Source organism: Mucilaginibacter segetis (genome assembly GCF_016522075.1).
GTDB classification, from domain to species: domain Bacteria; phylum Bacteroidota; class Bacteroidia; order Sphingobacteriales; family Sphingobacteriaceae; genus Mucilaginibacter; species Mucilaginibacter segetis.
Map to the genome: position 1 here is coordinate 519,042 of NZ_JAEHFW010000002.1, position 57,671 is coordinate 576,712.

The following is a 57,671-nucleotide window of genomic DNA, read 5'->3' on the forward strand; positions in this document are numbered from 1 at the left end:
TGATATTCAATGCAACAGCAACTGATAAGTCTTAACCCTGATTTGAAGCAACTCAGGGATGAGGGGTATGAAATTGAAATAATTGGTGGATACGTATGTATCCACCACATACCTTATGTAAATAGCAAGAAGGAAGTGAAATATGGTAAACTGATCACGGATATTACCTTAATTACACCAACTCTTGCAGATAAGCCGAAAGACCACACGGCTTTTTTTGTAGGTGAACAGCCTTGCCATCTAACGGGTGAATCGATGTCCGAAATAATTAATCTTGCGATACAGAATAAACCCTTGACAGAAAAAATCATCGGGAACTTTTACCTGTCAAGCAAGCCCAAAAGTGGCAATTACGCTAACTTTTATGATAAGTTCTCGCGTTACATCTCGTTGATCTCCGTAGCGGCCAGGGCCATTGAGCCGACAGCTACAGCGCGTACTTACAAACCGATGAGCGATGATGAGGAGAATAGTGTCTTTCAGTATTATGATACCAACTCAAGCCGGGCAAACATCATGCAGTTAAACGCTAAGTTTAAAACACAAAAGATCGGGATTATAGGCCTCGGTGGCACCGGTTCGTACATTCTGGATTTTATGGCGAAGACCTGTGTGGCAGAGATACATCCGTTTGATGGCGATGACCTAAAGGTGCATAATGCTTTTCGAATGCCGGGCGCGGCATCGGCAGATGATTTGCAGGCCAGAATGAAAAAAGTCGATTATTTCGAAGCTTTATATTCAAAAATGCACAAGGGAATTAAGCCGCACGCCGTTTACATTACGGAGGAGAATAAACACCTGCTCATAGGCTTGTCGTTTGTATTCATTTGCGTTGACAAAAATAGTGTGAGAAATGCGATCATTCAAATCCTGCTGGCGATGAATATTCCGTTTATTGATGTGGGCATGGGTGTAAGGGTGATCGGTGATAAATTGACAGGTATGACAAGGACGACTGTAGGAACACCTGAAAAAAATGAACATTTAGCCAACAGAATCTCAACCGAAGATACGGACGATAACGATTACACGACCAATGTGCAAATTGCAGAATTAAACGCATTTAATGCCATTTCAGCAGTGATCAAGTGGAAGAAAATGGTTGGGTTTTACCAGGATTTGCGCCATGAATACCATTCAACTTATTCTTTAAATGTAGGAGAGATCATCAATGAAGAAACTAAGGCATGAGTTTGTGCAGTATATGCCTGAACAACAGGAGGAAGGTGTTATTTATATCTCCATGAAATACCGACTGGCCGTACACAAATGTGTGTGCGGCTGCGGTAATAAAGTGATCACGCCTTTTTCTCCTACGGATTGGGAATTGCGCTTTTATGGCGATAGCATATCATTAAGCCCCTCTATCGGAAATTGGAATTTCGACTGCCAATCACATTACTGGATAGTAAAAAATCAGATCAGATTTGCAGGGCGCTGGAGTGAACAGCAAATCAATGATGGTAGAAAACGGGACAAAAAACGCAAGGGCAATTTTTACGCCGATGATACAGCAATCAAACCAGTGGAGGTGATTGTAACACAGCCTGTTGTTAAATCCGGATGGAAGTTGAAAAGGCTGAAATCATTCTTTAGCTTTTTATCATAAAGTAATTAAAAATACGGAAAGGAGGTATATAAGATGAGCAAAATAACAGTGAAAGTAAATAAAAGTGCCGTTACCGGTAAATTTGTTTCTAATCAACAGGTCAAAAGTAGTCCTAAAACGACCTACGTGCAAACCGTTAAGAAATCCAGGTAATTGAATTATTAACAATTCTTAAATAGCTATAGCGCCATGCTATGGCTATTTTTATATATTATAAAATAGGTGGTGTAATTCCACAAACTTAAACTCATCTGATGGCAAAACATGATGGGACAGGAAATGACTGGCAGAAATTTTTTGAAAGCCTTTACGATAAGATGGATGTGCATTGATGGCAGTATCCGCTTCTGTTAATACGTTAGTCAGGCTTTTGTTTTTTACAAAAGTAATCATGATACCGTAGTTCTCCCGCCAGGTTAGGTAGCCTAATAACTGATCAATAGTTTCTCCGTATAATTTCTGCCCGCCCCATATTTTGCATTCGCACACCAGGATATTCCCTTTGGCAATATTTAGATAAATATCAGATTTGCCTTTGGCGTTAAACGTCTCACCTGTTGCTTTACCTTGAAAGACGGTGTTCAGTCCGACCAGTAAGATATTACGAAAATCATTTTCACCGCTATTCTCAAACGATGCGGGCGTTTTCTCAAACTGGCTTCCCTGGTTGTCGAGGATGTGTATAATGGCCAGTACATCCTCTCTTTTTATGCTATAATTTTCGGGCTGGGTGGGGTTCGGTTTTACTTTCTGCACGAGGGGTTGCGTATCCAATTGAATACGTTTAACAACGTCGTCGTCTTTCTTTTTTATCGGGATGCCTATTTGTTTAAACAGCGAATTATATTTTTCTTTATCGGCCGTTAGCTTGGTTTTTCGGCCCTCTATTAACCCCTTGATTTTCTGCAATAACATCGCATTTTCAGTTGTAACTTCAGTTTCAATGATATGGATGTGATTGTAAACATATTGCTTTAACCTTTGCACCTCGTTAATAACCCAAGTGTCGTCCCGGTTAAAGGCATATCCTTTTATGTCGATAGTAAACTCAGCGGTATTTCGTTTCCAATTTACTGCTTTTGTACTTCCACCCAATGAAAACGTTGATGGCCGCATATTTAACAAAGCAGAAAGATGGGCATTATGCACTATAGGAATGGTAACATGGATCGATTCATATTCGTAAGGCAGGTCACCTTCATCCCGGTAAGAGTCTTCGCGCTGGTCAGCCCGTATAATCCTTACCTCATTTTTTTGTTCAAGTGTTTCAGTTCTTTCCAGATCTATTTTTACGGGATCGTAGTGTTTATTTGAATAGTAGTAATCCGCTAATTCTTCTGTAGTCGTTCCGATAATGGTGGAATCAGGCTCTTTTAAAATTTGAAGCTTTATGTCTTCAAGAATCTTATTGTATGCATCGGAAAATGATGCTCTTATTGTATACATATCATAGTCAAATGAGCCGGTATGAGCCGATAATACCCGATAATGAGCTAATAGTTTTATAAAATATTATAATTCGTTCCCGGCCCTGCACCCTGTTTTTCAATCAATTTCTTTTCAACTAACTCAGCCAATATTCGTTTCATGGTTGGGCTGGAAATATCCAGTTTCTTAGCGATCTCGCTCGATTTAATGCCGGGATTACTTTCAATAATAACCAATACGGCTGCGTCTCTTTTGGTAATGCTTCTTTCCACTCCATGAGTGCTTAATTTGGTCAACAAGGAAGTCTGTATATTCTTTAAAGAATTCAGGAAAAATAGTACCCAAGGCGTTATATCTTCGCCGGGCCGTTGTGCCTGGCAGCTTCTAAGTACACGGTAATATTCTGTTTTTTGGCTTTCGATCTCGTGTTCTAAACTTACATATTGAATCCACTCGTAGCCATATTTACGCAATAACAATGTTGCCAATAACCGGCTTAAACGCCCGTTGCCATCCTGGAAGGGATGTATCGTTACAAACTCGTAGCTGAATAAAGCGCATTTAATTAATGGATGCGCAGTATTATCTTTATCATGCCATTCCACTAATGCACGCATTGCTTCCTCTGTGGCAAAGCCGGGTTCCGCAGTTTGGAAAATGATTTGCGTTGTTCCATCCGGCATGTTGGCTTGAACCGCATTGCTGGCTTGCTTGTAATCCCCTTTATGCCATTGATCTTTTTCACTATACCGCATCAATTGATTGTGCAGGTTTTTCAATCCATTTTCTGAAATCTGAATGTTGCTATAATGTTCACCGATTAAATCCAGCACTTCAAAATAACCCACCACTTCCTGCTGGTCTCTTTCCTGTAGTCTTGATATATCGATATTTTTTAAAAGCACGTCAACCTCAGCATCGCTTAGTTTAGAGCCTTCGATCCTTGTTGATGCACCCACACTTCTAACAGTTGCGATAGACTTTAATTCTTTTAAACTTTGGCCTTCCCTACGCTCTATGGCAGTCCAGGCTGCATCGAACCGGTCAATTTCGCTTAATAGGGTGATTAATTCCCAATTTAAATCAAGGTTTAAAGTATGGACGCTTACGTTACTCATGAATCAAAGGTACAAAATAATTAAAACAAAATGATCCGATATGAGCCGATAATATCCGATAATGAGCCGTTACAATAAAGGATTTTAATAGCATGTCCGGTTTCACAATCAGTCATGAACTTGGTCATTACAAATTGACGCTGTCGCAATATTCGATTAGAGATTCTTAATGTTAATCCTAAGAAAAATATACCATTTAGGATTAAAAGTTCGCAACTTTCGAATCGGCGTTTACAAGAAGATTCGACTAAAGTTTTTCTATAGTTTTTTGCTCCTCGTCAGAAAACCTAACGTGTTTCGACAAATCTTTCACCATATTCCTGGCGAAAACAGCACCGGGTGATCCACTTTTCATTACGTCATCATCGCCTAAGTCAACCTGCTCCCCGTAGATTGCTTTCTTTAAATCCCTCCGGTGATTAACTTCTTCCATTTTACCCTTCAATTTTTCAACCAGAGTAAAGTCAGGTTCGCCATTTTGTACCAGGTCAGCAAAATCTTTATAAGGCGCAAGGCTTACATTGATTACTTTTTGCATTACTTCTCCCCATTGCAGTACTTCCCGAACAGAAAACTCCTTATTATTTTGCGACTGCATTTCCATCACCATCGCCAGGAACATTTCCGGTGTTCCGTTCCAGCCGGGTTTAAACTTGAATAGCTTCAGAAAAAATGAAAATAATCCCATCTCTTTTTTTTAAGGTAATTATCCTTTGTTATGGTAAATATAAGTATTGCCTGTATTGTTTGCTACCCGTCAACTTCAATTTCCGCTCCAATTATGGCACCCCCTTCGGGCCCGGCTATTCGCTGTATCTGCTTCGCAGGATGCCGCTGCTATCCATGGTGCATTTAATACATAAGCACTTTTACTTTGTGCAAGAGCTTATGCAACGGGCAGAATAAAAAACGGCAATAGGAACAGCATTTGTTGACCACGCTTCATTTCATTCGCCGGGTCAAGCTACATTTGTCCTATCTCCGTATTTTAAGAATTATACGTTTGAATAAAAACGGGCTATACGTCGCAGGGTTACTTCCTGCTATTCTTTTTGAGATAGGATTCCACATCCTTTGGAGAGTTACCCACCGCATTAACAGCCGCTTTCAATTTAGCTTTGGTTACATCAAACTTATCGGCCCAGGCCCTTAAATTCTTGTCCTCGCTCATATTGATTACTTCGGTAATACCGCTACCGGTTGTTTGAGTACGTTCCATAATTAATTAGGTTCAATTTACAAATATCCGCCTGGATAAATCACATTATTTCTACCGGCAAAGGTAAGTTTTCTTTACCGGCTGAGGTCGTTATCGCCTTCGGCTCCAATGGCATTTTTTTATTTAATCAATGAATATTTTTAGTCGAAACGGGTAAAAAGCGCAGCTAAAATCAAGCCCGGTGTTGTCGTTGGGTTCGCAAGAGACTACGGCATAATGAAAAGCTCGTATCCTCGCTTTTCACCCTTCGGGACTTATTCCGTTTCCTCTTGCCCGGTTGCCGGGCTTTACGATTTGCTTTCTTTTTTCCCTTTTTCTTTTAAAAATAATCAATCAGGGCAAGGCGGCGAAAGGAAAAGCAACGCAAATAATTATTCATTAAAAATTTTAAAAATTATGTTATTCACAGGAAGATTAACCGCAAAAGCAGAAGTTAAAGCGGTAAAAGGGGACAAACAGGTAATCAATTTTACCGTAGCCATTAACCAAAAATGGAAAAACAAAGCGGGAGAAAAAAAGGAAAAAACCGCATTCGTTGACTGCGCTTACTGGCGCAATTCAGGTATTGCCGAATACCTCATCAAAGGTGCAGTAGTGGAAATTTCGGGATGGATGGAAGCGCAGGGCTACCAAAGCAAAAGCGATGGCATAAAGGCGAGGCTGAATTGCACCTGCGACACCATCAAGCTGTTTTCCCTGACCGCCAAAAGCGAACAGGCAACAGATACCAAAACCAAAAAAAAGGTAACAGCAGGCGCAGGCAACCAGCCCGATGAAGACGACCTCCCATTTTAATTCCAACCATCCAAATTTTTAACCATCAAATTTTAATAACATGGCACACGACTTAAATTTCAACAACGCAACTCAATCATACAGTTTTTTCAGCGTAAAAGAAAAAGCATGGCACGGGTTAGGCAAAATAGTAGAGCAATACCCAACAAGCGCAGAGGCGATAAAATTCGCAGGGCTTGACTACACCGTAGAAAAACGCCCTTTATTTACCTATGACAGCGAGAACCATACAGGCGACCCTGAAACGGATTTATTGATACCCGAAATCGAAGTGCCTAACTACTTCGCTACCATCCGCACCGATACCGAACAGGTGTTAGGGGTAGTGGGCAAAGACTACGAAATCGTACAGAACATCAACGCATTTGAATTTTTCGATGCTATCGTAGGTGGCGGGGATGGTATCCTATACGAAACCGCAGGGGCTTTAGGCAAAGGCGAGCGCATTTTTATTACCGCCAAACTGCCCGGCTACATCCGTGTAGGCAAGGACGATTTTATCGAACAATATTTAATGCTCACCACTTCGCACGATGGTTTCGGCAGTATCACCGCAGCATTTACCCCCGTGCGTGTCGTTTGTCGCAACACGCTAAATGCAGCTATGCGCAATCATAGCAATGCCATTAAAATACGCCATACTGCCTCGGCAAACGACCGCCTTAAACAAGCCCATACCCTAATGGGTATCAGTTCCAATTTGGGCGCAGAACTGCAAGGGCTGTTTAACCAATGGTCACAGGTACGCATCACCGATAAGGAAGTGAAAAAGCTGATACAAATTGCAATGGCCCCTAACAGGGAAGTGCTAAAAAACCTCGAAGCTGGTAAGGACGATGAACTGTCAACCACCTATACCAACATGGTAGATAAGGTGTACGAATATGCTTTAAGCAGTCCGACCCAACAAATGGAAACCACCGCAGGAACTGTATTTGGCGCATACAATGCCGTTACGGGCTACTTTCAAAATGTCCGCAATTACAAGGACGATGAAGCCAAATTCAAATCCATCATCGAGGGTACAGCCAAACAAAGGGCGCAAACCACATTCGACCTGTGCCGTAATTTTTCAGCCATTGGCGCAAATGCATTAATCCTTAACTAATCCAAACGGGGGAGCAATCCCCCTTATTAAATCATCAAATTATGACACGTTCAAACTTATATATCACACTCAGCAACGGCGAAAAACTCATTTGTGTCGCCGACAGTAGCAGCACACCCGAACAGGGCTACATCGTTGAAAACTTAATCATACCGCTTTTATCATTTTCCAATGCTGAACATGAACTGGCATTGCTGAACGAACATTGCACCATGAACGACCAACGGATAAATGCCGACTACCGCTATGAAATTGATTTGCCAAAGCAAACCGTAGCATTTTACGATGAACTGTATTTTTTTAAAACAGGTGTCTTTCGCAAAGGGGAAAACCTCACCCGCAGGTATATCGCATACCTTGAAAAAATCCAAAATCAAACCGTAAAGGATATGTTTAAAGGCTATTCTAATCAAGCCCTAATTCAAAAAGCAAACAGCTTGCCCGACTTTAAATGGGATGACGAGGGTACAGAGTTACGACAAAGAAGCCTGCTATCCAACGGCGCATTCATTTATACCATTCGTGGCAATTCATTAATCATACTTAAAGACAACTAAAATCCGAAGCCATGAAACAAATAACATTGAAACTATATAGCTTTAACGAACTGGACAAGGAAGCCAAAGGAAAAGCACTCACCACGCACCGGGATTTGAACGTAAACTTTGATTGGTGGTACGATGAATTTGAGGATTTTATAGAACTGTGTTCCCGGATAGGCATTGCCGTTATCAAAGACAAAATCAAATTCAGGGGCTTTTATTCACAGGGGGACGGTAGCGGGTTTTCGGCTAAAGTGGATATACTTAAACTGATAACCGCCATAGAAAACCAGTCCTGGAAAGACTATGCACCCCTACAGGAATTTCCATTTACCGCGCCCGATATTGACCGCAGGGTATTACCGCTATTGGCAAAGGATATACTACCCAATGAACCGCAGATTATCAGCAGGTCACAGTATTACGGCGTAGTAGTTGACTTAGGTATTTACGTAGTCAATGAGGACGGCAGGGAACACGATAACGTTTTTGAGGAACTGGATAAACTCGAAGAATGGCTACGCAAAATTGCCGAAGCACTAAACCGCTATCTCTACACCACCCTTGAAAAACAATACGATTTTCTATGCAGTGATACCGCCATAAAGGAAAGCATTCTAAACATGGAATACCTGTTTACCGCAGATGGCAGGTCTGCAAACTATCTGGAGCAATTAACAAAAAGAAAAACACATTAATCTTAAAAATCATGACCACTAACTTTTTTCAAAATATAGCAAACCTTAACGTTCCCGGCATTTGGAGAATAGGGATTAGCACAGACGAAAACGGCAACGTCAAAATAACAGGCTTGTTTAACATCCATAACAACGGCACACAAGCTGCCAAAGTCGTACCGCCCTTTATTATCAGCGGGACAGCTGAGGAAATGGATAATTGCTTTTTTGACACCATCACCAAACCCGTACAGGAAACAGCCGGGGTTTTTCATAACATGGAAGATTACCGCAAGGGATTGGATAAGGCAAAAAACTTATCCAAAGCATCCACCACCAAACAAACAGCCACCACGAGCGGAAAAAGCCCCGATTATGAAATGCCCGACCCGAAAGCTGAAAAGAAAAAGGCATACGATGCGACCCTGAAAACCATAGGCGAGTTACAGGCAGATTGTAAATACGAAGAAGCCATAGAACTTTTACCAACCGCTGAGGATTACCCCGAAAAGGAAACGGAGCTCAAAAACCTACGAACCGAACTCAACCGCAAAAAGGAACAGTTAGCCCAAATCAAATTATTCTAACCTCTAAAACGACAAGATTATGTTTAGCGACTTATTACCACGGGTTTTTATCCATAAGGAGAACGGGCAGGAAATCACCCTGACCGACCCCGATATAAACCTTAGCCCCGATGAGGTATGCGATTTTTACAGCACCCTCTATGCCATACTCACCACTGCCAAAATAGTCGGGCCTGAGTTTAAGAATGACAAAGCCGAATACCAGTTTGTCACCACATTAGGAACAAAGGGATAACTATGAAAGATAAATCAAAGGCAGGCTTTATCAGCCTGCCTAAATCAAAAAGACAATGCAAACTATACCATCAATTAGGAAAATTCGCAGAAAGCCTCAACGAATTGCCCGACACGCAGGCGGTACTAAAGGACAGGGTAAAATCAGCCCCCTTGCCTCATGTTCCAATGGTTTTTTAAACCACAGCTTTATGCCTCTTTGTCAAAAGCAAACCAAACTCCCTACAAAGGAAACTGCGGAAACTGCTTATTTTAAATCGGTTGCCGACCTGTGCAAAGTTCATGGTTTACAACCCTTAGATACAGTGCATTTACCCTATCCCTATAACATCCTTTTAACCCATAGGGATATTTGTAAAAAGCTGAACAGGTTGCCCTACGATACCGAATTGTTTATCATCCGAAGCGAATTAGACAATACAATTGCTTTAGCCACCAAACAGGTTTACGAGGTGGGTAACACGCTTTATTATATCCCTGTTATCCCGCTTTTTCGCTTTTTACGGCGTAAGGAAAACAAAGCAAGCGGTACGTTACTGCTTGCCGTCTTGTCCTATTTATACAGGGAAGCAGGCATCCCGTATTACAGGGACGAGGGCAATTTTATGTACGATGAATACGAAGCGAACAAGCAGTGTTTTTTAGAATGCCTGAATGAATCGCCCGATGACTACGAGGAAGATATATCCGACATTATCAGGAATGATGTATGCGGGGACATCATGCAACGCAAAATTCATAACCGTTACCACTTGGATAATTTTGCCCGAACCATTGACCAGTTCAAACCCCGAAATGCTTTTGACGAAGAATGTTTATTGGTGGCTAAAGAAGCTTTAGCCCTATATCTTGAATTTCCGAACAGTTCTGTTTTTCAGCATATTGAAGAAGCCGAAGATTGGGATGAAGTTGCCATCCCTGAAACCTATATTTCCTTTATAGGGGATAGCAAGGGATGGGTATATGAAACCATCGAACGTCAAATCAATGATTACTTAGGGAATTTCGCTGAAATGCTTTTACCCACCAAAGTACAGGTATTTGATGGCTCTACCACCGAAAAAGGAACGCTTGAATTTGAACACCGCCTTTTTGAATTGATAACAGACCTCTGCAATATTTTATTTGAATTACCATGAGAGAGAATATAACCCAACAGTTCGGGCATTTATACGAACCGTTAAAAGCCCTGTTAATTTACAGGAACAGCGAAAAGAAAAGTATTTACGTGGAAGCATTTGACATGGATCAGCAGGGTAAGCCCATCAATGCCCACCCTTTGACCGTGCAGGAAAGTATCACATTAGCCAAAGCCTTAGATACTTCCGAAGATTTGCAGACCAGCTTTTTAGACCCCATCGGATTAATGCCCAAAAATGTATTGTATATCAACCGGGGGCGCAACGCCTACGCCTTATGGCATACCCCGACCCAAAAAGTAAGGCTGTTATTTAAAGACGGTTTATCCATCCCCAACGGTGAAGCCTATGTACCGCCGATGGTATGGAAAGCCCAGCGTAATGCCCTGTACGTCTATGCGCTGAATAGTGATGAACCGTTAACTCTTACCACCACTTTGAGCCAGGCTCCCTATTTTAATATTTACGGGGACGGCAAGGTTTGCCTCGGTAACGTCAGCATCCAAATTCCAAAGGATTGCGGACTGGAAGAATTTATGCGCCTATGGCAGATTTACTTTTTCAACAGCTTTTTCAGCCATTCGCTCGGTGGCGCAAGCCCTGTAAAGGGCAACATCGTACAGCTTTGGCAAAAATTGGTGAACACCGATGAACCCTTTCCCTTAGAAAAATTGAACCCGATTAAATCAACAATTAAAGACCTGCTAAAATGAAAACTTTACCCGCCATACACTTTACGGATACCACCTTGCTTGACCCAACAAACCCCATAACCGTTAACCTGATAGGGGCAGGCGGGACGGGACACCGTATGCTCACCGAACTAGTCAGGATGCACATTTCCTTACTGGCGTTCGGTAAACCCGGATTGCAGGTTAATCTCTTTGATGATGATATAATTACCGAAGCGAACAGGGGCAGGCAAATGTTTGCCCCGACAGAAATCGGGCATTTTAAATCTGTAATCCTGATAAACCGTATTAACCGTTTTAATGGCACAAACTGGAAAGCCGTACCCGAACGTTTCAGCACCAAGACCCTGCACCTTTTACCCAATACAGGCAAAGCAAATATTTATATTACCTGCGTAGATACTGCAAGCGCAAGATTTGATATTGCTGGCGCATTGAGAAAGGTTTGCAGGGACAGCCGTAACGACCGCGCCAAGCCTTTCTACTGGATGGACTTGGGCAACAGCCGTTTTACAGGGCAATTGGTATTATCTACCCTCGATGAAATCAAACAACCCGAATCGGAACGCTTCAGGCCAGTAGCCAGCCTGCCAAAGGTAACCGATGAATTTAAGGACTTGTTAGAGGAAGTGGACGACAAAGATGAGCCGAGTTGCTCCCAGGCCGAAGCCCTCAGAAAACAGGATTTATATATCAATACAGCTTTAGCCGTTTACGGTGCGGAACTGCTATGGCAGTTACTAAGCGATGGCATGATAGAACATCGGGGCTTATTCCTGAACATTAAAAAGTTTAAAACCACACCGCTCAAAATAGTTTAATACTATCTGCTATGAAATCATCATGAGCCTAATTTTTCCACCGATATTAGGCTCATGATAGCTTCATCACCATTAAAAAAAATACTTGGATGAAAATTATTGATTTGGACGGCAGGGAAATCGAAGTGACGGACTTGGACCTGGCAATCATGCAGGCGGATGATTATCGCCATTACAGGGTTAACGAACCATCAGAAATGCACCTGCATTTATATGACTATTGGGAAGATTTTTATCAAAAGTTGTTGTTACTGGATAAAGAGATAAAAGAATGATTAATTATGTGAAAGGCATCCTGCTGGAAAGTCCAGCGGTCGCGCTCGTCAACACCGTGAATACGGTTGGGGTGATGGGTAAAGGGATTGCCCTGCAATTCAAAAAGGCTTTTCCGCATAATTTTGAAGTATACAGGGAAGCTTGCCGTACAGGGCACGTTAACATCGGTAAAATTTTGGCGGTCACAGACCGCAACTTATTATACGGAGATAAATTGATCCTCAATTTGCCGACCAAAACACATTGGCGATTGCCGTCTGAATACGATTATATAGCAGCTGGGTTGGTCGTATTAAGAAACTATCTATCAACTCATCACGTAGCAAGTGTTGCCATTCCTGCGCTTGGCTGCGGAAACGGGGGGCTGGATTGGTTGAAAGTAAAACTAATGATAGAAGATGCGTTAGGTAATATAGAAATTCCCGTTTGGGTCTATGAGCCTTGACCGCATACCCGGTGCGCCGGAACCGCCACATGCTCCTGCCCTCGCAAGAGGCGGTTCCGGCAGTTAAGGCTGCTTGATTTGAACAAAATCTAACCCTGCCCCGCATACCTTATATTTTCTTCAAAACAAGCGGTGTTATTTTTCCGGGTTTTTGCGGCCTTGGGTTATCCTAACGTTTATTTGGTGCCCCATTTCTTCACACGTTTCAGGATTGCATGTGCCGGGAGGCGGTCATTATAGGACATCAGCTTTTCGAGCTTTCTTTGAATCCGTAATTTCGGGAATCAGTTCCAGTGCAACGATTTAGGCTAAAACCCAGATCAGGCCGTGTACACACAGGCATTTTTTCTCACAGTGCTTTCTTAACTTGTTGTCGCCGGAGATGACCAGACAGGCTGATTGCCGCGCATAATAAATAGGGTACGGTCGGCTGCTTCAGCCCGGTAAGAAATTCAAGCGTTATGTTTATGCCTATACCGTACCCCGGGTCGCTGAATGGCTGGTTTATTATCAATTGTACCTGGTCACTGGCAACAAATGGGAAGGGGCGGAATCTCCTGGCCATTTTATAGAAGCTCCCATCAATGTGATTATGAATGAATCTGTTCAGGTGTAAAACGGTTAATTAAGCCGCATACTGACATAATTAAAGCGATTTTAAGTGCTCTATGACTTAATCATAAAAAGATTGTAAAGCCGTCTTTTTTTGCGGTTTAAGTGGGTATTTTTGAAATATGAATACCGATAGTCTTTTTCCAAATTTGACCATTGTCAACCTCTTAAATGACTTTCATCAAAACGAGTTTGATGTTTCCACCATTGATAACTACATGGTCAGCTACCATGCCTTCCTGAATTATTTTAAAATTATTGCTGATAGAAAAGGAGAAATAAGGAAAGATGACCTAATAATTGGTATTAATTTCACCTACGGATGGATGCCAACCATTTTTAGTTTTAAAAATGATGATTTTGACTATCCGCTTCACATACTTAACCAGGTACAGCAGGGCGCAATTATTGGAATCAAGGAGTTTAATGCTCTTAAGTCGTTGTTCAACAATTCAATAGTCGGAACATCAAAGCTATTGCATTTCATTAATCCGGAGCAATATGCAATATGGGACAGCCGTGTTTGTCGGTTCGCGACAGGCCGTAATAATGTGTACCAATCACAAGTGAATAACACAGAGTATTTCAACCGATATTTGAATTTAAGCAGATTGCTGTCATCCGAACCCCTATTTGAATATGAGATATATCAGCCATTTTGCAAAAAATTAAATGAATATCAACAAAAGACTATTCCTGTTACTCCTTTACGGGTTCTTGAACTTTTACTTTTCTTAATGGATATTAAAAAATATGGTCGAAATAATAAAGTAACAGCGGTGGTTGAATAAGTGAATACTATCAGACGTTTGCAGTATTTGACTTATTTAAATACTTTGCATAACCTTATCTTTAACCAATGAAACAAGAAGCCCGCCTAAAAAAATGGGACGAACTTATTAGGCAGAAGCGCTATCCTGGGATCCAAAATTTTTGCGCATTGTCAGGTGCGGAAAGAACTGTTTCAGATCGGACTCTTGAATCTGATATTCGAGAACTCAAAAGGATTTTAGCATCTAAATATACCTCCTTAGAATCGGCTCAGCTTTTGAAATATAGTAGAAGCCGTGGAGGTTATTATTACCCTGAATCCATCAGCGCCTTTACTGAAATCGATTCGCGCGACATTCGGAATCTACAGGAATTAAGCCGTAGCTTAAGCGGATTTACGCATTTATTTGTCACCAATGAAGCTAAAAATGCGTTCTACAAATTAAAAGCCATAGCTAAACTTGAAGAAAGTACTAAGGGGCACGATGCACTCTGGAATCCTGTTATCTATACAAAGGAAGGGGCGCGTGACGGACAAGATTTTTTCGACGAGATCATTCATTCAATTGAAGATTTATGTGCTATAACGCTTCAATATCGGGCATTTGGAAAAAAACAATTAAAGAAACACTTAGTCTTGCCGTTAGTAATCAAGGAGTGGCAAAATGCTTGGTATTTATTAGCCTGTCCGTTACCTGACCCGGAGATAAAAAGGCTTAGGTTGAAAAAAGACGAACTCCAACTCTTTGCACTGAACAGGATACAACATATTAGCAGAGAATCTATTTCGCTCAGACCAAAAATCGTCAATCTGGGGGAATTTAACCCTGCAACCTACTTTCAAAATAGTTTTGGGGTGTTCCGTGAAAATTTAAGTATGTCAGAAAACCAGCCTGAAATTTTAAAACTTATGCTGGACACCGCTGATGCGTGGATGTACGATTATATAAAACGCACCCCTATACATCCGACCGTCCATATTCTTAGTGATGACCCCGAAAAGAATTATTTGCGATTTACGATGGATTTAGAATGGAGTCCTGAACTAGAGGCTTTTTTACTTCAGTTCTCACCGATGCTCAAGCTTAAGGGAACTGTAAAAGCGGTAAAAAAATTTAGGGAGCGGCTGAAGCGTATCCAAGATTCTTATTCAGATTTAAATTAAGTAGCTAACCCGTGATTTTTTGCGGTTTACAATAGCAGTTTTGTAATATGGAAAAAACAGAAGTCCTGAATAATATAACTTGCTATATCGCACAGGCGCAATTGTGGCATAAGTTACGTTTAACACATACCGATGATCAACTCAACGATCTATTGTTGCAAATAATTATAATTGAAGAGGAGCTATTGGCTTTTTATGGGCTTCCCAATACGCTCCATTATAATGAATACTTTCAGTTACTGGCATTAAAAGATGATTTTATATTAGCCGATGCTAAACAGCTAATTTCCGAATTAGAGGAAGCGGCGGCTACATTCTTAAGTAGCCCTGTTATCACCGATGTAGAATTACTGAGGCAAGCTTTTGAAAATAAAACAATCATTGAAAATGTTTTGCCAGCAACCCGGCTAAAGCTAAAACCGGAGCCTTATTTTGATTACGTTTACGAAACTAAATTTTTAAAAGGACTTACAGAACCCCAGGTAATGCTTACAGATTTTCAGATCGTAGCTGAAAATGGCCTGGGACAAAAATTGACTGATTTAAGCATAAATCAGGATTTGTGTTCTGACGATTATGAGTCATTGCACACTTTTAATTTACAGTTTAAAGAAGATTTTATTCTAAATTATCAAGATTATAAAAATCGAATTATGGTTCAATAGTCATTGATTAACCTTATCCAACTTAGATGAAACAAACCCTAAATGATGTACACCAACAATTCGCGGAATTCTTTCCGGGGAAAGTTTTGGCGCCTTTTGTATATCTCTTATCCAAGAAATTGAGCGAAGGCCATATTTGTCTGAATATTGATCTGTTAGCCGACGAACTGGAAGGATTGCCTGTCAATTATCAAAAAATAATTGAAAATGACAAGGAAAAGCTCGTTTATGAGCAGTTGGTTACTGATGAAAATGGTCTGCAACCTTTTATCTTACATAATAGGAGATTGTACCTTGAACGATATTTTGCTTACGAAACAAAAATCCTGAATGGAATACTGACCTTAATAAAAAATGGAGAACCGTTAATAGCTGGCCGATGTGCTACACTACTTACTAATTGTGAGCTTATCAATGACCTTTTCAAAGGCAACTTTTCGCAAGATGAGATAGATTGGCAAATGGCTGGTGTGCTGGTGGGTGTAATTAATAATTTTACCATAATTACGGGCGGGCCGGGAACAGGTAAGACCACAACATTGGCAAAGTTGCTTGCAGTTCTTTACACCATTGAGCCTAATATACGAGTTGCGCTTGCCGCCCCTACTGGTAAAGCCGCAATGCGGATGGCAGAATCATTACAAAGTGCCAGAATTGACGCCCCGGAATCAGTGGTAAATCGAATAAAAGCATTAGAACCGGTGACGTTACATCGATTGCTCAAATCCGTTCCCAATTCAACCCAGTTTCGACATAATGCCGAGAATCCTTTACCTGAAGACGTAATCGTAATTGATGAAGCTTCAATGGTAGATGTTGCGCTTTTTGCAAAGCTAATGGAAGCGGTTGGGCCACATACACGACTAATATTTCTCGGTGATAAAAATCAACTGGCATCTGTTGAAGCAGGCAGTATGCTTGGCGATTTATGCCAATTCGAACCAATTATTAATACGGTTCCTCAAGAAACAGCAATTGTTTTAAATGCTGTTTTAAAATTGCCAGCTGCTAAGCAGTCGCACCCATTAGCAGGACACATTATTGAACTGAAAAAAAGCCATCGTTTTTCGGACACTTCTGAGATCGGAAATTTAAGTCATGCTATTTTAGCGGGCCAAATTGAAGCAATAAAACCCGGAAGCGATGTAACCATTGATCATAATTTTAATCATCATTTATTGGCCGCTTTTTTTGCAGGTTTTGAAACCTATATCAATGAAGGTGATATTACACAAGCACTACAAAAACTTAATTCTCAAAGAATATTGTGTGCAGTTTGGGAGGGCGAACAAGGCGTAACGCATTTAAATACCTTGGTTGAAGAATACCTTAAGAGCAAGAAGTTAATTCGCATCACTTCTGATTTTTATGAGAACAGGCCTATTATGGTTTCGCGAAATTATTATGATCTGGGATTATTCAATGGTGATACAGGAATTATTCGACCCGATGAAAACGGCAATTTAAAAGCCTGGTTTTCTGATGGTAAAGGAGGAGTCCGCGATGTACTCCCACATTACATTAGCGAAGTTCAAACGGTATTTGCAATGACCATCCATAAAAGCCAAGGTTCGGAATATGACCGGGTGCTAATACTACTACCTGAAAAGGGTGGTGAAAGGCTGCTAACACGCGAATTGCTATACACCGCCGTAACGCGAGCGAAAAATAGCGTAACAATACAAGCCAGTCATGAAGTCATGCGAACAACGGTTATTACTTCAGTGCAACGAGCATCAGGAATCTTTGAACGATTTATTCAATCATCGTCTACAAACCTAAATTTACAATAACAGCTATGGCATTATTTCTCAAAGTCTCTAACTCGCTGGAAAAGCTTGCCTTGCGTATCTCATCCGATATGCGTGATTTTCCCGGTGGTGTTTTCCAACCAGACTTTATCATTACGCAAACTTCCGGAATGAATAATTGGCTAAGGATACGTATTGCTGAAAATAACGGGATAACGGCTAATATTCGTTTTTTAAAACCAAACGACATTATTTATCAAATCTATTTCAGGCTTGACGGACCTAAAGAAAGAGTGCTGGCAGCAGATAATTTACAATGGGTGCTTTTTACTGAACTTGATGATGCAGCTTTCAAGCGCCGGTATCCGGTTATTGCAGGTTATTATAAGAATAACGATGAAGTGAAACGCCTCGGGCTTGCCCGTAAGGTAGGCGATCTGTTTGACCAATATCAAATATATCGACCTGATATGATCAGAGAATGGAACGCATTGGAGTTATCAAACGATTCTGTCACCTGGCAAGCCTGGCTTTGGATTAAAACGAAAGAATCGCTGGGTTCCCGTATACCTGATAAAACGCTCATTGCAGATTTTGTGATAAACGCATTGAAGGAACCGGAAAATCAAAATAAAATAAGGGAAAGATTACCTCGTATACATTTATTTGGCATTTCCATTCTTACAGCTTTTCACATTGACTTATTTAGACAATTAGGTGAACACATAGATATATGTTTCTACCTTTTGAATCCTGCACCGCAACTTTATTGGTATGAGGATAGAAGTCCTTCGCAAATAGCCCGTTGGATGAAGCGTTCCGCTATTGATGGCAAGTTTGCGCCGCCAATTGAAGGGAATACGCTGTTAACAAACTGGGGCAAAGTTATTCGGGACACCTTCAGTTTGCTTTTTAAGCACGAGGAATTGCTGGACAGGTATGATGACAGCGAAGTCGAACTCCCTGTTCCGGATACACTACTTAAAAAAATTCAGTTTGACCTTTTTAACAATGCTATCGAGGAAGACCGCCAAATAATAACTGTGAATGATCTTAAGGACGGTTCTCTAAGTTTCCATGCCTGCTATACACCGGCACGCGAAGTAGAAGTTTTTTATAATTATTTAGTAAGACAAGTTGAAACGGGTAAAATCACTTCTCCGAGGGATATTGTCGTCATGGTTAATGATATAGATGCCTATGCGCCTTATATCCGCGCTGTATTCAAATCGGCCCCTTATTCATTTCCTTTTATTATCGCAGATGAGCATATTTCTGTAAACGAAGGTTTTTTCAATTCACTTCAAGCTATTATGAACTTAAATTTAGATGAGTTTAAGGCCGAAGAAATATTGCAACTTTTAGAACTTGGGTATATACGACAACGTTTCGGTATTACAAATGTAGATTTGATAAGACAAGCCGTCAATACTGCTAACATCCGGTTCGGAATATCTGGCAGCGAATTAGATGAGTCAGTTACATTAAGTTGGGAAAATGGATTAAAACGTATAATGTACGGCATTTGTATGAGTGATCCGGTCGAATATCTCGGAGACGGATATGGTTTTTATCCCCTGGACCTTGCGGAGGGAGCATCTGCACTGGAGCTAGTTAAATTCACGCATTTTATTCAGGTGCTGATTTCAGTTTGCAGCGAACAGGAGCAAAACAGGACTCTTGCTGAATGGAGCCAATACCTGGAAGATAGTGTAAGACGATTACTATTTACAGGGGCAAATGATGATGATGCTGATTACCTTCTTTTTCGGGACTATCTGGAACGTTTAAACCTTATTTCGGAGACTATGGGCGAAAAAGTTAGTTTCAATGTATTTCGACAAAGTTTTATCAACGAAATGGAAGGAGAAACGCGCCCAGGTAACTTTATTTCGGGTGGAATTACTTTTTGTTCATTGATTCCAATGCGCAGTATCCCTTTTAAAACAGTCGCGATCCTGGGTTTAAACTATGATAAGTTCCCCCGAAAAGAATCGCCTGTAACCTTTGATCTGATGAAAGCGCAACCCAAGCCGGGCGATAGAGATGTACGCGAAAACGACAAGCACTTATTTTTAGAAACAGTTCTTTCGGCGAAGGAAAGATTATATATCAGCTATATAGGCAGAAATTCTAAAGACAATACTGTCCAACCTCCTTCGGCATTGATCGACGAATTACTGGATTATATTACTGACGAGCCCACGTCGATGGTCACACTACATCCCCTTCATAGTTTTAGTTCAAAATATTCAGACACGGGCAATGACCTTTATACATACCTGACAGACCAGGAACTGTCAATACCTGCTTTAGATAAGACGGAAGTCAAGATGCTTGATTTTGCCGATATTAATATTGACAGCTTTATCGCTTTTTTTAAAAATCCGTTTAAAGCATATTACAATAAAATACTTGGCATTTATTACCGTGAAGAGGCGCTATTGCTTGGTGACACCGAGATATTTGAACAGGATAAGCTTCAGGAGTGGAATCTGAAAAAAGATCTGCTTTTCCTGGATGATGCCTTGTTGCCTAACTATCGTAACAAAGGGGTAAAAACAGGCATTCTGCCATTAAAAAACATGGCTGATCTCGTGTTGGAAAAGACATATACGAGTATAGGCGAAGTCAAAGAATTAGTTCAGGAATGTGTCGGTGACAGCCTGCCAAGAAAGCAGCAGGTGGAAATTGTAATAGACGATTCTATAATAAACGGAACTATATTTCCTGTATACGATCACGTATTAATGATTGCTTCGTTTTCAAAGAACGAAGCAAAATATTGCCTTGAAGCATATATTCTTCATTTACTGGCGACCGCTGCCGAACTTGACCTGGAAACGCATTATATCTCGGCAACAACGCTTGAAAAAGTAGTACTACCATCTTTAACAAAAGAGATCGCATTCGAGAAATTAAAAGTCTTTCTTGATCTTTATAAGCGTGGGCATAAAGAACCGCTTGTTTTCTCTACGGATTTCAGGTTAGACATGAGTAAACTTGACAGTTTAACGCACGAAAAGTTCCTTGCACATTTGAAAAAGGCTACTGATGAGCGAGGGTGGTTAAACGACCCGTATATTTTAAAAGAATACGAGAACGGATTTTTTGAGAGCTCCGAATGTTATGAGGCTTGCAAATTAAATACACGGGACATTTACGAACCTGTTTACCAAACATTTAATCGTTAATATTTATGGATCAAATGAAAAACTTTGTCGCTTCCGATGTGCCCCTGGAAGGCAGTAACCTGATCGAAGCAAGCGCCGGTACAGGAAAGACCTATTCTATTGCAATATTATTGCTTAGGTTATTGCTGGAAAAGCAACTCGCACTTAAAGAGGTGTTGATGGTAACTTTCACTAAGGCTGCTGTTGCTGAATTAGAAGAACGGATTCGTTTGTTTGTCCGTATAGCAGCTAAAGTTGCCAATGGTATTCCAATTAAGGATACTACAATTTTGCAATTGGTCAATAAAGCAATAGAAAAGCAAGGTGAGAGCAATGTAAAGGAATTGTTGACGCAGGCAGTATTGCTTTTGGATGATACCTCAGTAATGACCATACACAGTTTTTGCCAGCAAACATTGAATGAATTTGCTTTTGAAACCGGCCAATTATTTGGCTGTGAGACTTTAAAGGACTCTGGGCCATTGCTCGACGACGAGATCAATAAATTCTGGCGAACGCATGTGACGAGTATTCCATTAAAGCTGCTTAACATATTAATTGATAATGGATTATCTAGAGCAAACTTTTTAGAGGTACTGAATGGTCATTACGGTGGTAAGCGGTATATTGCCTATCTGCCCGATGTTGATTACGCACTTTCATCTGATCACCTTGAAAATGAATGGGTAAATATCGAAAAAATTCTCTCGGAAGCAGACGGATGCGTCAAAACGCTTCATACGCGAATTATAAATGATGAAGGCAATTTGCGGGCCGCAACTGCGGCGAACCGATATGCGCACACTGCACTCTCACACCTGCTCGATAGTCCAGAAGAATTTATCAAGCAGATCAAGGCCAAAAGAAATTCAGGTTACATCAACACGCTGTATGGACACTTGCTGGTGGCGTGTGATGAGATCGACGAAATAATGAGCAGAGTCGGTGAAAAAGCAAATAAGATCATCAGTACGCTTTATTGTATGAGCATCAGAGAGGCATCCATCAATATTCAAGCTTATAAAAACAGAAACAGTGTGTTATCCTTTGACGACATGATCATCAATTTACATACTGCCACCGTCAAAGATTATAATGAGCAACTCCTGCAATCTTTACGAGCAAAATACAAGGCTGTTTTTGTCGATGAGTTTCAAGATACCGATAAATTGCAATACGAAATTTTCGAACAAGTTTTCGGACAAACAAATATCCTGTTTTACATTGGCGACCCGAAACAATCCATTTACGCCTGGAGAAAAGCAGACATTAATACCTATTTGAAAGCAGCGACTACTGTAGCAAACAATTACAGTATGAATATCAATTACCGATCTTGCCCTGCATACATTCATTCAATGAATGTTTTTTTTCAACCGGTAGATGGGTTTGATACATTTGCTTTCGGGGGCCAGGAAAATTCGTTTGGCTACATCCCGGTCGATGCACCATCCACAAAAACTGTTCACTCTCTTCTGAAAGACAGTTCTCCTGAAACGCCTATATTATTATTTGAATGTCCCACTAATGACAGTATCGCTGCAGCAGTCGCTAAGCAGGTACTCGCGCTACTGGAAGACAAAAGCTATCAATTAGAGGTTGATGGAGAATACAGATCAGTTAAGCCATCAGACATTGGAATACTGGTTAGAAAAAATAAACAGGGGAAACTTATAAAGAATGCGCTTGCAGCAGTTCGTATTCCCGCTGTGACGATTGACGATAGTAAGATTTTAAAATCAAACGAGGCTACGGCATTACTTTATCTGCTTCAAGCTTTTGAAGATAAAAATCGTGGCTCGATCAACAAAGCATTACTATCACCTTTTACGGGATTTGACCGCGATCAAATATTGCTACTTAACGATGATCAGCAACAGGAGCGATTCAAAATTTACAGTGTACTTTGGGATCAACAGGGTATTTATGTAAGCTTTGCAGCATTTTTAAGAGATTATAAGGTAAGGTCTGTATTACTTAACCATTCACATGGCGAACGTGTATTAACTAACCTGATGCAATTGGTTGAAATATTACACAAGACGCAAACCGCAAACAAATTAAATAACGGTGAGCTTATCGCGTGGTTGCAGAAAGCGACTGAAGGTATGGATGTTCAGGGTGATGAGTTTGAGCAACGGATCGAAAGTGATGAAGAAGCGGTGAGAATTATCACCATCCATAAAAGTAAAGGTTTAGAATATAATATAGTCTTCGCCCCATTTTTAGATATGTTACCGGAAGGCGTTGGTGATTTTTGTAGCTTCCGTGATACGGATAGTGGGGAGTATTTGTTTGCTCATCAAAATCAGCTAAGTGATGAACAATCGGCATTGCTTTCCGAACAACTCGAACAGGAAAATAGACGTATGATTTATGTCGCCGTTACCAGGGCTGTTTATAAATGCTATATCTATAAAAACACTGCCTCATATTACAATAATTCAAGTTTAAAAACTTTTATAGCCGGACTAAAGACACTTGAAGCTAAAAACGAATTGATTCAATTTGCTGATCACACAGCTATACCAAGCCATTCCAAATATTCTGGAAAGCTAGAATGGAAACCATTAAAGCGGATGGAACCGGCTCAATTTCAACTTAGCGATCAAAACTGGCATAAGCTGAGCTACACCTTTTTGTCTAGAAAGCAACCTTTTATAATAAAAGAAAATAATAATAACACTGTCGGAGAATATGAATCGTTCATATTTAAACAGTTACCCAAGAGCATCGTAACGGGCCACTTACTTCATTATATTTTAGAGAATATTGATTTCACCAAATCGACAAACTGGGAAAAAGTTATTGATATGGGTATTAGACGTTTTATGCCAGCCACAGGTGACACATATTCCAAAATGCTTTTTGTGATGATAGAGCACATCGTGAATGCAGAGATAAATATTGACGGGACAACATTTGCTCTTGCTGACGTTGGCAGGAATAAAAGAATCAGTGAATTTGAATTTGATTTCAACGTAGGCAGTTTTGTAAATACGGCAATCGAAGAACTTTCAGATAATGAGGCAAAGTTTTTAGTCGGCTACGAAGAGCAGCTTGAAGGAATCATGAATGGGAAAATAGATCTGATCTTTGAATATGCCGGCAAATATTATATCATAGACTGGAAATCAAATTTTTTAGGGGACTCATTAAGCTGGTATAATACTAACTCGTTGCGAAGCACGATGAATGACGGAAATTATCATCTACAATATTTGATTTATACATTGGCATTGAAGAAGTATCTTACTGTAAAATTACAAGGGTTCGATTATGAATCACAGTTTGGAGGTGTAGCATATATGTTCTTACGGGGACTTAGAAAAACTCAGGAAAGCGGAATATTTTACTGTGTACCGCCATTGGAACAAATTGAAAAATTGGAGAATATATTAATAGGTGCCGAAACTGCAGCCTGAAATATAATTTAATTTACACCACTGATTTTGGAGTAATAATTTAAATGAATAAAAAGTCTGTTTTCTCGTTACAAGAAATTGCTGGGTGGCAAGAAAGTAACCAAGTCGCTTTACCTACAGTTCAAAGGGGGTTTGTTTGGAAACCGTCCCAAATTGAAAATTTGTGGGACTCTCTTTTACGAGGTTATCCAGTTGGTGCATTTGTGCTATCTCCAAACCTTAAGTCTGATAAATTTGAAATTTTAGACGGGCAGCAAAGAGCTACATCGATTTGTCTGGGTTTTGGAAACAAAACATTCCGGGGTTCGGAAAATAAAATTAAAGTTTATGTCGATTTAGAAAAGCCAAAAGGTGAAGACAATAGGAAATACATCTTTAGGGTCATTACAAAATCACATCCATGGGGCTATCGTAGAACAGATAATTCTAAAACATTGACTGCGGAAAATATCCGTAAAGCAATGGTTTTGTATGATATAGATGATTATCTTGAGGCTGACTTAGACGATTTTTATCCATTTGATGCTTCATTCCCAATCCCTTTTGACTATTTTATTAACTCCGCATCGATAGATGAATTAATATATTCAATCGAAAACTGGAAGAATTATGAAACTATTTTAAATCGCTGCATAAAAAAAGATATACCTGAACTCTCAAGTCAAGATGCCATAAAAAAACGCATTTCTGAAATTTACACTGCGGTTAAAATAATGCTTAATTTTGAAACCGGGCAACATGTGCCCGCCCTTTATTTGGATTTTACTAAATTCAGACAGACGCTAAATCCTGATGAATTTTATGAAAATCTTGAAGAGCCGGAAATACCGGAAGATTTGAGTGAGGAAACAGAGGAAAATGAAGATTCGGATGAAATAGAAAATCTTTTTATCCGGCTAAATGCCGGTGGAACTCCATTGCGTGGCGAAGAGTTAAATTATTCTATACTCAAAGCTCATATACCATCAAAGCTTCAAAACCAAATAGAGCAGGCATGTCAAAAACTTTTCAAACCTGCAAGGTTTATAACAATAGCTTATAGGCTCTTTCAAAATCATTCAAGTGACGATCAACGTGATGCGCGGACTATGCGTATTAAACCAAAGCAATTCCAAAAGACAGTTGATGGTAAGAAAAGAGAATTCGAGAAATTTTTAATTAATCTATTCAATGATCAAAGTTATTCAGGTAAGACTTTATTAGATTACATTCAACATTTGCTGAAGTATGATAAACATACAAATCCGCATGGACTTCCTTATTTAATAACGTCGAAAATTTCCGATGAAGCACCTGAAATAATGTTTATGCTTCTCTATAGAATTATGTTGTCGAAAGACCGGTTTAACTTAAATGATCGGTCACATAAAAAAATGATAGGAATGTTAACCTTGTTTATGTGGTTTGGTAAAGGGGATCGTTTAAAAGATCATTCAAAGCTGTTATCTTATATTTGGGAGGATGTCAAGACATTGCCATGTGATGCTTTCTGGGGACATTTAACAGTTAATTCAGCATTAACTGATGAAGTTTTAACTCCCTTTCCTACTTATGACGGTAAATATGACAGAAATTCCCTTAGTCAATTAAGGAAATTTAAAAATGGAAACATAATCGAACAGTTTGGACAAAAAACAAAATATAAGCTGTTCCTGATTAAAATGATTTACACCAGGGATTTGTTACTTTATGCACAGAGAGATTTCCTCTCTAGCTTTTTCAACGATAAACAGTATCAGTTAGATGATACAAATGTTCCATTTGATTGGGATCACATTTCCCCTCAAAAATATATTCTCCGAAAATGGGGAATAAAAGAGCCTATAAAACAGTGGTATAATACAAATGGAAATTTTAGGGCATGGCCTTATGCTTTAAATAGAATGGATCAGGATGATACCCCAGCAAATAAATTGAATCCATTGAAAACTAACAAATCGAATTGGGAGGCTTTTATTGAAAAGAACAAAACATTAATTCCCTCAGAAAAACACTTGAGTAAAGTTCTTTTAAATTGGTCTTTTTGCTCGCAACAATGGGCTAATTGTTCTTCAAGCGACATGAAGCGGGACTGGGAAGGAACCTTTAGTTTGATTATCGACAGAAACCTGAAAATCTGTAAAGAATGGTACGATGAATTATGTATTGAAGACTTAAATCCTAAGAATCATTAGTTAGGTTAAAATTTGGGTTCAAATCTTATTATATCTGAAATCAGTATGAAAGGTTTTATTTGAAAAGAAAACAATAATAAATTGCCTCAAAATTGTTAAAAGAGAAACGAAACCATCGAAATTAAAGGCATTTGAATATGGTAATATATAAAGCTTTTACTTCTTAAAAAGTTTTACATTTGACCAATAAAGGACAAGTCCTTTGGTGGAACAATATGCTCAGTGAAAAACTCAAACAACTACGAGAAAGTAACGGACTTGTTCAAAGGCAGGTAGCTGCTTTATTGGAGGTGGATACAGCTTATATCAGTAAGATAGAGAATAATGAAAAACCCGTTAGCAGAATTCATTTAGAAAAGCTTTCTAAGCTTTTTAATGTTGGATCAGAGGAACTATTAACTTTATGGTTAGCTGATAAGATATTTGACTTAATTAAAAATGAAGAATTTGCGGCAGAAGCATTCAAAATTGCTGAAGAAAGAATCTTGAAGGACAAAAAGAACTAATGTTAATCAACACGGATATAAATATTTTAGGCGGCTTACCAGACTTTAATCTGATAAATCATTTTCTTTTCGATAGTGAGCGACATAGTGAAAAAGAGGGACGACAGGTTTTTACCACGATAAAAACAGATAAATCTGTGAAACGGTTTGAAAAAGCCATCATGGGTACTTTCTTGCAATTTAAAAGCAAGGATTTAGAATATTTAGTTAGGTCAATGCTATCTACAGAATCAATATCTGAGAATAGTTTATTAATGCTTTTCTGGAATGCATCAGTGAATAATGATCTTTTACAATATTTGAACAGCCGGGTATATTTTCCGGCATTTTATTCCGGCAGATTAGTACTAAAAAAAGAAGAAATAGGCGCTTGTATCAAGGAGCTAAAGGAAACTGATATTACAGTACAAGATTGGACAATTGTTACTATAGAAACGGTTGCTCGTAAGTATTTGACACTTTTAAAGAAGTTCAACCTAATGGAAGGGGCGTTAACCAAAAAAATCATTCATCCTTACCTGACTGATAAAATGTTTATTTTATTTATATATTGGATCACATCCATAGAAACTAAACCTAATCTGTTAGAAAGTGAGTGGATACAATATTGTTTCTGTGAACGGCCTGTGTTCATCGAGAGATTATTGCAAAAGAAATTTTCAAAGTTCTTTCAATTGGCTTACACTGGAGATAAACTTAATATAGAAACCTCACTTCCTTACGCAACCATTTATGATGCCGTTAAATAATCCAGCAAATATAATACACCAGGCAAAGCGACTTGTTGAATCTGACAGACGTTCGGAAATAAGATTAAACGCCAACGGCGGTAACTCTATAATGATAGTTTGTGAGCCAATAAAAGAAATTGAATATATCGCTTCTATAGAAGAACTTTTGCCTGTTGATAGCTATTCAATTATAGATCTGAACCAATGCCTGATAGATTTTGTGTCCAACAATAAAGCCGAATTGGTAGAATTATACGATCTTCTTCAATCTGCTACAAATGAAATTTTCAAAGCCCCCGATGGTGAAGATTCAAAAGATTTATTCAAAGAAATAGTAGCTCATATTCATGGAGCGCTGCAACAAAACAAGGTGCCGGTATTAATTAATACAGGATCATTGTACGGAACTGGTATTCACAATATTCATATTATGGAGAATAATGTAGTAATGAATGCTGCTTTGCCTTTAATAATATTATATCCCGCAACCATTGAACCTGATCGCGTCATGTTCCTTGGCAAGCAACCTGCATCAAAATACCGGTGTATGATGATTCATTAAAAAGAAGTAACGAATATGCTTATAAAGGACATTTTAACAATTGATCTAAGTGAAGATATAAAAAACGTAATCGACTTAGAGGATATTTCAGAGGCTGCCATTCAATCTGAAATTGAGAATTATATCATTACAGAGGGACTTGCTGAAGAATATTCAGACTTTGTTTCCACATTTACTTCCAACATAATTGAAACAGGCGTTTGGATTTCCGGATTTTATGGTTCGGGTAAATCATATTTTGGCAAGTTACTTGGTTATATGATCAGTAACAGACTTATAGGTGGCACACCGGCAAGGGACAGGATATTACAAAGATTTACTGGCATAAATGATGAAGCACTGGTTAAGAATTCTATTGCAAAACTAAATAGCGTTAATGCTCGTGTGGTATTTATGGATATTGCGAAGCAGGACACTTCGAAAGGTTTTGCCTATGCGCTTTTCAGAAATTTTCTAAAATCGCTTGAACTGCCGGAAAATGAACATGGGTTTTTATTATTCTCTTTAATGTGCAGTGCTGACTATAGCAATGTGGTTGATTTTGTACAGGATAAGTCGGGCAAGTCATGGAGTGATTTAAAAAATAACCGGATAGTTTATATTGGAAAGATCAAGGAAATATACATTGCCCTTGGTAATTCAGAAGCTGATTATAGCACTATTCTAACTACAATCCGCAGGGAAATTGATGAATTTAGCGCTTCTAAATTAAAGGACGAATTAAGCACATATTTCAAGGCCGTTAGGGACGAAAAAGTTGTTTTCCTTTTTGATGAGGCAAGTGAAGCGATTAACCAAAGAAAATTCACATTGCTTGACCTCGAAGGTCTGAGCGAATCCCTTTCCTCTTTAGGTGGTAAGGTTTGGACTATTGCAATTGCCCAGGAAAAACTGGACGATGTTATCAACAACTCAAATATAAGCAAGGCTCAACTCACCAAAGTGACAGATCGCTTCAAAATCAAAATCCACCTTGAGGCTACAGAAGTTGATGTAATTATCCGCAGTAGGCTATTAAAAAAGAAGGATGACGCTTTACAGAAGTTAAAAGATCATTACCAAAAAAATTCAGGGAAAATAGCAGATCATAGCGGACTTACGGGAGCCGGCAAAACAGAAAACAGCGACTCATTTGTTACCTACTATCCATTTTATCAAAACCAATTTGGGTTATTGCAAAATTTCCTTTTTGGTCGCCAGGGATACGCATCCACCAAGGTTGCGGCAAGGGGTATGATTATCACCACCTACGATATTTTAAAACACGAAATCCAGAACGAGACTTTATTTAATGTTGCGACTGGGTGGCAGATTGCAAAAGAGGCCCAACCGCAACCACCTGTTCGTTTAGTAAACAGGTATTCCAACGCTGATACAATATTAAAAAATGAACATATTGATTTGCCTGGTCGTCATTTGTTAGAAACCATCCATTTCTTAACCGAAGCGGAAGTTGCCCCAACTTCATTTACTAATATTGTAAAATCCTACGTTAAAGCACCTGAAGACTTTCATACTGTGCAAGCTTTGGTCACCAAAGCATTAGACACTTTAGTAGAGCACAAAATTCTGTTGTTGTCTAACGGGACATACCGCATCACTTCGGATATAGAGCAACGCCTATTAGATGAAATGAACCAGTTCCTGGTGCAGATTTTTAAAAAGAAGCAACAAATCATTTCTGCTTTCAAAAACTCTGCTTTTATAAAATCACTGGCAAAGATAAATGATGCCAATACCATTTTTGATTTCTATATCACCTCAGATAATGACGACGAACTAACTAACCCTGGTTTAAAGCAATTAAAGTTAAAAGTTAAAAGCCTGTACAGTTTTGGCGATGATCGCAGTATTGATATCGAACAGTTAAAAACACAATTCCAAAATAATAAAGATGTAATTTGGTTGGCGCCGGATAACAGTCACTTTAGGGAAATTGATAAACTGCTGGAGGAAGTAGAACGCATTAAATACCTTGAAGAGAAATACACCAATCCAAATTCTGAAGAAGGACCAATAGTACGAGCGTTTCAATCGGAGCGTTCAGCAAAAGAAATCAGATTAAAGGAACTGGTGGAACAATCGTTAATGCAGGGTAATTCTATTTATCTGTATAATACGGCGCAAATGGATAATAATAACTGGCAAAATGTTATGAATGGTTTGCAACGACAGGTTATTCAAAATGTTTATTACAAAAGGTTAACTTCCCAATTATCAGACGCGCTTGCTGACAGAATTATTAGAGAAGCAAATAGTCAGCGTTTACAAACATACTTCAACGGGCAAGGTATAGATTTTCAGTTTTATGACGCTCAGGGTAACTTTATTGGAGAGGCTTTAAAGCCTGCTGAAGAAATATTATTCAAGATCAGGAACACATTTGTTGACGGGGCTACTCTCGAAAAGGACTTAGAGCAACCACCTACAGGCTTTGGATTCGGCACAGTGATTACTACCGTTGCAGCTTTAATGCGTGGCGGCAAAATAATGTCCAAGTATAATGGAGCCGAAAAATTTTCATGGAGAGATGATGGCGTTTCGAGTATTTTCAGCGCAGCCCGGGAGTTTCGAAAGGCATCATTTAAAGCTATAGCCAAATCATTGTCAACAGCTCAAAAAAACAGTATAGTTACATCCCTTCAAGAATTAGAAAGCGAAACGCACACTCACAAAAAAGTAGACTGGAACACCAATGATTTTGACCTGGTGAATGCCGTGCGTGAATTGGCAAAACTTTTTTGCGATAAGGTAGATTTCATGAAGCGTTCCAATAAGGATTTTGACGCATTATTCAGTAACCTGGAAACTTGTAAAGATCAATTAGGCGTATTCACAGGGGCCGTTAGTGAAGCAAATTATATAGATAAAGCGGACAATTACCTTGATCAAAACGATATTTATGCAAATGCGATCAGAGAAATTGAAAAAGCAGAAAAATTCATTCGTAATAATCTGGATAAATTACGCCAATGGAAAGCTTTTGCCGATGGTGTTAATGATGAAATAAATAAGGCAGCAAAGGCTGATGTGGTAATCAATCCATTATTAAAAGAGTACAATAGCCTTTACCAGGGTGAGGTAGTAAAGAACTTCAAAGCTTTACAAGAGACAGCCCAGAAAATTAAGGATGCCTATTATCAGCTTATGCAAGCCGCCGCGACAGAAATGGCTGCTAAATATATTCTCCTGCAAAAGGACGCAGATGAATTGATAAAAGAGATTCATACATTACCCGCTGGCCTTAATGAAGAAGCAAGTTTGGAAGGAAGTAGCATCAGGCAGTATGCCTCTCAACGCACAAATTCTGCCATTGATATAGATTATGACGTAAAAGATAGGCACACGAGGTTCACCTACTCCGAGATGCTTTCTTTCATTCAATTGTTTCATAGCTATAAAACAAAATTAGAAATAATAAAATCGGGGTTAATTACAACGACCCCTACCAAACCTGCTCCTGGAACTCCGGTAACCCCGACCAAGAAAATTTATTCAGCTACATTACCCGGTGGAAAAGTAAAAGTAAGTGAATACAAAACATGGCTGCAAAATGAATTGCAAAAAATATCAGGGGCAGCTGCCGATGATGAAGTTGAAATCAAGAATCTATAACTATATAAATGAAATTAGCCGAGCACGTTGAACTTATTCGTAAACTAATTGATACTGCTTTTCGCAACCGCTTAGGCCGGATGGGTGTAACCGCTTCAGTTTTGCAACCCGTAGATGCTATCCCTGCCGAGTACCGTTTTGAAAGGAAAAGTATTGAAGGTATAAGGGAAGTTTGGATTGCCGAAACGGGAACTGTTTCGGAAGCATACGAAAAGTTGGTTGAAGAGTTTACGTTTACATTATTTAACCGCTTGGCTGCTTTAAAGGTAATGGAGGCGCATATCTTGCATCCTGAAATTATTACGAGAAGAACTCAGCATGGTGACCGATCTTTTGCTCATAAACATTGGTTGGAGCAAAATCCAGACGGACGTAACGAAGAAATGGAAGGCTTGGTTCGTTTTATTGAAGATCAACTAACCGTATTAACAACTGACATTCCTTTGTTCAGCCCGCAGCACCCTTATCATTTGTTGCCGACGGCAATTGAGCTTAATGGGATAATGAACGCTTTTAACCAGGTGGAAACTGATCCACAAGTAGAAAGTGACATTTGGAAAAGCGACGATGTATTAGGCTGGCTATATGAGAGCTATAACAATTATAAAAAGGCCGCTCATAAAGAAAGTGGTGATAAAACAGAATTTAATAAAGTAAGTATTCAAAGCCAGGTTTACACGCCCCGTTGGGTTGTTAAATTTTTAGTGGATAACAGTTTGGGGAAACTGTACCTTGAAATGTTTCCTGATAGCGAAATAAAAAATCGTTATAAAATAGCCAACGCCCCTAAAACACAGACAAGGGCACCAAAACCGATAACCGAAATTAAGTTGATTGACCCGGCTACAGGTAGCGGTAACTTCCTGCTTTACGGATTTGACTTGTTTTATGATTTGTATATCGATCAGATTGAAAATTACGGTGCTGAATATGATGAACGTAAAATAGCCGAACTCATCATTACCAACAACTTGCATGGCGTTGACTTGGATGACCGCGCAATTCAACTGGCGCAATTAGGTTTGTATATTAAAGCTAAGCGTAAAAAGCGTTCTGCTAAAATTGAACATTTTAATATCGTTAGTTCTGATTTCTTTTTGCCTCCTTATAGTGAGGTAAAGCACATTTTTGAAGAAAGTGCTGAATTAGGTGAGGTTGAACGAAACCTAATGGCCGATTTATGGGGCGACTTACAAAATGCCTATAAATTTGGTGCCTTAATACGCCTGGAGGAGAAACTTAACCTTAAATGGTTTGGCACAAAAAAGCATGTTGATCAAAACCAGATTGCGCTATTTGGACAAGAAAATTTAGATGATTTTGAGAATTTCAGGGAGCTTTTTTTTATTAACCTTCATAAAGCTGTAACACAAAATACTGCCAAACAAGGACAAACATTCCTAAATACTAAAACACAGGATGCAATTACCTTTCTTCAATTACTTACTCAAAAGTATGATGTAGCTGTAGCCAACCCGCCCTACACAGACAGCTCTGATTTTGGCCCGGAATTAAAAGTATTTATTGACACAAATTACAAGCAACCCTATAAATTCAATTCTAATCTATATGCAACGTTTATCAAGCGTTCTTTTGAATTAATTGACGAACAAGGTAAAATGGCCCTGATACATCCATTGACATTTATGTACATCAAAACATTTGAGGATGTCAGGAAATTCATCATTGACAAGTTACATATTAATATTTTCGTTGATTACGGTTTGAGCAACTTATTCGGATCCGTGATGGTCGATCCAGCGTTTTATGTTCTCGAAAAGGAAATACATTCAAATGATTCATTGTTCATTTCATTAGATCAATATACTCGTACACCGAATGAAAAGTTCAAGAAGGACTTCTGTCTTAAATCATTGGATGATTACATAGCGAATATTCCTAACAAACACAATATCACACTTCCTCAATCTAAACTTAAAATTATAGAAAGTTGGCCTTTTATATATTGGATTAGTGATGGTTTTAGAGAAAAGTTCAAAGAGAAAACCATTCTCGATATGTTCAATCCGGCGCAAGGGGCGGCAACAACGGATAATAACAAATTTTTAAGGTTTTGGTGGGAAGTTGAAGAGAACTCTATATCGATAAATTACAACGAGGATAAAAGAAAATGGGTTAAATATTCAAAGGGAGGCCCTTTTAATAAATGGTACGGCAATTTATGGGTACTATTGAATTGGGGTGCAAATGGACAGGACTTAATAAGTGCCGGCGCTGTACTAAGAAATAGTAATTTTTATTTACAAGAAGGGATTACTTATTCTGCAAGTGGTTCAAAAGGAGCCTCTTATAGATACCTACCGTCAAATTGCATATTTGATACTGGAGGTTCTTGCATTTTTTTAGGCAAAACATATAAAAATTTAAATTATCTAATAGCATTCCTAAATTCACCGTTATCTACCTATATAGTTGATTGCTTAAATCCAACGGTAAATACGCAGGTCGGAGACTTACAAAGGATACCAATAGTCAAGCCTTCCAAATCACTTGAAAATGGTATTTCAGTCTTAGCTAATGAAAATATAATAATTAAGAAAAACCTTTGTGAATTTAAGTTGGTTGAAACGAATTATAAAAATAATCCATTAACATTATATTCTGACGTTTCGTTAACGAGTCGTCTATTAACCCACCTGAATGGCGAGAATGCTCAGCTAACACACGTTTTGATAAATGAGGCGGTAATTAACAATCTCATATTTGAGGTATACGACCTTAGTGAACAAGACAGACAACAGATAGAGGCAAAGATGGGGAGGCCAGTTGGAGAACTGCCGGTTCTAAATTCCGCTCGTCAAGCTTATTTGGAAGAAATAAAACTCGAAGAGGAAAACGTTATAAACCATATCGAAAACTTAAGAGCCATTGATTTTGAAGAGTCCCAAATACTACCTATCAAAATAGAGTTTAATGCTTTGTATCAAAGCAACAATGATCTGGAGGAATTTTGCATTAGGCACCAAGTTAATCCCATCAATGTTTGGTTTTGGTTTAAAGAAAGTAAAATACTACCTCAAGGTCGTGCTGCAGACATCGCTTTGGAGTTTTTGGCTGATTCCCTCCGGACGATTTTAAAAGATGATGAGGATGGCATTATTCCGTTAGTTGCCTTACCTGGTGAACCAAAATTGGCGGATAGATTAGAACAACACTGCTTTAGCCAAGGTTTTAACTCTGCACAGTTTATGCAATTAGATGCCTTGATAGGCCGACCAATTAACGAATATATTGAGCAGCATTTTTTCAAGGATTTGAGCGATCATCTCAACCTATTTATGTATTTGCCAAAAACACCATTTATTTGGCATTTAAGTAGTGGTGCTCACCAGGGTTTTGAAGCATATATTATTATTTACAAATGGAACAGGGATAGTTTGTACAAACTCAAAAGCAGCTACCTTAGTAAACGTACCGAAAGCCTTCAATACCGCAATCTGCAAATTGGGGACAGTGTAACCGCCCAGGCACAAACAGAAAAGGAAATCATCAGGCTGCAATTACAGGAGATAGCCGTTTTCTCCAAAAAGATTGACGAACTCATTGCTGAAGGTTATGATCCAAAATTGGATGGTGGTGTAGGTAAAAATATTGCCCCGCTTCAAAAAAAGGGTATGCTAAAGGCGGAAGTATTAAAATCAACTCAACTACAAAAATATTTAAATGCAGATTGGTAATGACTGAACAATGGTTGATGCAAGATATTAATTCGTTAATACAACACCGTGACAGGGTTGTGTTACTGGATACTACGGCGCAATGCGGTTTTGTGTTACCTATTTTGCAACAAAACCATATAAACGTTTTACAAACAAATGTTTCTGTTTCAGAACAGTGGCAACAGGAGAAAGAAGAGCTTTTGATCAGATACGAAGGCGAAACAACTTATAAAAATAAACCACTTGTTTTTTATGTTACCAGGCCACAAGATAAACTAAGTTTTCTGTTTGATTACTGCTTTACACATGGCTGCCTTGATTTAAGCAATCCCCAGGATTGGTTAAAAAGGAAAATATTTGCAAGTACAGGTTTACAAGTAAATTTAGATAGCCCAATGCTCTTAACGGCAGCTAAATTAGGGATCGGAAAAGACCTCGCCTGGTGGAAAAAAATTGTCCAGAATTTAGAGGAAATGATTAACCTCGATGATGAACTGTTGCCATTTGTCAATAACCCGGAAGAATACCTTGCTTCAAAAGAACCGGATATTAAAAGATTGTTTGAAGAAAAAATACACGAATTGCTTGATCAGCAATATATGAGTAAACCCGCAAAAACATTGGCAGGGGAAGTTGCGAAAAGAATGTTTGACGGCCTTGCAAACAACGAGATTTCGGATAGCCTGTTACAACTGTACTATAAATGGGCTGATAGTTCTACCTATAGGCCATCCCTGGAAAAATATATTCATGATTATAAATTAGACGAATCGATCAATCCCTGGAATTCCCACCCCGATCATTGTTTTAAAACACTTGATTTGATTGAGTTGAGACAGATAGCAGATAATTACAGGGATAAGTCATTTGTGGCAGAAAAGCTCCAAAAGTTAAAGAAAAGAATATTTTCCCAGAAGGTACAGGTTTTTGTTCCTGTATGGTGGAAGGACCTATTGGTGCTGTTTGAAACGAATACCGATGATCTGTCAAAATGTAACAATCTAAATGCGTTTATAGAATATTATGCAGGTACTTTCTCAAAAGTTGATAGAGCAATACGCAATTTATATGTAGCATTTTTAAACACCGATGCCATAGTAAGACCATTGCAGGAATATTATGAAGGTTTAAATCATTTGGTATTACAAACATGGTTTGATTTCTATCCGGCGTATAAATCAGATCAACAAGGATACCTTCCCAAACTCTTCGCTACTGCTAAAGCTAAAACGGCAGTTATCGTTGGCGATGGCGTACGTTATGAGATTGCAGATTATGTAGCCACCGAATTGCAAAAACATTTCAAAGTTGAAAAGGAAATCATGTTAGCGGATATGCCGTCAGAAACGGAACATAATATGAGTGCCTTATATGTAGGCGGCAATGAGGTGCTTTCTGTTCAAAAAGACAGGGAAATAAGGCTGACACAAGCAACCGGAAAGAACATTGTGTATATGCAATTGGAGCAGCTAAGTTACGGCAATGAGGCAGATTACCTTGTTCTAACATATAAAGATATTGATAGTTCGGGTGAAAAATTACAGCAAGCAGCCATTAAGTTATTTTCAGAGTTTGAGGCAGTACTCGTTGAAAAAATAACTTTGTTGCTCAATATGGGGTACCAAGAAGTGTACCTTGTTACCGACCATGGCTTTGTATTGACCGGATTATTAGATGAAGCTGACAAGATAGAACCCAATGCAATTGGTAAAAAAGAGGTACATGAACGTTTTATTCGCACGGCTGAAAAGCAAATAAATAGTGATTGGATATGTTTTGAAAGGCCATATAACGAATTCAAATATGTTTATGCAGCAAAAAATCATCGCCCATTTAAATCAAAGGGTGTCTATGGCTTTTCGCATGGTGGCTTCACACCTCAAGAACTCATTATTCCGAAATTTAAATTTACCAAAGCAAGGGCACAAACATCAAAGTTGGAAGTATTAATTTCCAATAAATCCGAATTGAACGATGTTCCTACTGAACTATTTGTGATTAAGTTGGAAGCTCCAAAAACTTTAGCTGACCTATTTGGTTCGCAACGTAAAGTTCAGATAAAACTATATGTTGGCGGGAGGGAATATTTAAGCAGCGACATAATAACTTTTGAAGCGGGTAAAAAGGAAGTTAAGGAGTTTTCCTTTAATAAAAACAGCCAGGTACAAGCCATATTACTCGATGCTGCAACCCAGGAACAATTAGACACAGTAATCATCAAAAAATCTAACCTTCGTGATTTGGGAGGCTTATAATAAATAGATCAATATGATAGTATTAGACGATTTAGATAAAAAAGCCTTAGATCACTTCAGGGGTTTTGTAGTTAAAAAAGACCTGGTTGGTATAATTAAAGGTGGGGCAAATGTTCCAGCTTTTGTGTTGGAATATTTATTGGCCAATACCTGCAGCACAGAAGATGAAGAAAAGCTGAAAGAAGGAATGGAGAATGTGAAAAAGATTCTCCGTGACCATTATATCAATCCGGAAGAAAGCACTTTGATACAATCTAAGTTGCGTGAAAAAGGCAGGTACAAAATCATTGATAAAATTTCTGTCGACCTTGATCCCCAGCGCGACCGGTATTGGGCAAATATTAGCAATAGCAACATTAAAAAAGCGAACATCAGCGATGAATTAGTGCGAACCCATGAAAAACTGATGCTTGGGGGTATTTGGGCAATAATTGAAATGGAATATGATCCAATGATAATGATTGGCCCTACGGTTTACCCTTTTGTTGTTCGGGATATTAAACCCATACAATTATCCAGCTTCGACAATTCAAAAATTTCGGATAAAAGAAAAGAGTTTACAAAAGACGAATGGAAAACCTTATTGCTTCGTAGCGCCGGCTATGAGCCTTTAAGTGAAGGTTTGGATGAACGCAAATTAAACCTGCTATTGTGCCGCTTAATCCCTTTGGTTGAGGCAAATTTCAATATGGTTGAACTTGGACCGAGATCTTCAGGGAAATCTTATATCTATAAAGAAATAACCCCATATGCGATTTTAATTTCAGGTGGGCAAGGTTCTGTTGCGCAGCTTTTTGTTAATAATACAAGTGGCAGAGTTGGTGCTGTAGGCTTGTGGGATGCAATTTGTTTTGATGAAAGTACTGATAAGCTATTCAAAGACAGAGACGCCATCCCCTTGATGAAAGATTATATGGAATCAGGTTCTTTTTCGAGGGCCAAAGGCGGGGAGATTTCAGGGTCAGCATCCATTATTCTAAACGGGAATATCAACCAACCTGTGGAAACTGTTTTACAAACGTCTCATCTTTTTAGTCCCCTATCCGATGAAGTTAATTATGATACAGCATTCCTTGATCGAATCAACCTATTCTTGCCTGGTTGGGAGATAACCAAATTTAGTCCCAAGAATTTCACCAACCACTTTGGATTTAGCACAGACTTCTTTTCTGAAATTCTTAAATCTCAACGTAAGACAACTTATTATGATGTGATTGATAAGTACTTTACGTTGGGTGCTCACTTAAAACAAAGAGATTCAAAATCTGTCCGCAGAATAGTTTCAGGTTTTATAAAATTACTTCACCCCGATGCCAACTATACCAAAGAAGATATAAGAGAATACCTGATCATCGCCATGGAAATGAGACGAAGGGTTAAGGAACAATTGAAGAGGATTGGTGGGATGGAATTTTGGGATACAAACTTTTCTTACATAGACAAAGAAAGACAGGAAGAAATATTTGTCGGGTTACCGGAGGACAGAGGCTCACATTTGATTGATAGTAATCCACTTGCGCCTGGTGTTTGTTACACAGCTACGAGTGATGGCGATAACAATTCATTAGTAAAAATTGAGGTAGTTGCGCTGCGCGGCACAGGAAAAGTAAATATTACTGGCACCAACAACCAGGAAGTTAAGGAAAACATTAAAAACACTTTCAATTACATTAGGGCAAATGAAAAAAGCATTCTAAATGAGCAACATTCTCTTGCTGGGTATGATTTGAATATTCAAGTCAGTAATTTAATGGGCGCTTATATAAACGGTGGAATAGGTAGTGCTGTTTACGTTGCAATTATTTCAGCTATTTATAAAAAGAATCTCAAATCTGCACTAGCAGTATTAGGCAATATTTCGATTGGAGGCGCGGTTGAAAGATCGCTACATTTTGCAGAAAAAGTATCATTGCTTTCTGAAAACGGTGCAAAAACAGTATTAGTCCCATTTGACAATCTACAGGAAATGACAACACTTCCTTCAAGCATACTGGGAAAAACGGATACGCCGTTTTATGGTAATAGTCAAATGCTATTACAAAAATCAGTTTCAGGTGATTCTTAATTAATGATTATGTGTTTTTTATTGAGTATTATACAAACTAGGCCTTATAGCTTCATTTTTTTCGAAAGCGAGTTTTAAAAACTTGAAAACATTCCCGGCCTCAATGTTTTTGAACGCGCAGGAATCTTCCAGCAGTTTACAGATTATGGAAAACGGACAAATGAACTTCCGTTTTATGACCAGCAAGAAAGGCTGTGGCCCTGAGATGTGGGTGACTTCACCTTTTAATAAGACACCAAAAAAATGTATCAGCCTTGTATCTAATGATTACCTAAATTTCACGCGACACCCAGCAGTAAAACTCGCTGCCATCTATGGCATCGAACAGTATGGGACTGGTGCAAGCGCAATCCCCTTGATCGGAGGCCATCATGACATCATGAGATGCTGCAAACTAAAATTGTCGATTTTTTTGGTCGCAGCCCTGAATCTGCTTTGGTTTTTACTACCGGTTCCACAGCTAACAGCGCGACATTATTAGCAAGTAGATGGCTATCCATATATAATTGTGTTTGTACTTTCTTATATAATTGCAATCGAACACTACATATTGATTAATTATAATTTGACAGATTATAATTCGTGTTTAACCAATTCAACATCCCGATTAAATGCCCCTTAAGCTTTTGAGCGGTCGCAAATTCAACATCAGTTGATTTTTTCTGTAAGCTTTCTGCCGAAATATATAAGGTATTTGGTGTATAAAAATGAGTTGCAAAAAATGTAAATAGCTCACCAAGATTTTCTTTTATCAATATGCCTTTTTCTATCTGAATCCTGATAAAAAGGCCAAACTGGGATACTGGTAAATTAACCAAAAAACGAATTCCGGCTTTTGTTCGTTCTTGATCCTGACTCAACTTCCTTCTTAATTTTATCAACTGGTTGGTTAAGGTGTATTTTTCTTTTAAAAACTCATCCAATTCCATAAACAAGCTTTTCATATTATATGGCATAATTAAACCTTTTGCAGTAAAGAGGTTAAAAAGTCGGTCTTTTTCCACCAACAACATTTCCTTTTGTTCGTGCAGGCCAGGCAGATCAATTAAATAAACCTTCCAATTGTCGACGCAATAACGGTAAAAATCAGGGATGTTAAAATCATGGATGATCAATAAATCCGAAAGGCGGCGATTATCCAATGACACTTCATTTTTTAATAAAAAGAAGATTAGCGATTCAATATAATGCACCTCATTTCGCGTAATATTCTTTTTATGGATCATTTTACAAATTCCCAGTAATACAATTTCAACTAAGTCCTTCCCAGCATCAGAATTACGGAGATGATTAATCAATTCTCGGTAATGCCCTTTTAAATCGGAAATTGTATTGAATAACTTTGAATCGGCGATTTTTATTTTACCAGCCTCATTCGGGAATAAATTACCTAAAATTGATATTAGCTCGTCAAAGCGTTCTATTGTATAAATGTAATGTTCTCTTATTAACCGGGCCTGCGAGTGATTTCGTAAAATTAGGGATTTCTTAAATATGTAAGAATTAACGATATCACTCAAATTCACCAGCTGTAACATTACTTTTTCAACGCCGTTGTTATGAAATGATAAATTTAGAACCGCGAGATTTAAAGAATTTATTTCTTTTGCCAGGAAATCTTTCCATTTGCCAAAATCCTTCGAGGAGACTGTTTTACCAATAAACTTTTGCGGGTTTATTGACTCTCGTACAAATTGCTGAAGCTGAATAGTTATTAAATCCATTGATAACTCCCAATAATTTTATAGATAGATTAAATGCGGAACAAAATTAGATTGGTGAGAAATGGGTTAAAATACTTATATCAGGGATTTAGAATAACTAAATAGTAGTATGTTTAATGACAGGAGAAGCCAGAATATCTATTTTGGATTTAATGATTTATTTTAATACGATTTACGTTTGGCTCATTCAATCTGCCCTTCTTTTAATTCTTCAGTTCGCCATCGATAGTTTTTCGGGATAGAAAGGTTTGTTTTCTTGACATACAGGTACCCCGTTCTAATGCTTTCATATTGGCAACAGTTTATTTTTGTTCCTGTCGGTTTGTAATCTGCCATTGTTTTGATTTGTAGACAGTCGTTTTAAAATGCCCGGTCATCAAAACTGCATCGGATCCAACATTAAGTCTTTTATCTTATGAAAAAAACAGCAGCATTATTAGTATTCATCATAATTTCAATATTTAGAGGAACTTACAGCTTTGCGCAATTACCGCTTGAGATAAGATCTGGATTAATTTATGTAAATGATGGTACGATTGGAAAACCCAATGCCAATAAATATTCAGCATTATCTGACAGCCTGGACAAGGTTTTGAAACTTCATCCGAACGATACGACGTGTTTGTATTTAAGAGCTGTACTTTATCTGCAATTAAATAAGATCATTTCAAATCCTGACGTAGGTAATAAGATGGCATTTGGCAATCTGGTTATAGCTAAAGACATGGCTGAAAAGGCGGTCAATTTGAAGATGGAGAATCTCTATTTAAAAGTTTTGCGTGCAGAGCTTTATAAAGAATTAACAAATAGATTTATGGCAGATCAAGCATGGAAGTTTACCGAGCATCAAATTGCTGAGAGGAAAAGTCAGTTCGATAATTATAAAGCGATAACTAATAAATATTATGATGAATTAGCAGTGCTTGATAAACAAAATGCCTACGACTATCAGAAGCTAAGAGTAAATGGCAAATACCCATTGTGACGATTGGAATTATCTTTTCTTTTTTGTTGTTTTTTCTTCATGTAATGAAATTACTTTTTTTTGAGTTTCTATAATATCAGATAGGTATTTCACCTTTTCCTCATTAACACTCAATTCTGACTCCAATTCGAGGATTCGGTTTTGAAGGGCGATGATGTCCTTACTAAACATACTTTTTAACGGCTCTTCATTTAAATAATAGACAAATAAATTCTTACCAAGAAGTTTTGAAAAAAGTATGAGTTTGTCAATATCGACTGATTCTCTTTTATAGATACCATATAGAGTTGACTCACTAACATTAACATACCCAGCAACAAACTTTGCTTTTAAACCCTTCTCATGCACAAATCCATGAATGATTTTACCTATTTCTACACCCATGAACAAATCTGATAAAAGAGAGACGGAGAAGTAAGATATTTAACTATGATAAAACAGTAGTTAATGCTATTGAAATTTGATAGTTTTAATGAAATCATTATCTTTGTGTTAAGATAATGAAAGAACACTGTGGATTACCACAGCATTTTCTTTTCAAATTAATAGTAAGCTAATAATCGAAATATAAAATTTATAATTTTGCAGTGCTTACCTTTTGCTTATAAGTAGGACTGCTTACGAGCCTCGCAGCTAAATCTGACAATTTAATCCAGCGAGTGTAAGTGCAGCACCTCAACCCTATACATATAATTATGATAGGGCTGGTGCTCGCTTATGTCTTTTGTTGGAGGCCATTCCGAAAGGAATGGTTGGCTTTGTCAGAGCCATGCTACATTAGACTTTGCGGGTTGCCGGCCCTATTGTAATATACAATAATCCGCCCTTCAATTCTTCTGGCTTGATATTAATTTCAAAACAGGAGATAAAGCAATGGATTCGGACAATGAAAACTTAAAGTTTCTAATTCAACAACTCCAGGAAGGAAGTGAGCGGGCCTTTACCATTTTATATGATAAATTCAGCAAGCAGCTTTATCGTAATATCCTGCGGTTAGTTAAAGACGAATTTATAGCTCAGGAATTATTACAAGACCTTTTCCTAAAGGTTTGGGAAAATAGGCAAAGCATAAAAATTGAAGGATCATTTAAGTCATTTTTATTCAAAGTGGCTGAAAATTTGGTTTTTATGTATTTCCGGAAGGTCGCTAAGGATAATCGTTTGATCGAAAATCTAATCAGAGCAAATATTGAATTTGACATTAATGCAGAGGAAATAGTAATTTCCAGGCAAGATCAGGAACTTTTATATGCGGCGATAGCAAAACTTCCGCCACAAAGAAAACAAGTTTACACACTTTGTAAACTGGAAGGTAAAAGTTACGAAGAAGTGAGCAAGGAACTGGGCATTTCGACTTCTACAATTAGCGATCATATCGTAAAAGCCAATAAAACAGTAAAACAGTTCCTTCAATTAAACAACGGAATTGCCTTACTCTTTATAGTAGACCAGGTAATATTTCATAAATAGTCTTACCCAACCTTTTTATTTACGAATTAGTCAAAATATTTTTCATTGTAGCAGAGTAAATTCTTTTTTACTGCATGATGGTGTAAAAAGCGACATTGGAAAATCAATTAGATATTGCGAGCCTTTTTGTAAAATACCTCGAAAGCAGGTGTACACCCGAGGAGATCAAACGGCTTTTGAGGTATTTCGAAAATGCTGAAAACGAGCAGGCATTGCGTGCCCTAATTCTAACTGAATTAGAATTCACCGAAATAGATAAGAAAAATCATGCAAACATCGATGCTGCCGTTTCAAAAGTAAGAACTATCTTAATTAAAGATCTACAACAAAATAGAATTGAGACTCCTGTTAAAAAGTTTAGGTTATATAAATGGGCTAAAATTTGTGCGGTTTGGTTTTTATTAATTGGAGCTGCTGGGTTATTAATAAATCATTTCCAGGAAGGAATTAGAAATTTTATTCATCCTGTTAAATTATATACGATTAATACAAAACAGGGCGAACGGAAAACCTTGATTTTGGCCGATGGGACGAAAATATGGCTTAGCCCTTCCAGCTCTCTTGAATATCCGGATCAGTTAATAGGTAATTTACGCGAGGTTAAACTGGAAGGCGAAGCTTTTTTTGAAGTTGCAAAAGACAAAAAACACCCTTTCATTATTCATAGTGGTCGAATGGATACCCGTGTTGTGGGAACCTCTTTTAATATCCAATCATATAAGGGCCAACCAAGTTCATCTGTAACGGTAGTAACAGGGATTGTAAAAGTTACTTTGCTCGGAGTCACCACAGGGAATACCAATTCAGTCTTGCTTAAACCTAATCAACAAAGCCAATTTAGCAGGGAAAATGGGAAGTTAATCAGCATAAATTATCCTAATGCGGTTAAAATGCTCAAAAGAAAAGATGGCATTTTAAACTATGATGGTGCACATATTCAAGAGGTGGTAGCCGACCTTTCCCGGTATTATAAATTACCGATTGAATTAGAAAGTAAATCAAAAAATTGTTTGTGTTATGGTGAATTTAACACCAACAGGCCGATTGACATAGTATTAGATCAATTAGCAGCCGCAATTAATGCTACCGTAATTAATAAAAAGTATAAATACATTTTGAAAGGAGGATGCGAAGAATGAAATTCAGATGCTGTTTACCTCAATCGTAGTTTAAATATGTCCAACTCAACTACGGGCAAATAACACTTTAGAGATTTAATAACAATACTGCAAAAAGCCGAATTATTGCTTTATGGCCATTCTATTGCCCTATCGAAATGCTTTTTGAAATAACGATTAACTCAGTAAATTTTTTAATCAAATTTTATATGCTAAAAACATTACCACATAAAAAAAACCGCAGACTGCTGCGATTGGCATTTTTTCTTAGCTTTTTTGTAATCCTAAGTGTCAACACAAAGGCATTCAGTACCTCACAGGGTATTGAGAAAAAAATTACAATAAGCTTTGATAAAATAAGCCTGAAAGAGGCTTTTGATAGAATCGCAACAAAAGCTTCAGTTACGATTATATATAGCAACTCAAAAGAGCTGACTGACCCGGTCAGTATCCATGTTGTCAATAAACCATTAACTGATGTGTTGAATCAACTGTTGTCACCATTCCCATTATCATTTCGATTTATAGATGACAAAGTTGTTATTAGTCATAATGAAAAAAAAACAACCCCGGTATTGCCAGTGAAAAGAGCTGTACCTGTTAAGGGAAAGGTAACCGACAATAAGGGCAACCCACTGCCGGGTGCAACTATCAGGGTTATGAACAACAAAAGAATCTTAATAACTGATGCAAATGGTGAGTTTTTTATCGAAGATGTTCAGAAGAACAGCAACTTGCAGATTTCATTTACTGGTTATCAAACCAAGGAAATAACTATTACCGATGATAACGGTTATGTGCTAATTGTATTAAATGAAAGTTCGTCTAAACTTGACGAAGTACAAGTAATCGCATATGGCGAAACTTCTCAGCGTTTAAATACAGGCAACGTTACCACAATTAAAGCCAAAGACATCAGCCAACAACCTGTGGACAACCCATTGCTAACTCTTTCAGGAAGAGTGCCTGGGCTTTTCATAACCCAGGATAACGGTATACCTGGAGGTGGCATTTCATTAGCGATCAGGGGTCAGAATAGTATAACTGGCGGGAATGACCCGCTGTATGTAATAGATGGAGTACCTTATACTTCCCAGCTACTACCGGGCGATGGCTATATCTTAGGGGTTTCGAGTAATAACAATACTGGTTTTGGCGCGCAAAATGGTAATCCTTTTAGTTATATAAATCCGGCAGATATTGAAAGCATATCAGTCTTAAAAGATGCAGGCGCAACAGCCATCTATGGTTCGAGAGGTGCCAATGGTGTAATTTTGATCACAACAAAAAAAGGAAAAGCCGGGCAGACAAAAGTTGATGTATATATACAAAACGGTTATGGTGAGGTAGCGAGAAAAGCACATTTGCTAAATACCTCCCAATACCTGCAAATGCGGAACGAAGCTCTTAAAAACGACGGAATAACTCCAAGCCTGGCTAATGGAGACTATGATTTGTTACAATGGGATACGACCCATTATACAAATTGGCAAAAAGAACTAATTGGTAATGCGGCACACTATACCGATGCGCAAGGTAGTATATCCGGCGGAAATGAATCTACACAATTCTTAATTGGTGCCGGCTATAAAAGGCAAACAACCGTTTTTCCAGGTGATTTTAACGATCAGAAGGCTTCCATGCATTTTAACATTAATAATACTTCTTCAAATAAAAAGTTTACCATTTCATTAACCGGAAGTTATACTATTGATAACAACCAGCTACCCGCATCAGACCTTACGGCGTATGCTTACAATTTAGCCCCTGATGCTCCTCCTTTGTATAATCCTGATGGGACACTCAACTGGGCGCCAACTGGGTCTGGTACCTCCACCTTTCAAAATCCTCTTGCTGGAAACTTAAATACATATCAGGAGAAAACTAACAATTTGATGGTCAATTCAATTTTGTCCTATCAAATATTGCCCGGCTTAACAGCCCGAAGCAGCTTTGGTTATACAAATCTGCAACAAAATCAACAAACGTTATACCCTCTTAACGCAAACGCTCCTGAATATAGGTCCACAAGCGAAAGTACCGCTCTGAATTTAAGTAACAATATAAATTCATGGATCATTGAGCCACAAATAGACTATAAAAAGACAATTGGAAAAGGAAAGTTGGACGTTCTCTTAGGTTCTACATTTGAACAAAATAACAGTAAAGGCCAGGATATTGGCAGCGCAGGTTATAGCAGCGACAGTCAGCTTGGCAATTTGTCTGCGGCTTCAAGTATCTATGTCAACAATTTCATTGAAGCTGTTTATAAGTACAATGCACTGTTTGGACGAATTAACTATAATTTGAATGATAAATACTTAATCGACCTGACAGCCCGACGAGACGGCAGCAGCCGCTTTGGCGTAAACAATGAGTTTCATGATTTTGGTGCTTTAGGTATTGGCTGGGTTTTCACTAATGAGCCGATTTTTCAGAAGGAGTTGTCTTTTTTAAGTTTTGGCAAGTTTAGGGCCAGCTATGGTAGTACCGGAAACGACCAGATTGGTGATTATAAATATTTAAGCTTATACAATCCTACCCGTGCAGGGGTGCCTTACCAGGGGATTACAGGTTTAGCACCCAGTAGTTTGTCCAACCCGAATTTGCAATGGGAACTAACGCGCAAGTTAGAACTTGCTTTGGAAGCAGGATTCTTTAAAGACAGGATTTTGCTAACTGCCAGTTACAGCGTAAATAAATCCTCAAATGAACTATTAGGATATAACTTGCCGCTTATAACTGGTTTTGGCTCACTAACCTCAAATTTCCCTGCAACTGTTCAAAATACAAGTTGGGAATTCAACTTAAACTCAACTATTATAAAGACAGGTTTATTTAGCTGGACAGGCAATTTTAATCTGACCTTACCTAAAAATACACTATTAGCCTTCCCCAATTTGGGTACATCAAGCTATGCCAATCAACTGATCATTGGGCAACCGATAACCGTGCAAAAAGTATTTCAATTTGCAGGCGTTGACCCATCTACCGGTCAGTATATGTTTTCTTCTTCAACGGATAAGTTCAACCCTAACTACGCAACAGACCGGACCGCTCTGATTAATGTATTACCTAAGTTTTATGGGGGTTTCCAAAACAGTTTTAATTATAAAAACTTCAGATTGGATTTTCTTTTTCAATTTGTTAAGCAGACAGGACTAAACGCCTTATTTGTTCAAGGCATACCGGGAACATTCAATACCAATCAATTTGTATATGTTCTAAACAGATGGCAAAAAAGCGGGGATATTAAATCCATACAACAATATAGTTCGGCCTATAGCAATGCAACCCAATATTACGATGCTGCGAGCAGTAGTGAAGCATATTCCGATGCCTCTTATATCCGGCTAAAAAACCTGTCCTTTTCGTGGCAAATTAAAGACTCATGGGCTAAATCTTTAAGGCTTGAAAATTTGCGATTATTTATCCAGGGGCAAAATTTGTTGACCATTACACACTATAAAGGAGTAGATCCTGAAACTCCGGGAAGTCTCTCGCTCCCACCGTTAAGGATTATAAGCTTGGGATTACAGATTGGCCTATAATGCAAATAATTTATTCAAATGAACATAACATTCAAATCAAAATGAAACAATCATATCGATCAGACCGAAAGACAGTAAAAAGGACCAAGATTTTTTGCTGGGCGATTTTCACCCTATCAACACTTTCTATATTAAATACATCTTGTAAAAAGTTCGTGCAGGTTCCAACACCGATAACCAGTCTTAATTCTGCAAACGTATATAAATCTGATGCCACTGCATCGGCAGTACTAACGGGTATATATACTAAAATAAGTTCTACAGGAGTTTCGTCAGGTTTAAGCTCTACATCGGTTTATTGTGGGCTATCCGCCGACGAATTTACGTTGTATAACCCGGCATCCGAACCCGGTTATGTCCCCTTCTATCAGAATTCGCTAACAAATGCAAATTTAGCAGGCGGGGACTTTTGGGTACTATATCAGACCTTGTATATAGCTAATTCAGCCGTAGAAGGACTGACCAATAATAATAGCCTAACCCCTGCAGTTGACCAACAACTTCTTGGAGAAGCAAAATTTATTCGGGCATTTTGCTATTTCTACCTTGTCAATTTATATGGGGATGTACCATTAATAACAGGAACAGATTACAAGTCCAACGAATTAATGTCACGTACTCCTAAAGCACTAGTGTATCAGCAAATAATAACAGACCTTAAAGAGGCACAATCACTGTTAAGCGATCAGTATCTTGATGGCACACTTTTGAATCCAACCTCCGAAAGGGTAAGACCCACCAAGTGGGCTGCAACAGCACTATTGGCAAGAACTTATTTATATACGGGAGATTGGGCTGACGCAGTAACCCAGGCTAATTTAGTTATAGGCAATTCAAATACTTATAGTTTGAGCGCCTTAAATAGTGTATATCTAAAGAATAGTTCTGAAGCAATCTGGGAGCTTCAGCCAGTAAATTCCAGACAGAATACACCAGACGGTTTATTTTTTATTTTGCCTATATCCGGGCCGAACCTTAACAAACCAATTTATCTCAATAGCGACCTGATAAACAGTTTTGAATCTGGTGATCAAAGGCTTACCAATTGGGTTGGCAAAGTTACGGCTACCAATGGAGGAGTTTCAACAAACTACTACTATCCATATAAATATAAAGTAAACGTTCCTGGCGCACCTGTGACCGAATATGAAATAGTACTTCGTTTAGCTGAGCAATTTTTGATAAGAGCAGAAGCAGAGGCCCAAGGGACCGGTACCGGCACAAGTGGAGCTGTAAATGATCTAAATGTAGTCCGTAATCGTGCGGGACTCCCAAACTATGCTGGCCCACTTGACAAGGCGTCATTACTTACAGCAATCCTTCATGAGCGCCAAATAGAGTTATTTAGCGAATGGGGACATCGTTGGCTGGATTTAAAAAGAACTGGAAATGTAGATGCTGTTATGAGTATTGCAACTCCTAAAAAAGGAGGTTCCTGGCAGACAAACAAGCAATTGTATCCATTGCCACAGGCGGATTTACAAAACGATCATAATCTCACGCAAAATATGGGGTATTAATAAAAACGCTTTTTAACAAAATAACAATGAACGCGATTTATAAGTTTATAAGCTTTTGCTTTGTTTTTTTTTACTGTTTTTTTAACTGCTCATCTATTGCCGTTGCCCAAAAGGCCGATAGAAAATTGTTTTCAGTTGTTGATGTGATTACAGACGATACGGCTATGGTTCATAGTGATTCGCTTGAGTTTCAAATGAGCAAAAACGGTATCAATTCAATTTCAACACACAATTTTGACTGGTATGATTTTAAAATAAATGCTGCAAAAATCAGGTTAGTTATTCCTTTAACTACTGCTACAAACTATGGGCATATTTATCTCTTCAGTCATAAACTGCAAATGTTCAGTGAGCTTAATCAAAATAACAATTTGTTTCTCTTTCAGGACGGTGACTCCGTAACGTTACATTTATCAAATCGTGAAAAGGGTGCATTTTTTACTGGGAAAGATGCGGATAAGTACAATTGCATGTATGCCATAGGTAATAACAACGAAATAAATAATGATAAATTCAATGCATTTACAAAAAAGAAAAATTATGAGGATGCCTATAAATCTCTAATTTCCTCCCGTGATTCATTGTATAATTTGCAGACAGGTATTTTAAACAAATACAAAAATAAATTGAACCCCAGGGTTTACAATTTGGTAAAAATAGATTGCTGGGCTAATTGCAATTACCAAATTGTTGGATTTTGTTATGCAGCTTTTACCGGCGATCCTAATGATCAATTTAACGCAGCAGCGAAGGCCTGCTTTTCAAACTACTACGCAAATTATAAAGAAACCCTTTTTAAGGATACGACTTTGATGGTAGAGTCATATAGCTATGCCGATTTCTTGAACACAAAGAACCATGTTTATCCTGAAATTATGAGTGAGATTAGGAATAAAGGGCATCGTAATGTGACGTTTGCAGAAATTGATAGTGTAATTAATAATCATTATCAGGGAGGAATATTGAAAGATAAATTGAGGCTACTTGCTTTCCTTGATTTGGATTGGGAAAAACAGGGTGACTTTGCCAATTATCTTAATATAGCCATCAATGAAGCAGGTAACAATATTTTCAAACAAGCCTTGGTGGAAATAAAAAGTAAATTGACCGTAGGGGTTAACGCGTTTCCATTCGAGATGCCGGATAAAACCGGCAAAATATATACCCTCAAAGATTTTAAAGGGAAACTATTGGTCATCGATTTTTGGTTTACAGGGTGCCACGGATGTTTAGAGATGGCGGAGACCTTAAAACCAATTGCGGCTTCTTATAAGTCTAATCCAAATATCGTATTTGCGTCTATAAGCATAGACCGCAATAAATCATTATGGTTAAAAAGCTTACAATCGGAAAGATATTGCAGTGAAGATGAAATTAATTTAATGGAAGGATTGTACGGAAACTCTGCATTTATTAGACACTATAATATCAATGAATACCCAACCCTCTTAATAATTTCCAAAAAAGGAAAAGTACTTTCAATTGCTCCTCCTGATCCAAGGTCAAAATCTTCATTGTTTGAGAAATTTATTAATCAGAATCTTTGATACTCACAAATATTGCCTTTTAAAACTAAAGCTGTGTTATATCCACAGCTTTAGTTCTGAAACTTGGTTTTTAATATAAAGATGCGTGGGAGTTAGGATCAGCAACCAAATAACCGGCAGCTACATAACTGTTGATGTTTGAAGCTGTATAGCTTGCCTGGTCAGGAATATTTGTTTGTCCTGACGAAGTAACATCATAAATGCATTGAAGGGTTGCAGTGCCGTGGCAATTTGAGGATGTTGGTGATGCATTCTCCTGGAAGTTATTCAATGTCGGCTGTACAATGTAGTCGTCGGTAATCATACCGGCTTTTACCGCGCGGTGATGTTTAACAAAAGTATTGTTGTTTGCATTTGTAAATGCACTGAAGCTGATTGCTAAAGCACCTACCATTAGGCCTAAAGCTAATTGTTTGAAGTTTTTCATTTTATTTGTTTTTTGATAATATATTTTGATCCAAGAAGCCGGATAGCAAATATGGCCAATAAAATAAAAGCGAGATTAAACCATATATGCTGTATCCAGGTTAGTTTTTCGATGGCTCCGCCACATAGACATGGAAGATCTTTTTCCCATATCAATGCGCTGATAATATAAATTGTAAATAAAATCATCAGCAAAACGAATAAATAAAGGCCCAATTTGGCGGATTGCGGAATAAGAAGTAGAATGAAAGTAAGAGTTTCAGTGATAGGAACCAGCCAGGCAATATAAAAGGCAAATCCACTAACCAAATGAACATTTGAAAGTCCTTTTAAAAAGCGATCATGATCGATAACCTTTGCATATGCCGTGTATAAAAATAAAAACATACAGGCCAGACGAATGCTTACGACTATTCTATCTTTTGTAAGCTCAGAAAAATAAAAGCTCTGCTTTTTAAAAATCATACTTTCCATACTAAATATTTGACAGTTCCATCGATTTTCCCGCTCGTAAACCTAACCCTGGTTTATGAGCCTGCAGTTAAGGGAAGCAACCCGAGAATAATTATTTGCTGCAAATAATTATTCTCATTTAAAACAATTCCTCGGTGCTACCCGGAAACAACGCAAATTTTCGTTGGTGAATAATTTGACTATTTAATTTTTGTATTGGTGTAGTAAGATAAAAGCGTAAAAACGGGGATTCAATAATTCTCAAATCGGAATCCAAATTCTCAAGAATCACTCCGGTAATAAAATTTACGATAGTAGCAGATATTGAAAATTGTAATATCTGCACCCAATTGTTGAATTTAAAGTCGCTCATCGGTAAATGATAAAGTTTGATAAAGGTATCGATGGGTAATCCCAAATGGGGTGATCCTTGGATAAGAAATCATTTACCAATAGTTACAAAATAATTTAACAATTGGTTAATATTTATTTTTTGAACAATACCTATGGATGCCCATTTATTTTAATGAGACGACTTAGAGACTGTGGAGTGATACCGAGATAAGAAGATATAATTTCCTTGGAGATCTTTTGTTCTATCTTGGGGTGCCTTTGGAGCAATTCTAGATACCGTTTCCAGGCTGTTAGCCCAATGAGGTCGTGAATTCTTTTAGAATTATAAGAAATATACTGAAGTGTGAGGCATGTATTAAATGCTTCGGCATAAGGAAAGGCAATGTATAATTCAAATAACTGGTGCCTTGAAATGGATAATAACTTGCTGCCAGGCATAACCTCGATATATAGGTCTGAAGGGATTTTTTTTAGAAAACTATTGGGTTCGGTTACAATAGAACCGGCATCCCAAAGACACGCAGTATGCTCCTTATCCCTTTTATCGTCATAATAATACCCCCTGGCAATTCCATTTTCTACAAAATAGATGTGATCTGCTACCTGCCCTGCATTTAGTAATAACTGCCGGTGCGTATGGAAACTAACGCTTGTTTTAGAGTCAATAAAATCCATGATAGCCTTAAAATTTGTTTCACTTTTTAATTCGTTTGGTAGTGGATTCATCCTCAAAAGAGCATCCTGTAAATTATGTGTTTGCATAATAATTTCTTTTAAATAATAAGAAAAGATTCGTGAAAGTTCCTGGATTATGCCAGTCCGGGACGAAGTTAGTTGTGGGAAAAAGCTGAATAAATACTCAAATCAGGGATTTGGCATAGCTAAATAGTGGTATTTTTAATGACAATCGAACTCAAATTATTTATTTATGATGGTTTTGAAGTTTATGAATTAAAGTTGCCCGATTTTGTACGTTGGTTTTTCTGAAGGTATTTTGAATGTGTTTTTTAACTGTTTCTTCTGAAATGAACATATTATTTGCTATATCACTATTCCTCATCCCCTTATATATTTTTTGAACAATTAGAATCTCTGTTCTCGTCAGGCCATAATGCAAGCAGTTTGCCAAAAACTCGTCTGGTTTGATCCCTTCTATGTTCACCTCATGTATTTTTTTTTTGAATTCCTGCCTCGCGTTACTAACCGATCTGGCTATAAAAAGTGCTGTGATTACGATTATGCCGGTATTGGTGCAAAGCACTTCAATTAACTGACTTTCTTCAACAAGCCCGAAAAAAGCCAGTGCTAACCAGGGAGTAACAGCACAATGCATTGCTATCTCTTCCAGGTATTGATTCTTGTCACGTTCGGTTTTATATTTATGCCGGATTGCCCAAAAAATAACCCAAAGCAAAACAATCGCATAAATAAATGGGACAATCATCCCAAAACGGATATCTACGTTTAACTCGCCGTTTATTGCATAAATGATGACAAAAAAGATGATGTATGGAAGAATCAGAAATAGTGGTACACCAAAAAGGGCATGCCAACGCAATGTTTTAAGTTCAAACGCTTTATAAAAATAAAACGGGAAATAGGAAGCCATTAGAAATCCGGTGCCGTAAGCAATCATTTCCTGGATATTGATAGGGATTTTGATTAGTGGATCAGGGAAAAGTCCCCCAGTAATATTGTATAGCAACATCAAAAACAGCAATAGTAAATACCACTCGCGGTTCTTATCTTTCGGCCAATAGAAATAACTGGCCAATTGGAAAATGAACATTAAAATTTCAAGCCCGATAAAAATTGCGGTGACAATATGTATTTGCGTTCCGAATACCAGCATAAATTGAGCGTTAATTATCCGGTCCCCGCTTAAGGAAATATAGGGTATATCCTAAATCTAATTGGCCATATATTTGAAATCCAAATTTTTGATACCAAGGAAGGTTTTTCAAAGTGGATGTTTCGAGGATGATCGGCTTTTGCTCAGAACTTAAAATTATACTTTTTAACAACCTGCTGCCATAACCCCTGTTTTGGTATTGAGGGTCAACGCCAATGAACCAGAGATAGACACTTTTTTCTTTAGGTTGTATTTTCTTTATTTGAGCTTCACGTTTTAATATTTTTCCGATACCAGTGAGGCCGATGACCTGAATGATCAGTCTTATATCGAGCCAAATGGATTTTAAGGAAGAACGCTTTTGATCCGGATACAACAGCAATGCACAGGCTCTTTTATCGTCAGAGAGCCATACTTCGCCAAATAACAGGCAGACTTCCCAGGAATAAGCCATTAAAGCCTTTATTCTCTGCTCTCTTTTTTCGTCATCGCAAACGATGAAATTTACACTTTGGTTATCATCAAATGCGCTGCTTAAAATATTTATTACAGTCGTTTTATCTTTTAATTCAGCCTTTATCATAGATAGTGATTTAAAAATATTAACGTTACCCTACTTCACCTTCCGATTTATCTATGGAGCCGGTTCTCAGAAATGATAAGCATTAAATACGTTTAACTTTTGAACAAATTCGAGTTCAAATATTGCCTGATAAATTTAACTAATGTTTAAATATCGATTACCAATTGGTAAGACCAATATCTCCCGAATTTCTGCCTTTCTGTCCCGAAAATCAGGCATTGTATAAAAAACAATGAGTTACAACAGTCGATAACCATTCTTTTGGAGAAAAAAATAAGGTTAAGCAGGAAACAATAATTTGCTTCAACCGGACAGAATTTACCATGAAGTTAAACGTATTGGATATTGTTATTTGCCGGACACCTGCATTTAGTATAAATGATCAAATTGACGATAAATGGCAGGAACTTAAGGAGCTCATCTTTGAATCCTCACCCTCCTTTTACCAGGCAATTGAACATATGAACCTTTCTTCGGTACTTACATCTCATACCAAAATAGGCTTTACAATTTGGAAGTATTTTAATAGGGCAAAATATAGGGCGACACCATTTGGCGGATTCGCGGCATTTACCTCCATTCCATTGTCAAAAATTCCTTCGGGGCCTTTAGTTCTAAATAATATTATTTTATCAAAATACTTCATAGACTGGTGTGAAAAGGATGCATACATTGATGATTTTAACAAGGTTGTTGGAAATTCATCATTTTTTCAAACTAACTCGACCGTATATACTGTAGGCGACGAAATTCGTTTTATCCGCTTTAAAAATGATTGTTTCGAAATGGCTTATGTAACAGAATTTCCTGAGCTAAAAGACCTATTGAATCTGTGCAAACAAAAATCGACCAGGCACGATGTCTATGATTTCATGAAATCTAAGTACGAGCTGAACTTAAATGATATTAATATTTTTCTTGCACAATTATTGACCCTGCAACTCATAATAACTGATCGTTTTCCAAACATAACAGGTGAGGATTATTTTGAGCGTTTAAAAATAGACAGAAAATCATCGCACAATATTTTTTCCATTTCTGAGCGCAAATTAATAGCAGGAGAATTTGATAGCACTAAAATCAAAGACTTATCTGATTTAATCGTATTTCTTCAATTGAATTTGCCCGTTACGGAAAACACACAGTTGAGAAAATTTCGTAATTCGTTCGGTGAGAAATTTAAAGAAGAAGCGGTACCACTTACAGTAGTAATGGACCCAGAAGCTGGGGTCGGATATGGTAATCTTGGATATCACTTGAACGATCCCGAATTCAATGAAATGAAAAATGCTTTAAATGATAAGCATCACAACGAATTGCAAATTAATTATACCGCTCTGCACAAGTTTTTGTTGAATGGCCTGATTAAAAATACAATAATTCGGTTAGAGGATTTTTATGGGGCAGAAATTGAGAATCCATGTCCACTGCCTAATAGCTTTAGCGCGATGTTCCATTTTTTCGGTGACCAACCCGTCTTATCAAGCCTTGGAGGGTGCACTGCTAATGCTTTAATTGGTCGATTTACTGCCGTCAGCTCTGAAATTGAGCAATTTGGTCAACGAACAGCTTCTTTGGAAATGGAAGCAAACCCGGATGTGTGTTTTTTCGATATTGCTTACCAGGCTGAAAAACGGGTTGATAATGTTAACCGGCGAAAGAAATTATACAAACATGAACTTCCCATATTAACATGGTCCTGTGAGCCATCCCAAATTCATTTAGACGATATTTTAGTATTTATAAGAAATTCTGAAGTAATACTCTGGTCAAAAAAATGGAAAAAACGTATGATACCCCGCATTCCATCTGCCTACAATTATACACGTTCAGATCTCGCCGTTTACCGCTTTCTATGCGATCTCCAGCACCAGGGAATCAGATCTGATTTGACTTTTAGGATTCAGCAATTTTTTCCTGACCTGGAGCACTATCCTCGGGTAGTGTTTAAGAATATTATTGTTTCCCCTGAAATGTGGCTATTTCCTTTGGATTTAATGAAGGTCATTGAACAGGATCATATATCTAAGTCAAAAATTATATTGGAAAACTGGCTTCAAAAGAACAGTATTGATTTTCCTTTTAGAACAGGGTTCGCGGATCAAACTTTATGTTTCAATCCTGAAATAGAAGAGGATGTGATTGCCTTTTTGAACTTTTGCCGTCAAAACCGGCAAATTAAAATTTATATTACAGAAGCTTTATTACCAGACGAGACAACTATCAGGGATAACAACGGCAAGGA

49 protein-coding genes (2 of these 49 cut by a window edge) are annotated in these 57,671 nt (G+C 38.1%); 37 read left to right on the top strand and 12 right to left on the bottom strand.

Annotated features, from left to right (window positions below; all coding sequences use genetic code 11):
* The 3 genes in view from I5M19_RS11940 to I5M19_RS11950 are tightly spaced (each overlapping or abutting the next) and all read left to right on the top strand, a layout consistent with a single transcriptional unit that may run on beyond the window.
* On the top strand, positions 1-35 hold the final stretch of the coding sequence (locus tag I5M19_RS11940) for a multiubiquitin domain-containing protein (protein WP_200066557.1). 664 nt of this gene lie to the left of the window's left edge; the window shows 35 of its 699 coding nt (coding positions 665-699); its start codon lies beyond the left edge, outside the window; the stop codon is at positions 33-35.
* Positions 10-1,194: a ThiF family adenylyltransferase gene (locus tag I5M19_RS11945; RefSeq protein ID WP_200066558.1), complete on the top strand. Its 1,185-nt coding sequence runs from the start codon at positions 10-12 to the stop codon at positions 1,192-1,194. The genes I5M19_RS11940 and I5M19_RS11945 overlap by 26 nt, the downstream gene beginning before the upstream one ends.
* Positions 1,175-1,612, top strand: a complete 438-nt coding sequence (locus I5M19_RS11950; protein ID WP_200066559.1) for a DUF6527 family protein — start codon at positions 1,175-1,177, stop codon at positions 1,610-1,612. The genes I5M19_RS11945 and I5M19_RS11950 overlap by 20 nt, the downstream gene beginning before the upstream one ends.
* A 204-nt stretch (positions 1,613-1,816) precedes the next feature.
* Here I5M19_RS11950 and I5M19_RS11955 read toward each other — a convergent pair whose 3' ends face one another.
* The 4 genes from I5M19_RS11955 to I5M19_RS11970 form a co-directional block, all read right to left on the bottom strand.
* A complete protein-coding gene (locus tag I5M19_RS11955; protein ID WP_200066560.1) occupies positions 1,817-3,058 on the bottom strand; it encodes a hypothetical protein in 1,242 nt (413 codons plus the stop codon).
* 56 nt (positions 3,059-3,114) lie between these two features.
* Positions 3,115-4,158 carry a Fic family protein gene (locus I5M19_RS11960; protein WP_200066561.1) on the bottom strand — a complete coding sequence of 348 codons (1,044 nt, stop codon included), beginning with the start codon at positions 4,156-4,158 and terminating at the stop codon, positions 3,115-3,117.
* A 247-nt stretch (positions 4,159-4,405) separates the two neighbouring features.
* Positions 4,406-4,846 (bottom strand): hypothetical protein, encoded by a 441-nt coding sequence (locus I5M19_RS11965; protein WP_200066562.1) that lies wholly within the window; start codon positions 4,844-4,846, stop codon positions 4,406-4,408.
* A gap of 345 nt (positions 4,847-5,191) precedes the next feature.
* Positions 5,192-5,377: a DUF3606 domain-containing protein gene (locus I5M19_RS11970; RefSeq protein WP_200066563.1), complete on the bottom strand. Its 186-nt coding sequence runs from the start codon at positions 5,375-5,377 to the stop codon at positions 5,192-5,194.
* Positions 5,378-5,593: 216 nt separating this feature from the next.
* On the opposite strand from I5M19_RS11970, the gene I5M19_RS11975 reads away from it, so the two are divergent.
* The 12 genes from I5M19_RS11975 (at position 5,594) to I5M19_RS12030 (ending at position 12,693) form a co-directional block, all read left to right on the top strand.
* Positions 5,594-6,172 carry a single-stranded DNA-binding protein gene (locus I5M19_RS11975; protein WP_200066564.1) on the top strand — a complete coding sequence of 193 codons (579 nt, stop codon included), beginning with the start codon at positions 5,594-5,596 and terminating at the stop codon, positions 6,170-6,172.
* A gap of 40 nt (positions 6,173-6,212) precedes the next feature.
* On the top strand, positions 6,213-7,280 hold the full coding sequence (locus I5M19_RS11980; RefSeq protein ID WP_200066565.1) for a DUF932 domain-containing protein: 1,068 nt from the start codon (positions 6,213-6,215) through the stop codon (positions 7,278-7,280).
* A gap of 41 nt (positions 7,281-7,321) precedes the next feature.
* Positions 7,322-7,837: a hypothetical protein gene (locus I5M19_RS11985; RefSeq protein ID WP_200066566.1), complete on the top strand. Its 516-nt coding sequence runs from the start codon at positions 7,322-7,324 to the stop codon at positions 7,835-7,837.
* 11 nt (positions 7,838-7,848) lie between these two features.
* Positions 7,849-8,520: a hypothetical protein gene (locus I5M19_RS11990; RefSeq protein ID WP_200066567.1), complete on the top strand. Its 672-nt coding sequence runs from the start codon at positions 7,849-7,851 to the stop codon at positions 8,518-8,520.
* 11 nt (positions 8,521-8,531) lie between these two features.
* Positions 8,532-9,086: a PRTRC system protein E gene (locus I5M19_RS11995; RefSeq protein ID WP_200066568.1), complete on the top strand. Its 555-nt coding sequence runs from the start codon at positions 8,532-8,534 to the stop codon at positions 9,084-9,086.
* A gap of 19 nt (positions 9,087-9,105) precedes the next feature.
* The gene (locus I5M19_RS12000) at positions 9,106-9,321 is read left to right on the top strand and encodes a PRTRC system protein C (protein ID WP_091169425.1); all 216 of its coding nucleotides are present in this window, start codon (positions 9,106-9,108) and stop codon (positions 9,319-9,321) included.
* Positions 9,322-9,323: 2 nt separating this feature from the next.
* Positions 9,324-9,500, top strand: a complete 177-nt coding sequence (locus tag I5M19_RS12005) for a hypothetical protein (protein ID WP_200066569.1) — start codon at positions 9,324-9,326, stop codon at positions 9,498-9,500.
* A gap of 11 nt (positions 9,501-9,511) precedes the next feature.
* Positions 9,512-10,459: a hypothetical protein gene (locus I5M19_RS12010; RefSeq protein WP_200066570.1), complete on the top strand. Its 948-nt coding sequence runs from the start codon at positions 9,512-9,514 to the stop codon at positions 10,457-10,459.
* Positions 10,456-11,172 carry a PRTRC system protein B gene (locus I5M19_RS12015; RefSeq protein ID WP_200066571.1) on the top strand — a complete coding sequence of 239 codons (717 nt, stop codon included), beginning with the start codon at positions 10,456-10,458 and terminating at the stop codon, positions 11,170-11,172. Before I5M19_RS12010 ends, I5M19_RS12015 begins: the two co-directional genes overlap by 4 nt.
* Positions 11,169-11,972 carry a PRTRC system ThiF family protein gene (locus I5M19_RS12020; RefSeq protein ID WP_200066572.1) on the top strand — a complete coding sequence of 268 codons (804 nt, stop codon included), beginning with the start codon at positions 11,169-11,171 and terminating at the stop codon, positions 11,970-11,972. The genes I5M19_RS12015 and I5M19_RS12020 overlap by 4 nt, the downstream gene beginning before the upstream one ends.
* A gap of 89 nt (positions 11,973-12,061) precedes the next feature.
* Positions 12,062-12,247, top strand: coding sequence for a 3-isopropylmalate dehydratase (locus tag I5M19_RS12025; protein ID WP_200066573.1), 186 nt, complete (start codon positions 12,062-12,064; stop codon positions 12,245-12,247).
* Positions 12,248-12,303: 56 nt separating this feature from the next.
* Positions 12,304-12,693 (top strand): macro domain-containing protein, encoded by a 390-nt coding sequence (locus I5M19_RS12030; RefSeq protein WP_200066574.1) that lies wholly within the window; start codon positions 12,304-12,306, stop codon positions 12,691-12,693.
* 349 nt (positions 12,694-13,042) lie between these two features.
* Here I5M19_RS12030 and I5M19_RS12035 read toward each other — a convergent pair whose 3' ends face one another.
* Positions 13,043-13,258, bottom strand: coding sequence for a hypothetical protein (locus tag I5M19_RS12035; RefSeq protein WP_200066575.1), 216 nt, complete (start codon positions 13,256-13,258; stop codon positions 13,043-13,045).
* 169 nt (positions 13,259-13,427) lie between these two features.
* Here I5M19_RS12035 and I5M19_RS12040 point away from each other — a divergent pair, with 169 nt between their 5' ends.
* From I5M19_RS12040 to I5M19_RS12110, 15 genes are all read left to right on the top strand, one after another.
* Entirely contained in the window at positions 13,428-14,096 is a 669-nt protein-coding gene (locus tag I5M19_RS12040) for a DEAD/DEAH box helicase family protein (protein WP_200066576.1), read from the top strand.
* A 68-nt stretch (positions 14,097-14,164) separates the two neighbouring features.
* A complete protein-coding gene (locus tag I5M19_RS12045; RefSeq protein WP_200066577.1) occupies positions 14,165-15,241 on the top strand; it encodes a helix-turn-helix transcriptional regulator in 1,077 nt (358 codons plus the stop codon).
* 47 nt (positions 15,242-15,288) lie between these two features.
* Complete coding sequence (locus I5M19_RS12050; protein WP_200066578.1) at positions 15,289-15,906, top strand: hypothetical protein; 618 nt, start codon at positions 15,289-15,291, stop codon at positions 15,904-15,906.
* A 26-nt stretch (positions 15,907-15,932) separates the two neighbouring features.
* Positions 15,933-17,699, top strand: a complete 1,767-nt coding sequence (gene recD / locus I5M19_RS12055; RefSeq protein WP_200066579.1) for an exodeoxyribonuclease V subunit alpha — start codon at positions 15,933-15,935, stop codon at positions 17,697-17,699.
* 5 nt (positions 17,700-17,704) lie between these two features.
* Entirely contained in the window at positions 17,705-20,851 is a 3,147-nt protein-coding gene (recC, locus tag I5M19_RS12060) for an exodeoxyribonuclease V subunit gamma (protein ID WP_200066580.1), read from the top strand.
* A gap of 5 nt (positions 20,852-20,856) precedes the next feature.
* Positions 20,857-24,255: a UvrD-helicase domain-containing protein gene (locus I5M19_RS12065; protein WP_214653057.1), complete on the top strand. Its 3,399-nt coding sequence runs from the start codon at positions 20,857-20,859 to the stop codon at positions 24,253-24,255.
* Positions 24,256-24,299: 44 nt separating this feature from the next.
* Positions 24,300-26,429, top strand: coding sequence for a DUF262 domain-containing protein (locus I5M19_RS12070; protein WP_200066582.1), 2,130 nt, complete (start codon positions 24,300-24,302; stop codon positions 26,427-26,429).
* Positions 26,430-26,608: 179 nt separating this feature from the next.
* The gene (locus I5M19_RS12075) at positions 26,609-26,935 is read left to right on the top strand and encodes a helix-turn-helix domain-containing protein (RefSeq protein WP_235985833.1); all 327 of its coding nucleotides are present in this window, start codon (positions 26,609-26,611) and stop codon (positions 26,933-26,935) included.
* Positions 26,935-27,684 (top strand): BrxA family protein, encoded by a 750-nt coding sequence (locus I5M19_RS12080; RefSeq protein ID WP_200066583.1) that lies wholly within the window; start codon positions 26,935-26,937, stop codon positions 27,682-27,684. The genes I5M19_RS12075 and I5M19_RS12080 overlap by 1 nt, the downstream gene beginning before the upstream one ends.
* Positions 27,668-28,228: a hypothetical protein gene (locus I5M19_RS12085; protein WP_200066584.1), complete on the top strand. Its 561-nt coding sequence runs from the start codon at positions 27,668-27,670 to the stop codon at positions 28,226-28,228. Before I5M19_RS12080 ends, I5M19_RS12085 begins: the two co-directional genes overlap by 17 nt.
* A 15-nt stretch (positions 28,229-28,243) precedes the next feature.
* The gene (gene brxC, locus I5M19_RS12090; protein ID WP_200066585.1) at positions 28,244-31,843 is read left to right on the top strand and encodes a BREX system P-loop protein BrxC; all 3,600 of its coding nucleotides are present in this window, start codon (positions 28,244-28,246) and stop codon (positions 31,841-31,843) included.
* 8 nt (positions 31,844-31,851) lie between these two features.
* A complete protein-coding gene (gene pglX / locus I5M19_RS12095; protein ID WP_200066586.1) occupies positions 31,852-35,541 on the top strand; it encodes a BREX-1 system adenine-specific DNA-methyltransferase PglX in 3,690 nt (1,229 codons plus the stop codon).
* Positions 35,541-37,778, top strand: coding sequence for a PglZ domain-containing protein (locus tag I5M19_RS12100; RefSeq protein ID WP_200066587.1), 2,238 nt, complete (start codon positions 35,541-35,543; stop codon positions 37,776-37,778). The genes pglX and I5M19_RS12100 overlap by 1 nt, the downstream gene beginning before the upstream one ends.
* Positions 37,779-37,791: 13 nt before the next feature.
* Positions 37,792-39,843, top strand: coding sequence for a protease Lon-related BREX system protein BrxL (gene brxL / locus I5M19_RS12105; RefSeq protein WP_200066588.1), 2,052 nt, complete (start codon positions 37,792-37,794; stop codon positions 39,841-39,843).
* A 145-nt stretch (positions 39,844-39,988) separates the two neighbouring features.
* Entirely contained in the window at positions 39,989-40,324 is a 336-nt protein-coding gene (locus tag I5M19_RS12110) for a hypothetical protein (RefSeq protein WP_214653058.1), read from the top strand.
* 73 nt (positions 40,325-40,397) lie between these two features.
* Here the strand turns inward: I5M19_RS12110 and I5M19_RS12115 are convergent, their stop codons facing one another.
* Entirely contained in the window at positions 40,398-41,567 is a 1,170-nt protein-coding gene (locus I5M19_RS12115) for a hypothetical protein (protein WP_200066590.1), read from the bottom strand.
* Between the two features lie 415 nt (positions 41,568-41,982).
* Here I5M19_RS12115 and I5M19_RS12120 point away from each other — a divergent pair, with 415 nt between their 5' ends.
* Positions 41,983-42,552 carry a hypothetical protein gene (locus I5M19_RS12120; protein WP_200066591.1) on the top strand — a complete coding sequence of 190 codons (570 nt, stop codon included), beginning with the start codon at positions 41,983-41,985 and terminating at the stop codon, positions 42,550-42,552.
* A gap of 9 nt (positions 42,553-42,561) precedes the next feature.
* Here the strand turns inward: I5M19_RS12120 and I5M19_RS12125 are convergent, their stop codons facing one another.
* Positions 42,562-42,936, bottom strand: coding sequence for a hypothetical protein (locus I5M19_RS12125; RefSeq protein WP_200066592.1), 375 nt, complete (start codon positions 42,934-42,936; stop codon positions 42,562-42,564).
* A 489-nt stretch (positions 42,937-43,425) separates the two neighbouring features.
* Here I5M19_RS12125 and I5M19_RS12130 point away from each other — a divergent pair, with 489 nt between their 5' ends.
* The 5 genes from I5M19_RS12130 to I5M19_RS12150 all read left to right on the top strand — a co-directional run bounded on the left by I5M19_RS12130 (position 43,426) and on the right by I5M19_RS12150 (position 51,758).
* Entirely contained in the window at positions 43,426-44,022 is a 597-nt protein-coding gene (locus I5M19_RS12130) for an RNA polymerase sigma factor (RefSeq protein ID WP_200066593.1), read from the top strand.
* Between the two features lie 95 nt (positions 44,023-44,117).
* Positions 44,118-45,161, top strand: coding sequence for a FecR family protein (locus I5M19_RS12135; protein ID WP_200066594.1), 1,044 nt, complete (start codon positions 44,118-44,120; stop codon positions 45,159-45,161).
* A 188-nt stretch (positions 45,162-45,349) separates the two neighbouring features.
* Positions 45,350-48,691: a SusC/RagA family TonB-linked outer membrane protein gene (locus I5M19_RS12140; RefSeq protein WP_200066595.1), complete on the top strand. Its 3,342-nt coding sequence runs from the start codon at positions 45,350-45,352 to the stop codon at positions 48,689-48,691.
* On the top strand, positions 48,691-50,211 hold the full coding sequence (locus I5M19_RS12145; RefSeq protein ID WP_200066596.1) for a RagB/SusD family nutrient uptake outer membrane protein: 1,521 nt from the start codon (positions 48,691-48,693) through the stop codon (positions 50,209-50,211). Before I5M19_RS12140 ends, I5M19_RS12145 begins: the two co-directional genes overlap by 1 nt.
* Before the next feature lie 26 nt (positions 50,212-50,237).
* The gene (locus I5M19_RS12150; RefSeq protein WP_200066597.1) at positions 50,238-51,758 is read left to right on the top strand and encodes a TlpA family protein disulfide reductase; all 1,521 of its coding nucleotides are present in this window, start codon (positions 50,238-50,240) and stop codon (positions 51,756-51,758) included.
* A 70-nt stretch (positions 51,759-51,828) separates the two neighbouring features.
* On the opposite strand, the gene I5M19_RS12155 is transcribed toward I5M19_RS12150, so the two are convergent.
* The 5 genes from I5M19_RS12155 to I5M19_RS12175 all read right to left on the bottom strand — a co-directional run bounded on the left by I5M19_RS12155 (position 51,829) and on the right by I5M19_RS12175 (position 55,426).
* A complete protein-coding gene (locus tag I5M19_RS12155; RefSeq protein WP_200066598.1) occupies positions 51,829-52,185 on the bottom strand; it encodes a hypothetical protein in 357 nt (118 codons plus the stop codon).
* Positions 52,182-52,658: a MauE/DoxX family redox-associated membrane protein gene (locus I5M19_RS12160; protein ID WP_200066599.1), complete on the bottom strand. Its 477-nt coding sequence runs from the start codon at positions 52,656-52,658 to the stop codon at positions 52,182-52,184. The genes I5M19_RS12155 and I5M19_RS12160 overlap by 4 nt, the downstream gene beginning before the upstream one ends.
* A gap of 483 nt (positions 52,659-53,141) precedes the next feature.
* Entirely contained in the window at positions 53,142-53,717 is a 576-nt protein-coding gene (locus I5M19_RS12165) for a Crp/Fnr family transcriptional regulator (protein WP_214653059.1), read from the bottom strand.
* A gap of 196 nt (positions 53,718-53,913) precedes the next feature.
* Positions 53,914-54,843 carry a helix-turn-helix transcriptional regulator gene (locus I5M19_RS12170; protein WP_200066601.1) on the bottom strand — a complete coding sequence of 310 codons (930 nt, stop codon included), beginning with the start codon at positions 54,841-54,843 and terminating at the stop codon, positions 53,914-53,916.
* 10 nt (positions 54,844-54,853) lie between these two features.
* Positions 54,854-55,426 carry a GNAT family N-acetyltransferase gene (locus I5M19_RS12175; RefSeq protein ID WP_200066602.1) on the bottom strand — a complete coding sequence of 191 codons (573 nt, stop codon included), beginning with the start codon at positions 55,424-55,426 and terminating at the stop codon, positions 54,854-54,856.
* 323 nt (positions 55,427-55,749) lie between these two features.
* On the opposite strand from I5M19_RS12175, the gene I5M19_RS12180 reads away from it, so the two are divergent.
* Positions 55,750-57,671: the 5' portion of a lantibiotic dehydratase gene (locus I5M19_RS12180; RefSeq protein WP_200066603.1), read on the top strand. The gene runs 931 nt beyond the window's last position; only the first 1,922 of its 2,853 coding nucleotides appear in the window; the start codon lies at positions 55,750-55,752; its stop codon lies beyond the right edge, outside the window.

Bases quoted from the DNA above. Each gene is read 5' to 3' on its own strand.
- I5M19_RS12130 (WP_200066593.1), top strand. From the start codon at position 43,426: ATGGATTCGGACAATGAAAACTTAAAGTTTCTAATTCAACAACTCCAG.
- I5M19_RS11995 (WP_200066568.1), top strand. From the start codon at position 8,532: ATGACCACTAACTTTTTTCAAAATATAGCAAACCTTAACGTTCCCGGC.
- I5M19_RS12150 (WP_200066597.1), top strand. From the start codon at position 50,238: ATGAACGCGATTTATAAGTTTATAAGCTTTTGCTTTGTTTTTTTTTAC.
- I5M19_RS12000 (WP_091169425.1), top strand. From the start codon at position 9,106: ATGTTTAGCGACTTATTACCACGGGTTTTTATCCATAAGGAGAACGGG.
- I5M19_RS12170 (WP_200066601.1), bottom strand. From the start codon at position 54,843: ATGCTGGTATTCGGAACGCAAATACATATTGTCACCGCAATTTTTATC.
- I5M19_RS12160 (WP_200066599.1), bottom strand. From the start codon at position 52,658: ATGGAAAGTATGATTTTTAAAAAGCAGAGCTTTTATTTTTCTGAGCTT.
- I5M19_RS12140 (WP_200066595.1), top strand. From the start codon at position 45,350: ATGCTAAAAACATTACCACATAAAAAAAACCGCAGACTGCTGCGATTG.
- I5M19_RS12035 (WP_200066575.1), bottom strand. From the start codon at position 13,258: ATGGCCAGGAGATTCCGCCCCTTCCCATTTGTTGCCAGTGACCAGGTA.
- I5M19_RS12070 (WP_200066582.1), top strand. From the start codon at position 24,300: ATGAATAAAAAGTCTGTTTTCTCGTTACAAGAAATTGCTGGGTGGCAA.
- I5M19_RS12175 (WP_200066602.1), bottom strand. From the start codon at position 55,426: ATGATAAAGGCTGAATTAAAAGATAAAACGACTGTAATAAATATTTTA.
- recC (WP_200066580.1), top strand. From the start codon at position 17,705: ATGGCATTATTTCTCAAAGTCTCTAACTCGCTGGAAAAGCTTGCCTTG.
- I5M19_RS12045 (WP_200066577.1), top strand. From the start codon at position 14,165: ATGAAACAAGAAGCCCGCCTAAAAAAATGGGACGAACTTATTAGGCAG.
- brxL (WP_200066588.1), top strand. From the start codon at position 37,792: ATGATAGTATTAGACGATTTAGATAAAAAAGCCTTAGATCACTTCAGG.
- recD (WP_200066579.1), top strand. From the start codon at position 15,933: ATGAAACAAACCCTAAATGATGTACACCAACAATTCGCGGAATTCTTT.
- I5M19_RS12145 (WP_200066596.1), top strand. From the start codon at position 48,691: ATGCAAATAATTTATTCAAATGAACATAACATTCAAATCAAAATGAAA.
- I5M19_RS12050 (WP_200066578.1), top strand. From the start codon at position 15,289: ATGGAAAAAACAGAAGTCCTGAATAATATAACTTGCTATATCGCACAG.
- I5M19_RS12010 (WP_200066570.1), top strand. From the start codon at position 9,512: ATGCCTCTTTGTCAAAAGCAAACCAAACTCCCTACAAAGGAAACTGCG.
- I5M19_RS11945 (WP_200066558.1), top strand. From the start codon at position 10: ATGCAACAGCAACTGATAAGTCTTAACCCTGATTTGAAGCAACTCAGG.
- I5M19_RS12115 (WP_200066590.1), bottom strand. From the start codon at position 41,567: ATGGATTTAATAACTATTCAGCTTCAGCAATTTGTACGAGAGTCAATA.
- I5M19_RS12110 (WP_214653058.1), top strand. From the start codon at position 39,989: ATGGAAAACGGACAAATGAACTTCCGTTTTATGACCAGCAAGAAAGGC.
- brxC (WP_200066585.1), top strand. From the start codon at position 28,244: ATGCTTATAAAGGACATTTTAACAATTGATCTAAGTGAAGATATAAAA.
- I5M19_RS11985 (WP_200066566.1), top strand. From the start codon at position 7,322: ATGACACGTTCAAACTTATATATCACACTCAGCAACGGCGAAAAACTC.
- I5M19_RS12080 (WP_200066583.1), top strand. From the start codon at position 26,935: ATGTTAATCAACACGGATATAAATATTTTAGGCGGCTTACCAGACTTT.
- I5M19_RS11970 (WP_200066563.1), bottom strand. From the start codon at position 5,377: ATGGAACGTACTCAAACAACCGGTAGCGGTATTACCGAAGTAATCAAT.
- I5M19_RS12040 (WP_200066576.1), top strand. From the start codon at position 13,428: ATGAATACCGATAGTCTTTTTCCAAATTTGACCATTGTCAACCTCTTA.
- I5M19_RS11955 (WP_200066560.1), bottom strand. From the start codon at position 3,058: ATGTATACAATAAGAGCATCATTTTCCGATGCATACAATAAGATTCTT.
- I5M19_RS12100 (WP_200066587.1), top strand. From the start codon at position 35,541: ATGACTGAACAATGGTTGATGCAAGATATTAATTCGTTAATACAACAC.
- I5M19_RS11965 (WP_200066562.1), bottom strand. From the start codon at position 4,846: ATGGGATTATTTTCATTTTTTCTGAAGCTATTCAAGTTTAAACCCGGC.
- I5M19_RS11950 (WP_200066559.1), top strand. From the start codon at position 1,175: ATGAAGAAACTAAGGCATGAGTTTGTGCAGTATATGCCTGAACAACAG.
- pglX (WP_200066586.1), top strand. From the start codon at position 31,852: ATGAAATTAGCCGAGCACGTTGAACTTATTCGTAAACTAATTGATACT.
- I5M19_RS12120 (WP_200066591.1), top strand. From the start codon at position 41,983: ATGAAAAAAACAGCAGCATTATTAGTATTCATCATAATTTCAATATTT.
- I5M19_RS12085 (WP_200066584.1), top strand. From the start codon at position 27,668: ATGATGCCGTTAAATAATCCAGCAAATATAATACACCAGGCAAAGCGA.
- I5M19_RS11975 (WP_200066564.1), top strand. From the start codon at position 5,594: ATGAAAAGCTCGTATCCTCGCTTTTCACCCTTCGGGACTTATTCCGTT.
- I5M19_RS11980 (WP_200066565.1), top strand. From the start codon at position 6,213: ATGGCACACGACTTAAATTTCAACAACGCAACTCAATCATACAGTTTT.
- I5M19_RS12025 (WP_200066573.1), top strand. From the start codon at position 12,062: ATGAAAATTATTGATTTGGACGGCAGGGAAATCGAAGTGACGGACTTG.
- I5M19_RS11990 (WP_200066567.1), top strand. From the start codon at position 7,849: ATGAAACAAATAACATTGAAACTATATAGCTTTAACGAACTGGACAAG.
- I5M19_RS12065 (WP_214653057.1), top strand. From the start codon at position 20,857: ATGGATCAAATGAAAAACTTTGTCGCTTCCGATGTGCCCCTGGAAGGC.
- I5M19_RS12015 (WP_200066571.1), top strand. From the start codon at position 10,456: ATGAGAGAGAATATAACCCAACAGTTCGGGCATTTATACGAACCGTTA.
- I5M19_RS11960 (WP_200066561.1), bottom strand. From the start codon at position 4,158: ATGAGTAACGTAAGCGTCCATACTTTAAACCTTGATTTAAATTGGGAA.
- I5M19_RS12155 (WP_200066598.1), bottom strand. From the start codon at position 52,185: ATGAAAAACTTCAAACAATTAGCTTTAGGCCTAATGGTAGGTGCTTTA.
- I5M19_RS12165 (WP_214653059.1), bottom strand. From the start codon at position 53,717: ATGAATCCACTACCAAACGAATTAAAAAGTGAAACAAATTTTAAGGCT.
- I5M19_RS12020 (WP_200066572.1), top strand. From the start codon at position 11,169: ATGAAAACTTTACCCGCCATACACTTTACGGATACCACCTTGCTTGAC.
- I5M19_RS12005 (WP_200066569.1), top strand. From the start codon at position 9,324: ATGAAAGATAAATCAAAGGCAGGCTTTATCAGCCTGCCTAAATCAAAA.
- I5M19_RS12125 (WP_200066592.1), bottom strand. From the start codon at position 42,936: ATGGGTGTAGAAATAGGTAAAATCATTCATGGATTTGTGCATGAGAAG.